The sequence below is a fragment of the Pseudonocardia halophobica genome (assembly GCF_027922425.1).
Lineage (GTDB): Bacteria > Actinomycetota > Actinomycetes > Mycobacteriales > Pseudonocardiaceae > Pseudonocardia > Pseudonocardia halophobica.
In genome coordinates this window covers 1-40,572 of record NZ_BSFQ01000051.1, presented here as the reverse complement: position 1 = coordinate 40,572, position 40,572 = coordinate 1, and the positions used below count along the sequence as shown (strand labels likewise).

The 40,572-nt window shown below is 73.6% G+C and carries 34 protein-coding genes; 14 read left to right on the top strand and 20 right to left on the bottom strand.

From position 1 onward, the window contains the following. Window positions 1–81 precede the first annotated feature (81 nt). Entirely contained in the window at window positions 82–534 is a 453-nt protein-coding gene (locus PKE99_RS33990; RefSeq protein WP_037053258.1) for a diol dehydratase small subunit, read from the bottom strand. Window positions 535–691: 157 nt separating this feature from the next. Continuing rightward, window positions 692–1,447 carry an MIP/aquaporin family protein gene (locus tag PKE99_RS33985; RefSeq protein WP_037053221.1) on the bottom strand — a complete coding sequence of 252 codons (756 nt, stop codon included), beginning with the start codon at window positions 1,445–1,447 and terminating at the stop codon, window positions 692–694. Window positions 1,448–1,700: 253 nt separating this feature from the next. Here PKE99_RS33985 and PKE99_RS33980 point away from each other — a divergent pair, with 253 nt between their 5' ends. Next, window positions 1,701–2,102 carry a GlcG/HbpS family heme-binding protein gene (locus tag PKE99_RS33980; RefSeq protein ID WP_037053219.1) on the top strand — a complete coding sequence of 134 codons (402 nt, stop codon included), beginning with the start codon at window positions 1,701–1,703 and terminating at the stop codon, window positions 2,100–2,102. A gap of 107 nt (window positions 2,103–2,209) precedes the next feature. On the opposite strand, the gene PKE99_RS33975 is transcribed toward PKE99_RS33980, so the two are convergent. From PKE99_RS33975 to PKE99_RS33965, 3 genes are read right to left on the bottom strand one after another with little or no spacing between them, the layout of a single operon-like run. Further along, window positions 2,210–3,610, bottom strand: a complete 1,401-nt coding sequence (locus tag PKE99_RS33975; protein WP_037053216.1) for an aldehyde dehydrogenase (NADP(+)) — start codon at window positions 3,608–3,610, stop codon at window positions 2,210–2,212. Window positions 3,611–3,635: 25 nt separating this feature from the next. Further along, on the bottom strand, window positions 3,636–4,322 hold the full coding sequence (locus PKE99_RS33970; RefSeq protein ID WP_197040877.1) for a GntR family transcriptional regulator: 687 nt from the start codon (window positions 4,320–4,322) through the stop codon (window positions 3,636–3,638). Window positions 4,323–4,346: 24 nt separating this feature from the next. Then, complete coding sequence (locus PKE99_RS33965; RefSeq protein ID WP_037053214.1) at window positions 4,347–5,234, bottom strand: dihydrodipicolinate synthase family protein; 888 nt, start codon at window positions 5,232–5,234, stop codon at window positions 4,347–4,349. 101 nt (window positions 5,235–5,335) lie between these two features. Between PKE99_RS33965 and PKE99_RS33960 the strand changes: the two genes are divergently transcribed. From PKE99_RS33960 to PKE99_RS33950, 3 genes are read left to right on the top strand one after another with little or no spacing between them, the layout of a single operon-like run. Beyond that, complete coding sequence (locus PKE99_RS33960; RefSeq protein WP_063739890.1) at window positions 5,336–6,700, top strand: MFS transporter; 1,365 nt, start codon at window positions 5,336–5,338, stop codon at window positions 6,698–6,700. Next, window positions 6,700–7,713 carry a dihydroxyacetone kinase subunit DhaK gene (locus tag PKE99_RS33955; protein ID WP_037053211.1) on the top strand — a complete coding sequence of 338 codons (1,014 nt, stop codon included), beginning with the start codon at window positions 6,700–6,702 and terminating at the stop codon, window positions 7,711–7,713. Before PKE99_RS33960 ends, PKE99_RS33955 begins: the two co-directional genes overlap by 1 nt. After that, entirely contained in the window at window positions 7,713–8,312 is a 600-nt protein-coding gene (locus tag PKE99_RS33950) for a DAK2 domain-containing protein (RefSeq protein ID WP_037053208.1), read from the top strand. Before PKE99_RS33955 ends, PKE99_RS33950 begins: the two co-directional genes overlap by 1 nt. Window positions 8,313–8,416: 104 nt before the next feature. Here the strand turns inward: PKE99_RS33950 and PKE99_RS33945 are convergent, their stop codons facing one another. After that, the gene (locus tag PKE99_RS33945; protein WP_081924706.1) at window positions 8,417–9,190 is read right to left on the bottom strand and encodes a LuxR C-terminal-related transcriptional regulator; all 774 of its coding nucleotides are present in this window, start codon (window positions 9,188–9,190) and stop codon (window positions 8,417–8,419) included. A gap of 175 nt (window positions 9,191–9,365) precedes the next feature. Here PKE99_RS33945 and PKE99_RS33940 point away from each other — a divergent pair, with 175 nt between their 5' ends. Next, window positions 9,366–10,889: a helix-turn-helix domain-containing protein gene (locus PKE99_RS33940; protein WP_037053205.1), complete on the top strand. Its 1,524-nt coding sequence runs from the start codon at window positions 9,366–9,368 to the stop codon at window positions 10,887–10,889. Window positions 10,890–10,905: 16 nt separating this feature from the next. Here the strand turns inward: PKE99_RS33940 and PKE99_RS33935 are convergent, their stop codons facing one another. Further along, window positions 10,906–12,093, bottom strand: a complete 1,188-nt coding sequence (locus PKE99_RS33935; RefSeq protein ID WP_051738259.1) for an MSMEG_0565 family glycosyltransferase — start codon at window positions 12,091–12,093, stop codon at window positions 10,906–10,908. A 63-nt stretch (window positions 12,094–12,156) separates the two neighbouring features. Here PKE99_RS33935 and PKE99_RS33930 point away from each other — a divergent pair, with 63 nt between their 5' ends. The 3 genes from PKE99_RS33930 (at window position 12,157) to PKE99_RS33920 (ending at window position 14,856) form a co-directional block, all read left to right on the top strand. Further along, a complete protein-coding gene (locus PKE99_RS33930; protein ID WP_051738258.1) occupies window positions 12,157–13,344 on the top strand; it encodes an MSMEG_0568 family radical SAM protein in 1,188 nt (395 codons plus the stop codon). Further along, a complete protein-coding gene (locus PKE99_RS33925) occupies window positions 13,341–14,024 on the top strand; it encodes an MSMEG_0567/Sll0786 family nitrogen starvation N-acetyltransferase (RefSeq protein WP_051738257.1) in 684 nt (227 codons plus the stop codon). Before PKE99_RS33930 ends, PKE99_RS33925 begins: the two co-directional genes overlap by 4 nt. A 178-nt stretch (window positions 14,025–14,202) precedes the next feature. Beyond that, window positions 14,203–14,856 (top strand): Clp protease N-terminal domain-containing protein, encoded by a 654-nt coding sequence (locus PKE99_RS33920; RefSeq protein WP_037053198.1) that lies wholly within the window; start codon window positions 14,203–14,205, stop codon window positions 14,854–14,856. Window positions 14,857–14,924: 68 nt separating this feature from the next. On the opposite strand, the gene glmS is transcribed toward PKE99_RS33920, so the two are convergent. The 5 genes from glmS to PKE99_RS33895 all read right to left on the bottom strand — a co-directional run bounded on the left by glmS (window position 14,925) and on the right by PKE99_RS33895 (window position 23,065). Then, complete coding sequence (gene glmS, locus PKE99_RS33915; RefSeq protein WP_037053196.1) at window positions 14,925–16,763, bottom strand: glutamine--fructose-6-phosphate transaminase (isomerizing); 1,839 nt, start codon at window positions 16,761–16,763, stop codon at window positions 14,925–14,927. Between the two features lie 94 nt (window positions 16,764–16,857). Then, on the bottom strand, window positions 16,858–17,163 hold the full coding sequence (locus PKE99_RS33910) for a hypothetical protein (protein WP_051738256.1): 306 nt from the start codon (window positions 17,161–17,163) through the stop codon (window positions 16,858–16,860). A gap of 199 nt (window positions 17,164–17,362) precedes the next feature. Further along, window positions 17,363–21,241 (bottom strand): ABC transporter ATP-binding protein, encoded by a 3,879-nt coding sequence (locus PKE99_RS33905; RefSeq protein ID WP_051738255.1) that lies wholly within the window; start codon window positions 21,239–21,241, stop codon window positions 17,363–17,365. Window positions 21,242–21,308: 67 nt separating this feature from the next. Further along, the gene (locus tag PKE99_RS33900; protein ID WP_037053194.1) at window positions 21,309–22,160 is read right to left on the bottom strand and encodes a hypothetical protein; all 852 of its coding nucleotides are present in this window, start codon (window positions 22,158–22,160) and stop codon (window positions 21,309–21,311) included. Next, complete coding sequence (locus tag PKE99_RS33895) at window positions 22,157–23,065, bottom strand: ATP-binding cassette domain-containing protein (protein ID WP_037053191.1); 909 nt, start codon at window positions 23,063–23,065, stop codon at window positions 22,157–22,159. The genes PKE99_RS33900 and PKE99_RS33895 overlap by 4 nt, the downstream gene beginning before the upstream one ends. 155 nt (window positions 23,066–23,220) lie before the next feature. On the opposite strand from PKE99_RS33895, the gene PKE99_RS33890 reads away from it, so the two are divergent. From PKE99_RS33890 to PKE99_RS33870, 5 genes are all read left to right on the top strand, one after another. Further along, on the top strand, window positions 23,221–24,789 hold the full coding sequence (locus PKE99_RS33890; protein ID WP_051738263.1) for a long-chain-fatty-acid--CoA ligase: 1,569 nt from the start codon (window positions 23,221–23,223) through the stop codon (window positions 24,787–24,789). A 74-nt stretch (window positions 24,790–24,863) separates the two neighbouring features. Beyond that, entirely contained in the window at window positions 24,864–25,895 is a 1,032-nt protein-coding gene (locus tag PKE99_RS33885; RefSeq protein WP_037053188.1) for an LLM class F420-dependent oxidoreductase, read from the top strand. 130 nt (window positions 25,896–26,025) lie between these two features. Beyond that, window positions 26,026–26,817 carry a hypothetical protein gene (locus tag PKE99_RS33880; RefSeq protein WP_037053229.1) on the top strand — a complete coding sequence of 264 codons (792 nt, stop codon included), beginning with the start codon at window positions 26,026–26,028 and terminating at the stop codon, window positions 26,815–26,817. A gap of 220 nt (window positions 26,818–27,037) precedes the next feature. Continuing rightward, window positions 27,038–30,802 carry a multifunctional oxoglutarate decarboxylase/oxoglutarate dehydrogenase thiamine pyrophosphate-binding subunit/dihydrolipoyllysine-residue succinyltransferase subunit gene (locus PKE99_RS33875; protein WP_051738262.1) on the top strand — a complete coding sequence of 1,255 codons (3,765 nt, stop codon included), beginning with the start codon at window positions 27,038–27,040 and terminating at the stop codon, window positions 30,800–30,802. A gap of 7 nt (window positions 30,803–30,809) precedes the next feature. After that, window positions 30,810–30,983: a DUF6104 family protein gene (locus PKE99_RS33870; protein ID WP_197040876.1), complete on the top strand. Its 174-nt coding sequence runs from the start codon at window positions 30,810–30,812 to the stop codon at window positions 30,981–30,983. Window positions 30,984–31,134: 151 nt separating this feature from the next. Here PKE99_RS33870 and PKE99_RS33865 read toward each other — a convergent pair whose 3' ends face one another. From PKE99_RS33865 to PKE99_RS33845, 5 genes are all read right to left on the bottom strand, one after another. Then, a complete protein-coding gene (locus PKE99_RS33865) occupies window positions 31,135–32,025 on the bottom strand; it encodes a putative endonuclease domain-containing protein (protein WP_081924705.1) in 891 nt (296 codons plus the stop codon). A gap of 270 nt (window positions 32,026–32,295) precedes the next feature. Continuing rightward, entirely contained in the window at window positions 32,296–32,673 is a 378-nt protein-coding gene (locus PKE99_RS33860) for a hypothetical protein (protein ID WP_037053185.1), read from the bottom strand. Continuing rightward, window positions 32,670–35,405, bottom strand: coding sequence for an FtsK/SpoIIIE domain-containing protein (locus PKE99_RS33855; RefSeq protein WP_037053184.1), 2,736 nt, complete (start codon window positions 35,403–35,405; stop codon window positions 32,670–32,672). The genes PKE99_RS33860 and PKE99_RS33855 overlap by 4 nt, the downstream gene beginning before the upstream one ends. A gap of 2 nt (window positions 35,406–35,407) precedes the next feature. Beyond that, window positions 35,408–35,656: a hypothetical protein gene (locus PKE99_RS33850; protein WP_037053183.1), complete on the bottom strand. Its 249-nt coding sequence runs from the start codon at window positions 35,654–35,656 to the stop codon at window positions 35,408–35,410. Window positions 35,657–35,684: 28 nt separating this feature from the next. Then, window positions 35,685–35,945, bottom strand: coding sequence for a hypothetical protein (locus PKE99_RS33845; protein ID WP_037053182.1), 261 nt, complete (start codon window positions 35,943–35,945; stop codon window positions 35,685–35,687). A gap of 176 nt (window positions 35,946–36,121) precedes the next feature. Here PKE99_RS33845 and PKE99_RS33840 point away from each other — a divergent pair, with 176 nt between their 5' ends. After that, window positions 36,122–37,423 carry an Nramp family divalent metal transporter gene (locus PKE99_RS33840; RefSeq protein WP_037053180.1) on the top strand — a complete coding sequence of 434 codons (1,302 nt, stop codon included), beginning with the start codon at window positions 36,122–36,124 and terminating at the stop codon, window positions 37,421–37,423. On the opposite strand, the gene PKE99_RS33835 is transcribed toward PKE99_RS33840, so the two are convergent. The 3 genes from PKE99_RS33835 to PKE99_RS33825 form a co-directional block, all read right to left on the bottom strand. Further along, entirely contained in the window at window positions 37,420–38,082 is a 663-nt protein-coding gene (locus PKE99_RS33835; protein WP_051738252.1) for a DUF5134 domain-containing protein, read from the bottom strand. The two genes, PKE99_RS33840 and PKE99_RS33835, sit on opposite strands and share 4 nt — an antisense overlap. A gap of 125 nt (window positions 38,083–38,207) precedes the next feature. Continuing rightward, entirely contained in the window at window positions 38,208–39,791 is a 1,584-nt protein-coding gene (locus PKE99_RS33830) for a multicopper oxidase family protein (protein WP_037053177.1), read from the bottom strand. A 145-nt stretch (window positions 39,792–39,936) separates the two neighbouring features. Further along, window positions 39,937–40,380 carry a hypothetical protein gene (locus PKE99_RS33825; protein ID WP_231498442.1) on the bottom strand — a complete coding sequence of 148 codons (444 nt, stop codon included), beginning with the start codon at window positions 40,378–40,380 and terminating at the stop codon, window positions 39,937–39,939. Window positions 40,381–40,572 lie beyond the last annotated feature (192 nt).

Genomic DNA, 40,572 nt, shown 5'->3' with positions numbered 1-40,572 from the left:
CCTCGTCTGGGCGCTGCTCCGTGACAACCGCCGCTTCACCACCGAGGCACCGGCCCCCGCAGCCAACGCGGCTTGACACGGTCATTGAAACTCCTCGTCGCGGGCCAGCAGGTCGCGGCGCTCGTAGACCTCGGCCGCCTCACGGACCAGGGCACCGCACACGGTGGCCTGGTACTTGCCCTCCAGGTTCTCGGCGATCTCCAGCAGCTGCGCCTTGCTCGAGGCGCGCGGGCGGAGCGCGTTGTACATCGCCAGGACCTCGGCGTCGGGCACCGCGGTGAGCTCGGCCGCGCGCCGGAAGTTCGCGGCGAGCTGCCGGCGGTGCACCGACTCGGCCAGGGTGGCCTGCAGCTGGAGCGTGTCCGGGGCGATCCGCAGGTCCTCGGCGGAGATCTCCCCGGCGACGACGGCGTTCATCGTCAGCGCCGTGATCGGCTTGCCCGTCGGCGTGCGCAGGAGGTCCTGACGGTTGACCGAGAGCGGGTAGTCGGCGGGCCCGAGGTCGGGGCCGGACCCGGAAGCTGGAGCGGACACGCGCATCACCTCTCGTCGTTCGCCGGGACGCGGGCGCCGGGGCTCGGTCGGTCGACCGCGGCGCCCGTGCCACCCACCAACCGTTGCGCAGTTGCGCAGGTAGCGGGAACCCCTCCGGGGAGGGGCAACCCGAACGGCGCCTCTCCTGCCGGTGAGGTCACGACACACCCGCGCTGAGCAGGCCCGCGAGCACCGCGCCGATGATCGGTCCGACGATCGGCACCCAGGCGTACCCCCACTCCGGGCTGCCCTTGCCCCTGATCGGAAGTACGGCGTAGGCCAGCCGGGGGCCCAGGTCGCGGGCCGGGTTGATCGCATAGCCCGTTGGCCCGCCGAGCGAACAGCCGATGCCGATGACGACGAACGCGACCGCCGCGTAGCCCAGCGCCCCGTTGCCGAACTGGGGCACCCCCGCGCCGTCGGGCGCCTGGGCGGCCGGGTTGCTGAGGATCCAGAACACCAGCACGAAGGTCGCGACGACCTCGGTGATCACGTTCCAGCCGGACCGCGCGACGACGGGGCCGGTGCAGAAGATGCCCCGGGTGTCGCGGTTGCCCTCGGGGTCCTCCTCGACGTTCTTGTCGAAGTTCGCCTTGTAGGCGAGCCAGCCGACGGTGGCGCCGACGAACGCGCCCACGAGCTGCCCGATCAGGTAGAAGGGCACCATCGACCACTGCGTCGCGCCCGCCACCGCGAGGCCGATGGTCACCGCGGGGTTGAGGTGCGCCCCGGAGGGCTCGGCGATGCTCGCCCCCGCGAACACCGCGAAACCCCAGCCGAAGGTGATCATCAGCCAGCCGCCGCCGGTCCCGAGCGTCGGGCGCAGCACCACGTTCGCCACGACGCCGACACCCAGGAGGATGAGCACCGCGGTGCCCAGTCCCTCCCACAACACGATCGATCCTGCCGTCATGCCGGACCTCCCTGTCCCGGCCGCCCTGCGCGGCCCGGCGCTACGCTCCACAGTGCTACCTGTGTGACGGAAGAGGTTGGGCGACAACGGCCCGCGAAGTCTCACCCTCCGCGGGGGTGGGACCTCACCACGGGGCGAGGAGGAACCTGACCCAAGGCGGAGCTGTCGGCGGGCGCGCCCGTCCGGTTGGGTGGAGACGGCCCGCCGGACCGGAGGGGCCGCGGCACTGCGGAGCGCGAGAGAGGACTCGACGATGAGTGGCCTGACCTATGCCGAGGCACAGAAGGCGATCGAGGCCGGCCTGGCGAAGGCCGACGAGATCGGCCAGCCGATGAACATCGCCGTCGTCGACGCCGGCGGGCACCTGCTGGCGTTCGCCCGCCAGGACGGCGCGATCCGGGCGAGCATCGACATCTCGCAGCGCAAGGCGCGCACGTCGATCCTCATGAACCTGCCGACCGGCGACCTCCTCCCGCTCGTCCAGCCCGGCCAGGAGCTGTACGGCCTCGAGCAGCTCTCCGGCGGCATGGTCGCCTTCGGCGGCGGCATCCCCGTGCACCGCGGCGGCGAGCTGGTCGGCGCGGTGGGGGTGAGCGCGGGTTCGGTGGACCAGGACACCCAGGTGGCGCAGGCGGCGGTCGACGCCCTCACCTGACGCGGTAGGGAACCATAACGCTCGATTTCCGCCCTCCTGTACGCATTATGGAACCATAATGCGAATTCAGGGCCCGGATATGAGCGTTATGGTTCCATAATGCGGCGTCAGGGCTGAGTGATCCCGTCGACGCGGCGGGGGCCGGGGGCGTTCTCGCGCAGCTCGGCGGGCAGAGCGGCCTCCGGGACGTTCTGGAACGCCACCGGCCGGAGGAAACGCGCGGCCGCCGCGGTGCCGACCGAGGTGGTCAACGGCGCGGTGGTGGCCGGGTACGGGCCGCCGTGCTGCTGCGCGTCGCTGACCGTGACCCCGGTGGGCCACTGGTTCCAGAGCACGCGCCCGGCGTGCTCCGCGAGCCGCGCGACCAGCTCCGGGGCGTCGGGATCGGCCCCGCCGTCCGCCGCGGCGCCCTGCACGGTGCCGGTGAGCTGGCCGCCGACGGCGTCGAGGACCTGCAGCGCCTCCGGCACGTCCGCGTACTCGAGGATCAGCGCGGCCGGCCCGAAGACCTCCAGCTCCAGCAGGTCCGGCCGCTTGAGCACCTCGGCGGCGGTGCTGCGGAACAGCACCGGCCCGCCGCCGACCTCGCCGCGCACCACGGTCACGGCCTCGGCCATCTCGCCCGCCGCCGCGCAGAAGCCGGACTCGATGCGCTCGTTCAGCATCGGGCCCGCGGAGAGCTCCGGGACCGCGGCGAGGAAGGCCTCGGCGTCGGGCACCAGCACGATCCCGGGCTTGGTGCAGAACTGGCCGGACCCGAGCGTGACCGATCCGGCGAACCCGGCCGCGATCTCCTCGGCCCGCGCGGTCCAGCCCGCCGGTGTCACGACGACGGGGTTGGTCGACCCCAGCTCCCCGTAGAACGGGATCGGGTCCGGACGGGCGGCGGCGAGGTCGAACAGCGCGCGCCCGCCGCGCGTCGACCCGGTGAACCCCACGGCCCTGATCCTCGGGTCCTGCACCGCCGCCGAGCCCGCGTCCTCCCCCTCGATCAGCGCGAACACACCCCCGGGAAGGTGCGGTGCGACGACCGCGGCGGTCCGGCGGGACAGCTCGGGGTGCCCCGGGTGCGCCTTGACGACGACCGGGCAGCCGGCGGCCAGCGCGGAGACCGTGTCCCCGCCGAAGACCGAGAAGGCGAAGGGGAAGTTGCCGGCCGCGAAGACCAGCACCGGCCCGATCGGCACCTGGGTGCGCCGGATGTCCGGGCGCGGGCCCATCGGCCAGTCCGGGTCGGCGTGGTCGACCCGGACGTCGTGCAGCAGGCCCTGCTCGAGCCGGTCGGCGAACAGCCGGGCCTGGAAGGTGGTGCGGGCCAGCTCCCCGGTGAGCCGCGCCTCCGGCAGCCGGCTCTCGGACATGGCCAGCGGGACGAGCTCGGCCGCGGCGGCGTCGAGCGCCGCGGCCGCGGCACGCAGCCACCCGGCACGCTCGGCGGGGGTGGTACGGGCGGTGCTGCGGGCGGCGCCGGCCGCCCCGGCCAGCGCCTGCTCCAGCGGTGTTGTCACGAGTGTCCTTCCCGCGACCCCGCGCTCAGGTCGAGATCGCGTTCGAGTCCATGTCGGCGACCGTCCACTCCTCGACCTCGTCGAGGTGGACGGCCGCGGCGTCCTGGGCGGCGGCAACGTCCCGCGCCGCCATCGCGTCGAGGATCTGCAGGTGCCGTCGCGTCGAGCCCTTCGCGCGGTGCGGGCCGGTCGCGCCGAGGATCCGCAGCCAGGCGACGAACGGCTCGACGGACCCGCGGGCCCGGACCAGCCGTTCGTTGCCGGTGGCGGCGACGATCTCCCGGTGGATGCGGAAGTCGCTGGCGAAGAAGGGGTCGAAGTCGCCCTTGTCCACCGCGGCCTCCGCCTCCACGGCCTCGGCGCGCAGGTCGGCGATCAGCTCCGCGGACATCAGCGAGGTCGCGAGCCCGGTCGCGACCCACTCGATGCCCTTGCGGAGCTGGCAGACCTCGCGCACGTCCCGCACCCCGGGCCGGGCGACGAAGGTGCCCGAGCGCGGCCGGGTCTCGATCAGCTGGTCGTGCTCGAGGCGGGCCAGCGCGTCCCGCACCGGGGTGCGGGACACGCCGAACTCGTCCGCGACGGCCTGCGGGTCCAGCCGGGAGCCGGGCTCGAACACCCCGGTGACGATGCGTTCGCACAGGATCCGGTAGAGCTGGTCGGCGATCGACTCCACCACCAGCGAGGACTTCCCCGGCGTCGGTACGGTCACGGCTCCCCCACAGATGTGTGACGTCTAGTCGATCAGATTAGCGGTCCGCAGGGCGGCGGCGATGCGCTCTCGCTCCTCGGCCGAGGCCGGCGCGAAGGGCTTGCGCGGCAGCCCGCCCTCGCGGCCCTGCAGCTGCAACGCCGCCTTGAGCGTGGCCGGGAGGTTGGGCTCGTCGATGGCACGCCACACCGTGAGGATGCGCTCGTGCAGCTCCAGCGCGGTCTTGTGGTCGCCCGCCTGGACCGCGTCCCACAGCTCCACCGACAGCTTCGGGGTGACGGTCGGGATGGCCGCCAGCGCGCCGTGCGCGCCCATCACGAACGCCGGGTAGTGCAGGTCGTCGAGCGCGGCGAGGATCGTGTAGCGGTCGCGGACCCGGTGCAGCAGGTCGGCGAGCCGGTGCATGTCGCCGCCGGACTGCTTGACCGCCACGACCTGCGGGACCACGGACATCTTCTCGATGGTGCCGACCGGGACCAGCGCCCACGGGACGACGTTGTAGAGCACGATCGGCAGGTCGGTGGCCTCGCCGACGAGCCGGTAGTGCTCGATCGTCTCCTCCTCCGAGGGGGAGAAGACGTAGTGCACCGGGGTGACCTGGAGGGCGTCGACCCCGGCCTCCTTCAGCGCGAGCGAGTAGCGGATCGCCTGGGCCGTCGAGTTCTGGATGACGCCGCCGATGACCGGCACGCGCCCCGCCACCTCGTCGACGACGACCTCGCAGATCGCCCTGCTCTCCTCCAGCGACAGGGTCTGCCCCTCGCCGGTGCTGCCGCAGGCGCAGATCGCGGTGACGCCCTGGTCGAGCAGGTACTTCACCTCGCCGCGCAGGAGCTCGAGGTCGACCTGGTCGTTCTCGTCGAACGGGGTGACGACGGTGGAGATCATCCCGTGCAGGGCCAGGTCCTTCATGGTTCTCCTTCTCGGCCTCCGCGAGGCCTTGTCTTACATCTGGTGTCTGATACATTAGCGCTCACATGGCAGGAACACCAGCAGGTACGAAGGAGTGCCCAGTGACAGCACCGACTGCTGCACAGAAGGACGGCGGGACGCCGGTCAAGAGGGTCGTGTGGGCGAGCGCCCTGGGCACGACGGTCGAGTACTACGACTTCACCCTCTACGCGACGACCGCCGCGCTCGTCTTCAACAAGATCTTCTTCCCCGCCGGCACCGCGCTGGTCGGGACCCTGGCCGCGTTCGCCACGTTCTTCGTCGGCTACCTGGCCCGCCCGCTCGGCGGGATCGTCTTCGGCCACTACGGCGACCGGCTCGGCCGCAAGACCATCCTGATCATCACGATGGTGCTGATGGGCGGCGGCACCTTCGCCGTCGGCCTGCTGCCCTCCTACGAGACGATCGGGATCTGGGCGCCGATCCTGCTCGTGCTGATCCGGCTGCTGCAGGGCCTCGGCATGGGCGGCGAGTACGGCGGCGGCGTCCTCATGGCGCTCGAGTACAGCCCGAGACGACGCCAGGGCTTCTTCACCTCTCTCGTGCACATCGGCACCCCGGCGGGTGTGCTGCTCCCCGTCGGCATCGTCACGATCCTCGACGCCGCCCTCCCCGAGGGCGCCTACGAGTCCTGGGCCTGGCGCATCCCGTTCCTGGCCAGCATCGTGCTGATCGGCCTGGGCGTGTACATCCGCACGCACGTGAGCGAGAGCCCGGAGTTCGTGAAGGCCCGCGCCGAGAAGGAGGCGCACAAGCTGCCGGTGAAGGAGCTGTTCCGCTCGAACACCAACCGGGTCGTGCTGTCGATCCTCGCCAAGGTCGCCGAGTCCGGGCTGTTCAACGTCTACTACGTCGTCGCGATCGCCTACGTCACCACCGAGCTGGGGCTGCCCCGGGAGCCCGTGCTGATCGCGGTGCTGATCGCCTGCGCGGTCGAGTGCCTGACGCTCCCGCTGTTCGGCGCGCTCTCCGACCGGATCGGGCGCCGCAAGGTCTACATCGGCGGCGCGGTGTTCCAGATCGTGCTGGCGATCCCCTTCTTCCTCATGGTCTCGACCGGGAACTTCTGGCTGACCGTGCTGGGCATGACGCTGGGCCTCGCCGTGGGGCACGGCGCGATGTACGGCGCGCAGGCCGCGCTGTTCGCCAACCTCTACCCCGTCTCCGTCCGCTACACCGGCCTGTCGGTCACCCAGCAGGTCGGCGCGACGCTGGGCGGCGGGCTCGCTCCGCTGGCCGGCACGGCCCTGCTCGCCGTGGGCGGCGGGCACTGGACGTGGCTGGTCGTCTACGCGATCGGGATCGCGGTCGTCTCGTCGATCGCCGCGAGCCGGCTCACGTGGGGCGAGGCGCGCACCGGGGGTACCCCGGAGATCGAGAGCAGCCCCGCCACCAGCACCGACGAGCGTCCCCGGGAGAACGCCTGATGTCCCTTCCCTTCCACCCCGCCGACGGGGACCCGGTCGCGCCCGCCCTGCGCGGGTTCGCCCGGGCCCACGCCGACCTCGTGGAACTGCACGAGAAGCCCGCGCACCTCGTGGCGCGGCACCGGGACCCCGCCCGCCGCGTCGGGCTGGTCTCCGGCGGCGGCTCCGGCCACGAGCCCCTGCACGCCGGGTTCCTCGGCCGCGGGATGCTCGACGCGGTCGCCCCCGGCAAGGTCTTCGCCTCGCCGCACAACACGCAGGTCCTCGAGGCCTCGCGGAAGGCGGCGGGCCCGGAGGGCGTGCTCCACGTCGTGAAGAACTACACCGGCGACCGGATCAACTTCGGGATCGCGGCCGAGCGGCTGCGCCTGGAGGGCATCGAGGTCCGGCGCGTGCTCGTCGACGACGACCTCGCCACGGAATCCGACGAGACCGCCACCGGGCGGCGCGGGACCGGCGCCACCGTCGTCGTCGAGAAGCTGCTGGGCGCGGCCGCCGACACCGGGCTCGGGCTCGGCGAGCTCGCCGACCTGGGTGCGCGGTTCGCCGCCGCGTCGCGCAGCCTCGCCGTGGCCTCCCGGGCGCAGACCTCGATGCACACCGGCGAGCCGTCGTTCGAGCTCGACGCCGGCGAGCTGGAGTACGGCGTGGGCATCCACGGCGAGCGTGCGCAGAAGTCGATCGACCGGCCCGGCACCGAGCAGCTGGTCGACCGGATGCTCGACGAGCTCGTGGCCGGCCTGCCGGAGGGCCCCGGCGAGGTCCTCGCCGTCGTCAACGGGATGGGCGGTACCACGCTGCTGGAGCTCTACGGGCTCACCGACCTGGTCACGACCGGGCTGGAACGCCGCGGGCTCACCCCCGCCGCCGAGCTCGTCGGCACGTTCGTCCCGGCGCTGGACATGGCGGGCTTCTCGCTCACCCTCACCCGCCTGCAGCCGGAGTGGAAGGCCTGGTGGGCGGCCCCCGCCGTCACCCCCGCCTTCCCGCGCACGATCGAGGAGGCCGCCTGATGGCGTTCGACCAGGAGGCCGTACTCCGCCGGTTCGCGCAGGACGTGGAGGACGCGCACGCCGAGCTGACCGAGCTCGACCAGCGCAGCGGCGACGGCGACTTCGGCGACAACCTCCGCGGCGGGCTGCGCGGCGCGGTGCTGCGGTTCGAGAAGGGCGGCACCTCGGCCTTCGGCGCGCTCGGCGAGGAGTTCCTCGACGAGGTCGGCGGCACCAGCGGCCCGCTGCTCGGGCTGCTGTTCACCGAGATCGCGCACGCGCTGGGATCCGGCACGGACTCCGCCGCGGCGTTCGGCGCCGGCGCGAAGGCCGGGCTCGCCGCGATCCAGCGCGTCGGGGAGGCACAGCTCGGCGACCGCACGCTGGTCGACGCCCTGGCCCCGGCCGTCGAGGCCGCGCCGCAGGGCCTCGACGCGGCCGCCCGGGCCGCGCAGGAGGGCGCCGACCGCACCGCCGACCTCCGCGCGCGGAGGGGGCGGGCGAGCTACGTCGGCGACCGCGCGAAGGGCGAACCCGACCCCGGGGCCGTCGGCATCGCCCTGTTCTTCCGGGCCGCGGCGGCCGTCGCGGAGCCCGACGTCCAGAACCTCGGGCGCTGATCTGCGCGAACGGCACTCTCGCTCATCACATGTGAGCGAGAGTGCCGTTCGTGCACGTGCGTCACGCGGCCGGCGGCCCGTCGGGCACGCCGGCCGCGCGGGCTCTAGACGATGCCCTGCCGGGTCGCGGTGTAGACGATCTCGGTCCGGCGCCGGACGTCGAGCTTGTCGCGCAGGTTCCGGACGTGGAACTTCACGGTCGCCTCGCTGATCACCAGCTCGGTGGCGATCTCCCGGTTCGACATGCCGGTCGCCAGCAGCTTGAGCACCTGGTTCTCGCGCTCGGTGAGGAGCGGGCCGCGCGGGCCGGTGGGGACGGCCGGCTCCCGGGGGTCGCGCAGCGCGTCCATCATCATCGTGGTGATCCGCGAGTCGAACACGGCGTCGCCGCGCAGCAGGGTGCGGACCGCGGCCACGATGTCGGCCGTGTCGGCGCCCTTGCGCAGGTATCCGTGCACGCCGAGGCGGACCGTGCGGAGCATCGTCTCCCGGTCGCGGCAGGCCGTCAGTACGAGGATCCGGGTGCCGCGGTGGCGCTGGAGCAGCGCGCGGGCCACGTCGATGCCGGCCGAGTCGCCGCGGCCGAGGTCCACGTCGAGGAGCACGACGTCGGGACGCAGCCGGTCCGCCGCGACGAGCGCGTCGCGCGGGGTGGCGGCCTCGCCCACGATCCGCAGGTCGGGCTCGGCGGCGAACAGCTGGCGCAGGCCGAGGCGGACGATGCCCTCGCCGTCGACGACCAGGATCCGGCCGGTACGGACGGTGGCGAACGGGGAGTCCCCGCGGCCCGTGTCCGAGGCCCCGGCGACCGTGGGGATGCGCGTCGGCTGCGCCGGCCGCGCGTCGAGGACCCTGATATCGGCGAGTTCTGCGGTCATCGCTGAGCCTTTCGAACGTCGACGGGTCGTTGTCGCGGCGACGGTAAGGTGAATCACGTTGCCCGTTCGTTGCACGCTCACGCTGCCCGCTCGGACAGGCGCAACCTCGCCTTGCTGATCCGGGTGGAGGTGAACGATGATGGGTGCCGGAAGCACGCGGACAGTCGGGGAGCCGATGCCAGTCGACAAGGTGGTCGAGCGCGAGCCCGGGTCCGGCCTGTCCGCCTCCGCGTCGGCCGCCGCCCGCGCGATCGACGAGCTGTTCGAGGCGGTCCTCGACGACACGGGCGACGCCACGGTCCGCCGGCTCGTCTCCGAGTCCTGGGAACGCAGCCTCGCCGCCGCGATCGACCCCGCCACGGCGCTGCCCCCGTTCCGGTTCGACCGGTCCGAGAGCGCCGCGCGGCTGGCCGCCCACCCGCTGCACAACGTCATGCCGCTGCTGCGCAGCAACCTGGTGAGCATCGCCGAGGAGGCGATGCACGTCGTCGTGGTCACGGACGAGCAGGGCATCGTGCTGTGGCGCGAGGGCGCCAACGCCGTCCTGCGCCCCGCGGACCGGGTGGGCCTGGTCGAGGGCTCCTGCTGGTCCGAGGAGGCCATCGGGACCAACGCGATGGGTACGACCCTCGCCGTCGGCCGGCCCGTGCAGATCCACTCGACCGAACACCTCGTGCGCGCCGTGCACGCCTGGACGTGCGTGGCCGCGCCCGTCACGGACCCGGACACCGGCCGGATCGTCGGCGCCATCGACATCACCGGCCCGCGGCGCACCATCCACCCCGCGATGCTCGCGCTGGTCGGGGCCACCGCGCAGCTCGCCGAGAACCAGATGCGGATGCAGCTCGCGATCGCCGACGAGCGGCTGCGCGCCCGCAACCAGCCGCACCTGCAGAGCCTGCGCGGCACACCGGGCGCGCTCGTCACGCCGACCGGACGGATCATCGCCGGCGAGCCGTTCGGGGAGTGGCCCGAGCGGGTCGACCTCGAGCAGATCGCCGCGGGCGCCGACCGGGTCCGGCTGGCCGACGGGCGGGAGATGCACGTCGAGCCGCTGGCCGAGGGCTTCCTGCTGCGCGCCGCGAAGCGCAGCGGCCGCACCACGGCGGTGGACACGCCCCGGCACGCGCTGTCCCTGCGGTTCCTGGGGGACGGCAGCCCCACCGTGGTGCTCGACGGCGAGAGCCACTCGCTCACCCTGCGCCCCGCCGAGATCCTCACCGCGCTCGCGCTGCACCCGGAGGGGCTCACCGCCGAGCGGCTCGCCTTCCTCCTCTACGGCGACGACGGCAACCAGACCACCGTCCGCGGCGAGATCCACCGGCTGCGCGCACTGATCGGCACGGACGTGCTGAAGACCCGCCCGTACCGGCTCGACGCCGTGGTCGACACGGACTTCGGCACCGTTCGCCGCGCGCTGCGCGAGGGCCGGATCGCCGACGCGCTGCGGGCCTGCGCGGGCCCGCTCCTCCCCCGGTCCGACGCCCCGGAGATCCGTGGCGCGCGGGACGAGATGGAGGTCGGGCTGCGCCGCGCCGTCCTGGAGTCGGACGACGTGGACCTCGTCCACCGCTACGCCACCCACCGGCTGGGGCGGGACGACCTCGAGGCCCACGAGCTGCTCGCCGACATGCTGCCCGCCGGCGACCCGCGCCGCGCGGTCGCCGGGTCGCGGGTCGCGCGGCTGCTGGCGGAGTAGCGAGCGGCGCATTCGCTCAGTACGTGGGAGCGAGGGTGCCGTTCGGGAGCTCCGCGTAGACGCCGGCGTGCACCTCGGCGGAGTGCTCCCAGGTGAACCGGGCCGCGGTGGCCGCGCCCCCGCGCACGAGTGACGCCCGCAGCTCCGGTTCGGTGATCACCCGGCGGAGGGCGGCGGCGAGCGCCTCGTCGTCGCCGACACCCGGCAGCAGCGCGTCGACCCCGTCGGTGAGGTGCTCGCGGAAGACGGGCAGGTCGCTCGCGACGACGGGCACCCCCAGCGCCATCGCCTCGATCGCGACGAGCCCGAAGCCCTCGGCCGTCGAGGGGTAGCAGAGGGCCCCGCCGGCCGCCGCCGCGGCGTACCAGCCGGCCAGCTCGGCGTCGGTCAGCGTGCCGAGCTCGACGACGTCCCGGCCGGGCGTCAGCCCCAGCGTCGGCAGCTCCGCGAGCGCAGCCTCGCGATAGGGCGCGAAATCCTGGAAGGAGTGCCCGCCGACGATCGCGAGCATCGGATCGAGGCCCTCGCGGCGCAGCCGGGCGAGCGCGCGGAAGGCGTGCACCGTGCCCTTGCGCGGCTCGATCCCGCCCACCGCGAGCAGGAGGAACCGGCCGCCGTCCCGCCGCACGGGCACCGGGTCGGCGAACCGGCGCCGATCCACGCCGTTGGGCACGATCGTCGCGTCGACCCCGAAGTCGCGGGCGAGGATCCCGCGCCACTGCTCCGACACCACCAGCACCCGGTCCGGCTCGGTGATCGCGCGCCGCTGGCACTCGACGAGGACCGGGGTGGTGAAGTCGTCGACGTGGTGGGCGGTGCGCAGCACCGTCACCTCAGCGCCGGTGCGAGCCCGGGCGGCGAGCGCGGCCCGCGCGGCGATGCAGTCCTGCGCGTGCAGGACGTCGAACTCCCCGATCCGCGCGGCCAGCGCGGTCGCGAGCCGCTCGATGCCGTCGAGGGTCCGCTCGGTGAGCGTGGTCCCCTCGCGGCGCGGCCCCGGGACGATCGTGTGCGGGACGTCGACGGGCCGGTAGAGCCCCTTCGCCGGGTCGCCGAGCGCGAACAGGTGTACCGGGCGCCCGGCGCGGTGCAGGGCCTCGCCCAGGCCGAGCGTGTGGACGTGCCCGCCGCGGGGCGACGTCGAGTGGGTCAGCAGGGCGACCCTCGTGACCCCGGACCCAGTCGCGTTGACGATGTTGCGCACGCGTCCACCATAGTGAATTCTCCGATGAGAGACGACCGTGTCCGATAGTGGAGGAGCTCTCGCATGACCGTGACCGACGAGCGCAGGGCGCGCGACGCCGTCGAGGCGCCGACGACCGACACGGCAGCGCTGATCATGGACCTGCAGAGCGTGGGGCTGCGGATCGAGACGACACTGGAGACCTCGCGGACCGGCGGGGCCGGCCCGTCGGACTCCGGGATGCTGTGGATCGAGGGCGTGCCCGTCACGGTCCCGCCGAACACCACCTCCCCCTACGCCCTGCGCGCCGAGGACGAGGGCCAGGGCATCTACCGCGACGACGTGAAGGTCGCGTCGGTCTCGGGCACACGGCGCCCGCGCTTCTACGACCTCGAGACCGCCGACGGCGTGCCGTACCACCAGATCGCGCTGCTCCACCTGGACTCGCTGGCCTCGACCGTGGTCCAGGCCTGCAACTACTGGGGCAACTCCGACCAGTGCGGGTTCTGCGGCATCGGCGTCTCGCTCGCCGCCGGCGCCACCATCGCGAAGAAGACGCCCGAGATGCTGGCGGAGGTCGCCGTCGCGGCCCGCGACCTCGACGGGGCCGTCGACGCCACGCTGACCACCGGTTCGTCGGTCGCCCCGGACCGCGGCGCGCTGTACGTCGCGAAGTGCGGGCAGGCGGTCAAGGAGGCCGCGGGGCTGCCGGTGGAGGTGCAGTTCGAGCCGCCCCGCTCGCTCGACGTGCTGCACGAGGTGCACGACATGGGCGTCGACTCCGTCGGCATCCACATCGAGTCCTTCGACCCCGCGGTGCTGGCGCGTGTGGCACCCGGCAAGTTCCGCACCGGCGTCGACACCTACTTCCGCACCTGGGAGCGGGCGGTGCAGCTGTTCGGCGAGGGCCGGGTGTCGACCTACGTGATCCTCGGCATGGGCGAGGACCCGGACCTGACCGTGGAGATGTGCCGGCGGGCGGTCGACATCGGCGTGTACCCCTTCGTCGTGCCGCTGCGGCCGGTGGCGGGGTCGCTGATGGAGGCGGTGCCGGCGCCGGCCCGGGAGTACACCGAGCCGATCTACCGCAAGGTCGCCGGCTTCCTCGCCGAGCGCGGGCTGGGCGCGGACACCGCCGTCGCCGGGTGCGCCCGGTGCCAGGCCTGCTCCTCGCTCAACCTGGTCCAGCAGTCGGGCGGGGCGACGCCGTGCGGGTCGGCCTCCGGCGGCGGCGCGCCGTTGCTGCAGATCGGGAAGCGCCCGGGCGCATGACCGCCGTGATGCCGGAACGGGCCGGGTTTCCGGCGCCCCACGCCGTCGGTCGGCCCGACAACCCGGGGCTCGGTGCCCCGCGCCCCGGCGACGCGCGGCTCGGCGACCCGGGGCCCGGCGACCCGCGGCCCGCCGGCACGGTGCGTCCGGCCCGGATCCGGCCCGTGCGGGCGGTCAACGTGCTGGTCGGCGTCGACCCGGTCGCCTGCCGCCCGGCCACCGACCCGGCAGCCCGGGCCGCGCACCTCGCGATCCGGCACGCGGTGTTCGTCGAGGAGCAGGGCGTGTTCGAGGACTCCGACCTCGACGCGCACGACACCCGCGAGGACGTCGTCCACGTCCTCGCCACCCACCTCGGCCGCCCCGCCGGCACGGTCCGCCTCTACCCGACCGGCCGCCCCGGCGAGTGGCTCGGCGACCGCCTCGCCGTCCTGCCCGAGTTCCGCTCCGCCGCGATCGGCGGCCCGCTGGTCCGCTTCGCCGTCGAGACCGCCGGCGCCCGCGACGGCCTGCGGATGCGCGCCCACGTCCAGCTGCCCAACGAGCGCTTCTTCCACCGCCTCGGCTGGACCACCGACGGCCCGGTCGAGCCCTATGTCGGCCACCCCCACATCCCCATGAGCACCCCCCTCGCAGGCCCGACGACACCCTGGCTCGCCGGCCCCCGCCGCGCCGCCTGAGGACTCGTTCGCGCGTCGGTCTTCGGCAGCTTCCCTGTCATGATCGCCGTCTGTGACCGTTGACCGCCGGATATGGCCGACTTCGGTCATGGACGACGATCACCGCCTCGCTCGAGCCTTGCCGGCGTCGAGCGAAGGGGTTATAAGTGGGGTTATAACCCCACTCAGGGAGCAGCTCGTGCCGAAGATCAACGTCTATCTGCCCGACGACCTGGCCGCCGCCGTGAAGGAGGCCGGGATCCCCGTGTCGTCGGTGTGCCAGCAGGCCCTGGCGGAGGCGGTCACGGCGGCCGGTGGCGCTCCCCCTGCCGGAGGAGCGGACATGAGCGGAACGCCGGGCTGGAACAGGTTCACCGCGCGGGCGCGGACCGCGGTGCGGACCGCGCTGGAGGCGGACCGGCCGAGCACGGTCGACCTCCTCGCGGCCGTCGTCGAGGAGGGCGGGAACCTCGCGCTGACGGTGCTCGCGACGCTCGACGTCGAGCCGCCGGACGTCCTCGCCGAGTCCCGCGGGCTGGGCGAGGGCACCGACCTGGCCGCCGCGCTCGAGCGCGCCACCACCGAGGCGCTCCGCCTCGAGCACAACTACATCGGCTGCGAGCACCTGCTGCTCGGCCTGGCCGCCGGCCCGGAGGACGACGCCGTCCGCCGCGCCCTGGTCTCCACCGGCGCCGACCCGGACAAGCTCAGACTCGCGGTCTCGTCCGCGGTCGCGGGCGTGGCGTTCACGCGCAGCCAGCAGGCGGCGTCGGGGCTGTCCGCGCCCGTCCGGACGATCCTCGAGGACATCCGCTCGCGGCTGACCCGGCTGGAGCGCGGCACCGCCTCCTGAAGGTCGGACCACAGCAGTGCGCCCCGCCCGGAGAACGGGCGGGGCGCACGGCGCGTGAAGGCGAGGATCTACTCCACCGTCACGGACTTCGCGAGGTTGCGCGGGCGGTCGACGTCGCGCTCCAGCGCCACCGCGGCGTGGTAGGCCAGGAGCTGCAGCGGCACCGACATCAGGATCGGGTCCAGCTCGGGCTCGCCGCGCGGGATCACGATGGTGCGGTCGGCGAGCTCGGCCGGGAGCTCGCGGTGCGCCAGCGCGACGACCGGGCCCTTGCGGGCGCGGATCTCGGCGAGGGTGGAGACGTTCTTCTCGTACAGGTCGTCGTCCGGCACGCAGGCCACGGTCGGCAGCTCCGGGCTGACCAGGGCGAGCGGGCCGTGCTTGAGCTCGGCGCTGGCGTAGGCCTCCGCGTGCACGTAGGAGACCTCCTTGAGCTTCTGCGCGCCCTCCTTGGCCACCGGCCAGCCGCGGCGGCGGCCGATGAACAGCACGCTGTGGTGCTGCGCGACCTCCCGGGCGACCGCCTCGATCGTGCCGGTGCGCTTCTCCGCGTCGAGGATCTCCTCGATCTGGCCGGGCAGGGCGACGAGGCCGTCGAGGACCCGGCGGCCCTCGGTCGGCGCGAGGTCGCGCATGCGGCCCAGGTGCACGGCGAGCAGCGCGAACGCCACGACCGTCGAGGTGAAGGACTTGGTCGCCGCGACCGACATCTCCGGGCCGGCGTGGATGTAGATGCCGCCGTCGACCTGGCGCGCGATCGTCGACCCCACGACGTTGACGATGCCGATCACCCGGCCGCCCTTGCGCTGCAGCTCCTGCACCGCGGCGAGGGTGTCGACGGTCTCGCCGGACTGGCTGACCGCGACGTACAGGGTGTCCGGCTCGACGACCGGGTTGCGGTACCGGAACTCCGACGCCGACTCCGACGTCGCGGGCATCCGGGCGAGATCCTCGATGAGCTGGGCGCCGAGGTCGCCGGCGTAGCAGGCGGACCCGCAGCCGAGGATCTTGACGCGGCGGAACTCGCGCGCCTCGCGCACGGTCAGGTTGAGCCCGCCGAGGTGCGCGGTGTTGAAGCGCTCGTCGATGCGCCCGCGGATCGCCCGCTCGATCGAGCGCGGCTGCTCGCCGATCTCCTTGACCAGGAAGTGCGCGTGGTCGCCGATCTCGGCGCCGACCACGTCCCAGTCCACCTCCGACGGGGTCTTGGCGGTGGAGCGGGCGTCGAGGGTGAAGGTCCGGTAGCCCCCGGCGGTGATGGTGGCGAGCTCGCCGTCGTCGAGGTAGACGACCTGGCGGGTGTGCCCGACCAGCGCCGCGACGTCGCTCGCGACGAACATCTCCTTCTCGCCGATGCCGAGCAGCACGGGCGAGCCGTTGCGGGCGACGACGATCCGGTCGGGGTGCTCGGTGTCGACGACGGCGATCCCGTAGGCGCCGACGGCCTGGCGCAGCGCGATGCAGACGGCCTGCTCGAGGTCCTCCGCCCCGCCGGTCGCGAAGGCGGCGGCGACGAGGTGCGCGACGGTCTCGGTGTCCGTCTGCGAGACGAACTCGACGCCGTCGGCCTGCAGCTTGGCCCGCAGCTCCTCGGCGTTCTCGATGATCCCGTTGTGCACCACGGCGATCCGCCCGGCGCTGTCGACGTGCGGGTGGGCGTTGTCGACGGTGGGCTCACCGTGCGTGGCCCAGCGCGTGTGCCCGATGCCGGGCGCGCCCTTGAACCGCGCGGGCAGGTCCGCCTGCAGGTCGGCGACCCGGCCGCTGACCTTGCGCACCTTCAGCTGGCCGCGCTGGATCACGGCGATCCCGGCCGAGTCGTAGCCGCGGTACTCGAGCCGGTTGAGGCCCTCGATCAGGATCGGCGCCGCGTCCTGCGCGCCCACGTATCCCACGATGCCGCACATCGGTGTTCCTCCTCGCTTGTCGCCGGCGCCGGTCGGTGCTGATGCTCGTCCGCGAGCTCCGCTCGGTGCCGATGCTCGCTCCGCGAGCTCCCGCTCAGCCGTAGACCAGTCGCCGGAGCTGACGCGCGGACAGCGGCGGGGGCACCACGCGTCGCGCGTCGAGCTCGTCCCGGATCACGGTGAAGATCCGGTCGTTGCGGAGCCCGCGGGTGCGGAGCTCCGCGTGCCGCCGCCGCACGAAGTCCTCGGTCGGCTCCGCGAAGTAGGCGAGCACCTCGTCGACGACACGGGCGGCCTCGCCCGGGTCGAGCGCGGTGCTGCGGACCAGGTGACGCACCAGGTCCGGGTGCGGACCGGCGAACGCATCGGGGTGCGTCGGACGGTCCGGGGCGGTGTGCACGGATCGAACTGTGCCCGATCACCCCCCACTTCGCCAAATTCCTGCCCGATTTCGGGCAGGAATCCGGCAGAACTACGTACGGACGGCGCAGCGGAGCCCACCCACAGGAGAAATCGGACGGCGAGGGGCCGCCCGTTACGCCCGGGTGCGCACGTCGGCGTCCGGGCGGGGAGCACTCAGCTCGGGCGACCCCGGAGGCTCAGGCCGAGCGGGCGGCCGAGAGATCCTCCGTCTCCGCGTCGGCCGCGGGTTCCAGCTCGCCGGCCCGCCACAGGGCGGCGTACCGCCCGTCCGCCGCCAACAGCTCGGCGTGCGGCCCCTCCTCGGCGATCCGCCCGGCGTGCAGCACGACGATCCGGTCCGACGCCGCCGCCGTGGCCAGCCGGTGCGCCACGACGAACGCGGTGCGCCGTGCCGTGAGCCGGTCGCCGGCGGCCAGCACCGCCGCCTCGGTGGCGGGGTCGAGCGCCGCGGTGGCCTCGTCGAAGATCAGCACGTCCGGGTCGACGAGCTCGGCGCGGGCCAGCGCGACCAGCTGCCGCTGCCCGGCGGACAGTCCCTGCCCGCGCTCGCCCACCGCGGTCCGGAACCCGCCGGGCAGCGCGCGGATCATCTCCAGGGCACCGACGGCCCGGGCGGCGGCCTCGATCTCCGCCTGCGTGGCGCCGGGGCGGCCGTAGGCGATGTTGGCCGCGACGTCCCCGGTGAACAGGTGCGGCTCCTGCGGCACGAACCCCAGCCGGCGCCGGTAGCCCTCGAGCGGATAGCGCCGGACGTCGACCCCGTCGACCAGGAGCTCGCCCTCGCCGACGTCGTAGAACCGGGCGAGCAGCTTGACCATGGTGGACTTGCCCGCGCCCGTGGCCCCGACCAGCGCGATCGTCTCGCCCGGCCGCACGCGGAGGTTGACGTCGGCGAGCGCCGGCTGCTCGACGCCCGGATACCGGAAGGTGATCCCGCGCAGCTCCACCTCGCCCCGCAGCCGCTGCGGGACGACGGCGGCGTCGGAGTCCGGCGCTGCCGGCACCGACGTCGGGGTGCGGAGCAGGTCGGCGATGCGCAGCAGGCCGATGCGGGCCTGCTGGTAGCCGTCGAACACCTGGGACAGCTGCTGCACCGGGGAGAAGAACAGCCCGAGGTAGAGCAGGAACGCCGTGAGCACACCCGGCGTGAGGTCGCCCGCGGCCACCCGCGCGGCACCGACCCCGAGCACCGCGGCCTGCGCCACGTCGGACAGGAACGCGACGCCCGGGAAGTACGTCGCGATGTAGCGCTGTGCCCGGATGCGCGTGCGCCGGTAGGCGTCGCTGCGGGCGCCGAACGCCTCGGCGCTGCGCTCCTCCCGGACGAACGCCTGCGCGACGCGGACACCGGTCACGTTCTCCTGCATGTCCGCGTTGACGACGCTGACCCGCTCCCGCGCCTCCGCGTACGCCCGCGACGACAGCCGCCGGAACACCACGGTGGCCACCAGCAGGACCGGCAGCACCGCGAGCGCCACCAGGGCGAGCTCGGCGTCGGTGACCAGCAGCGCGACCGCGACGCCGACCAGGGTGAGCAGGCTGACGACGGCCTGGGCGAGCCCGGTCTGCAGGAACGTCGACAGCGCGTCGACGTCCGTGGTCATCCGGGTCATGATCCGGCCGGAGAGCTCGCGCTCGTAGTAGTCCAGCCCGAGCCGCTGCAGGTGGGCGTAGCTGCGGGTGCGCAGCAGGTAGAGCAGGCTCTCGCCGGCCCGCGCGGTCACCACGGTCTGCGCGGCGACCACCAGCGCGTCGGCCAGCACGATCCCGATCCCGATGAGGGTGGCGATCAGCAGGATCCGCGTCGACCCGGCCGTGATGCCGCCGTCGACCGCGAACCGGGCGACCGACGGGAAGGCCAGGGTCGCCAGCGCGTCGAGCGCCACGAGGGACATGCCGAGGGCGAGCGTCCAGCGCACCGGCCTCAGCAGGCGGGCGAGGCGGAAGCCGGGGTCCGGCGCCGCAGGGTCGATCCCGCCGAGGCGCGGGGTCTCGTCGGCGGGTTTCAGCCTCGCGACGGCGTCGAGGAGCTCCGGGGTCGCCGCGATCCCGCCGACCATGCCCGACGCGCCGGGTCCGGTGCGGGCCTGCGGGCCGCCGGCGCGCGCCGAGCCCTGCTCCGCCGCAGCCCGCACGGCCCGGTCGGACTCCACCTCGCCGGCGGCGGCCTCCGGCCACAGCTCGGGCGTGACTCCGCCGGCGGGCACGGCCACCGCCGGCGCGGCCGCCGGCAGGGGCGCGACCTCGGGCTCCGCGACGGTCCCGGCCTCCTCGGCCGGCTCCTCGTCGGCGTGCGCCTGCGCGCCGGTGGCCAGCAGCTCGCGGAACAGCGCGCAGCGCCCCCGCAGCTCCTCCTCGGTCCCGACGTCGACGACCCGGCCGGCGTCGAGCACCGCGATCCGGTCGGCCAGGGCGAGGGTGGAGCGCCGGTGCGCGACGAGGATCGTGGTCCGCCCGGCGGTCAGCTCGCGCAGGGCCTCGTGGATGGCGGACTCGGTGGCGGTGTCGACGGCGGAGGTCGCGTCGTCGAGCACCAGGACGCGGGGATCGGTGAGCAGCGCCCGGGCCAGCGCGATCCGCTGCCGCTGCCCGCCGGAGAGCGTGAGCCCGCGTTCGCCGACCTGCGTGTCGTAGCCCTCGGGCAGCGCCTCGACGAACGTGGCGACCTGCGCGGCCGCCGCGGCGGCGCGGATCTCCTCCTCGCTGGCGTCGGGCCGGCCGTAGGCGATGTTGGCGCGGATGGTGTCGGAGAAGAGGAAGGCCTCCTCGAACACCACGCCCAGCTCGGCGCGCAGGTCCCGCAGCCGCAGCTCCCGGACGTCGACGCCGCCGATCCGCACGGCCCCGTCCCAGGGGTCGTAGAAGCGGGGCAGCAGCAGCGCGACCGTGGACTTGCCGGAGCCGGCGGTGCCGACCACGGCCAGGGTCTCCCCCGGCTCCGCACGCAGGGTCACCCCGTCGAGCACCGGCCGGCCGGGCTCGTAGCCGAAGCGCACGGCGTCGAGCTCCACGCCGACCGGGCCGGCCGGCAACGCGCGGGGCGCGGGCGGGTCCTGCACGTCCGGCTCCGCGTCGACGAGGTCGTACACCCGCTCGACGCCGGCGCGGGCCAGCTGCGCGCTCACGACCAGCGACCCGACCAGCCGGGCCGGCCCCACGAGCTGCGCGACGTAGGTGGTGAAGGCCAGGAAGGTGCCGAGCGAGATCGACCCGCGCACCGCCATCAGCCCGCCGATGCCGATCACCGCGACCTGGCCGAGCGTTGGCAGCGCGAGCAGCACCGGGTTGAGCCGGGCGGTCATCCGCGCGGCGCGCATCCGCTCGCCGAACAGGCGCCGGGCCAGCCCCTCCAGGGTGCCGACCTCGCGGGTCTCCTGGCCGAAGCCCTTGACCACGCGGACGCCCGTGACCGTCTCCTCGACCTGCTGCGCTACGTCCGCCGCGCGCTGCTGGGCCGACCACGTGGCCGGGAACAGCGAGCGCCGGGTGCGGCTGGTGATGTACGCCGCCAGCGGCAGCATGATCAGCGACACCACGGTGAGCAGCGGGGACAGCCACAGCATGGCCGCCACCGAGGCGATCACGAGCGCGACCGTGCCGGCGGTGAGCGGCACCATCGACAGCAGCGACTGGACCTGCTGGAGGTCGGTGATCGCGCGGGAGGCGACCTGGCCGGTGCGCAGCGCGTCCTGCCGCCGCCCGTCGAGCCGCTGGACGGCGGCGAACACCTGGCGGCGCAGGTCGTGCTGCACGTCGAGGGCCATCCGCCCGGCGAGGTAGCGGCGCAGGAACGACGCGGTGAACCGGACGAGCGCCAGCCCCAGGATCGCCAGCACGATCGGCAGCAGCACGTCCGTGACGCCCCGCACCGCGTCGTCGACCGCGACCCGGGTGAGCAGCGGGCCCGCCGCGTCGAGGCTCACCCCGAACACCGACGCGACGAGCGCGCCGACGGTGACCCGGCGGTGCCGCAGGCACTCGCGGGTGAGCCGGCGCAGCCAGCCGGCGGGCCGGGTGCCCGGGGCGGGCGAGGTGGTGGGGAGCGGGTCGGGCACGGATCCAGGTTAGGACGCCGGTCCGACAGTCCGCCGCCCGACGACGTCCGGGCTGGTCACAGCCGTCTCAGGTCACGTCCCGGCGGCCGCCGACGACCCACGCCACGGCCACCCCGGCCCCGGCCCACACGACGAGCACGAGCAGGGCGCCCCACGCCGGCGGGGGTCCGGCGACGCCCGCCAGCCCCTCGACGATCGAGGACGCGAACCGGCCGCCGAGCTCCTGGGCGGGCAGGTCGTAGAGCGCGACGTCCCCCGCGTTGGCGGGCAGGAACGAGGTGAGCCGGGCGACCGCCGTCGGCGCGCTGCCCTCCTGCGTGCCCGAGCGCAGGATCAGCGAGACGAGGTTCTCCACCGCCAGCACGTAGACGAGCAGCGCGACGACGGCCCCGGCCTGGTTGACGACCAGCGTCCCGAGCGCGACACCGAGCACCGCCCAGAGCGCACTCACCAGGATCCCGATCCCGCTCAGCGCCAGGATCCCGCCGACCGACGGCAGCGGCGCGGCGCCCTGGCCCAGCAGGCCGGCGAGCAGCCCGAGCACGATCGCGAGCAGGGCGTACGCCGCCCCGGCACCGGCCGCCACCGCCGACTTGGCCAGCAACGTCGGCACCCGCCCGGCCAGCAGGTAGGTGGTGCTCACGGTGCGGTGCCGGAACTCCGAGGTGGCCAGCACGACGCCGTGCAGCGCCGCGAACACAGTGGTCAGCGACAGCGCGTAGGCCAGCGAGGCGAGCAGGATCCCGGGAAGACCGTCGCCGACGCCGGCGACGGCCGAGCTGAACAGCCCGCCGAACAGGTTGACCATCACCGCGAGCAGGGCCACCGGGATCGCGAGCGCCCACCAGGTGCGCACGGACAACGCCTTGAGCGCCTCGGCCCGCAGGACGCCCGCGGTGGGGAGCAGGTCGGTCGTCACGCCACACCCCCGCCGGTCAGCCGCAGGAACATCGCCTCGAGGTCCGCGCGCTCCTCGACCAGCCCGTAGACGGCCACCCCCGCGGCGAGCGCGGTGTCGCCGACGAGCACCGCGTCGGCCGCGACGGCGAGCCCGCCGTCGGCGACGTGGTCGATCTCCAGCACGCCCCGGGCGGCGAGCGCCTCGGCGAGCCGGACGGGGTCGGAGCAGCGGACTCGGACGGCGGGCCGGCCGTGCAGCCCGTCGGCCGCCCCCTGGTAGACACACGCCCCCGCCGAGATCACGACGAGCCGGTCCGCGGTCTGCGCGATCTCCGCGAGCTGGTGGCTGGACACGAGCACGGTCCGCCCGGAGCGCGCGAAGCCGCGCAGGAACTCCCGCAGCCAGGCGATGCCCTGCGGGTCGAGGCCGTTGCCCGGCTCGTCGAGCACCAGGATCCGCGGGTCGCCGAGCAGCGCGACCGCGAGGGCGAGCCGCTGGGCCATGCCGAGCGAGTAGCCGCCGGCGGCCCGGTCGGCGGCGTCGGCGAGCCCGACGAGCGCGAGCACCTCGTCGACCCGCTCCTCCGCCACGCCGATCGCCGAGGCGCAGACCTGCAGGTGCCGACGGGCGGTGCGGGCGGGGTGGGCGCCCTGGGCCTCCAGCACGGCGCCGACGACCCGCCCGGGCGCGGTCAGCTCCGGGTAGGGGGCGCCCTCGACCAGCGTCGATCCCGCGGTCGGTGCGACCAGGCCGAGGATCGCGCGCAGCGTCGTCGTCTTGCCGGAGCCGTTGGGCCCCAGGAAGCCGGTCACCGCACCCGGCTCGACCGTGAACGACAGCCCGCGCACGGCCTCGACCGTGCCGAACCGCTTGGCCAGGCCGGACACCTCGATCCGGCCGCTGCCGTCGGGTTCGCGTCCCACACCTCTCCTCACGCTCGCCGGGCCCCATCCTGCCCCCGTTCCGCGCGCCCCGGGCCCGCGGGTGGGCCGGCGAGGTTCGTCCCTCGATTCCGGTTCTCCCCGACGCTAGAGTGGCGCCCGCCGTGATCCACCTCACGCCCGACGAGGGAGCACCGATGACGCTGTCCCCCGACCGCCCCGCCGACGTGTCCGGCCTGCTGGGACGCTGGGCCGCCGAGCGTCCCGCCGCCGAGGCGCTGCGGTTCGCCGGCGTGCGCCGCACGTGGGCCGAGCTCGACGAGCGGGTCCGCCGGCTGGCCGCGGCGCTGCGGGCCGAGGGCGTCGGGCCCGGCGACCGGGTGTCCGTGCTCGACCTCAACCACCCCTCCTGCCTGGAGCTGACGCTGGCCTGCGCGCGGATCGGCGCGGCCAACGCAGTCGTCAACTTCCGGCTGGCCCCGCCCGAGATCGTCTACGTGCTCAACGACTCCGGCGCGGTGCTCCTGCTCGTCGGGCCAGAGTTCGCGCAGGCGGCCGAGGCCCTGCGGGACAAGGCGCCGGCGCTGCGCCGGCTGGTCCGGGTCGGCGGGCCGGACGACGAGTACGAGGCCTGGCTGGCCGCGCACGAGCCGGACGACGGCCCGGCCGAGGCCGATCCGGACGCCTGTTTCGTCCAGCTCTACACCTCGGGCACGACCGGCTTCCCCAAGGGCGTGATGCTCACCCACCGGGCGATGCTGGCGCACTCGACCAACGTGGCGGAGAGCTTCGAGGTGGACCACGACGCCGTCGTCCAGGTGGCGATGCCGCTGTTCCACGTCGGCGGCACCAGCTACGCCCTGCTCGCGGTCCACTTCGGCGCGCGGATGGTGATGCTGCGCGTGCCCGACCCGGCCGCGGTCGTCGAGCAGCTGGAGACCGAGCGGATCACGCACACCTTCCTGGTGCCCGCGCTGCTGGCGGCGGTCACGAAGGTGCCCGGGGTCGAGGCCCGCGACCTCTCCGCGATCAAGGTCCTCTCCTACGGCGCCTCGCCGATGCCGCTCCCCGTGATGCGGGCGTGCCTGCCGCTGTTCCCGGGGCGGATGCACCAGGTCTACGGGATGACGGAGGCGTGCGGCGTGGTCACCGCGCTGCCCGCCGCCGACCACGAGGACCCGGCCGTCGCACACCGGCTGGTCTCGGCCGGGACGCCGATCCACGGCGTCGAGATCGAGGTCCGGGACCCCGCGACGGGCGAGCCGGTGCCGACCGGCGAGCCGGGCGAGATCTGGGTGCGGACCGCGCAGCTCATGGCCGGGTACTGGCGCCGGCCCGAGGCCACCGCCGCCGCGATCACCCCGGACGGCTGGCTGCGCTCCGGCGACGGCGGCCACCTCGACACCGACGGCTACGTCTACGTGACCGACCGGGTCAAGGACATGATCGTCAGCGGCGGGGAGAACGTGTACCCGGCCGAGATCGAGCGCGTGCTCGCCGAGTACCCCGGGATCGCCGACGTGGCGGTGATCGGCGTGCCGGACGAGCGGTGGGGCGAGGTGCCCCGCGCGATCGTCGTGCCGGCCGACGGCGCCGAGCTCGACGAGGCCGCCGTGCTCGCGCACTGCCGCGCGCACCTGGCCTCGTACAAGTGCCCCAAGGGCATGGACGTGGTGGCCGAACTGCCCCGCAACCCCACCGGCAAGATCCTCAAGAAGGACCTGCGGGCCCCCTTCTGGGCGGGGCGGGAGCGCCGGACCGTCTAGGCCGACGGACTCGCCGCCACCTCGACGTCCCCCGCCGATGGTGTTCACGGTCCGAACGTGACAGTCTCACTGTCATGAAGCTCTCGACCCAGCTGCCGTACAGCGACGACCCGGTGGCGGGCGCCACACGCATCGTCGAGCTCGAGAAGGCCGGGCTCGACGTCGTGTGGGTCGCCGAGGCCTACAGCTACGACGCCGTGTCCCTCATGGGCTACCTCGCCGCGCGCACCGAGCGGATCGAGATCGGGTCGGGGATCCTGCCGATCTACAGCCGGACCCCCACCCTCACGGCGATGACGGCCGCGGGCCTCGACGCGCTGTCAGGGGGCCGGGCGATCCTGGGTCTCGGCACGTCCGGGCCGCAGGTGATCGAGGGCTTCCACGGCGTCCCGTTCGACAAGCCGATCGGGCGCACCCGTGAGGTCATCGAGATCTGCCGGGCCGTCTGGCGGCGCGAGCGCATCCAGCACGAGGGCATCTACACGATCCCGGTCCCGGAGGGCCGCGGCACCGGGCTCGGCAAGCCGTTGAAGCTGATCAACCATCCGCAGCGGGCGGACATCCCGATCTGGATCGCGGCGCTCGGCGACAAGAACGTCGAGATGACGGCCGAGCTCGCGCAGGGCTGGCTGCCGCACGCCGTCGTCCCCGAGCGGATGCAGGAGGCCTTCGGCGCGCCGCTGGCCGCCGGCCTGGCCAAGCGGGCCCCCGAGCTCGGCCCGCTGCAGATGACGGGCGGCGGCTTCCTCGCGATCGAGGAGGAGATGTGGGAGCCGGCCCGGCAGGCGGCGCGGGCGATGTTCGCGCTCTACGTCGGCGGGATGGGCGCGCGCGGCAAGAACTTCTACAACACCGTGATGCAGCGCCAGGGCTGGGCGGACGCCGCACGGACGGTGCAGGACCTGTACCTCGACGGGCGCAAGGAGGAGGCCGCGGCCGCGCTGCCCGACGAGTTCATCGAGAAGTCGACGCTCATCGGGCCGCCCTCGTTCGTCAAGGAGCGGATCGCCGCGCTGCACGAGGTCGGCGTCACCCACCTCCAGGTCAACCCGGTCACCAACGACGCCCCCAAGGTCCTCGGACAGGTGCGCGAGTGGCTGCCGTGACCCGGGGCTGAGCGGAGCGGACATCGGCGCTGAGCAGCGCACGGTCACGCGAACCGGGGGTGGCGTCACGGGCCGTGTCGGGCCCGTTCCACAATGCCGGGTGAACCTGCCGACCCCCGGGAGCTGCGTGGTGCCCGACCTTCCCGTGCGCACGTCCGACGAGCCGATGGAACCGGAGCAGTACCGGTACATCGCGACGCACGCGTGGTGGATGGGCACCTTCATGGGCCCCGACCCGGCGGAGCCGGTGCACGTGCACCTGTCCGAGCACCTGCTCCAGCAGTGGACGCCCGCGGTGCAGGACGCGGACTGGCTGCTCGACCGCGAGCTCACCGGCCGCGTCACCTGGCTCGCGGGCTCCGGCGAGGCGGCGGACGACGCCGGGTTCGACCTGCGGGACGCCTGGCCCACCGGCCGCTTCCGCGCGAAGTACGGCGACTTCTACGCCGAACTGCACGACTCGGCCCCGCACCGGCCCGCGGGGAACTGGGCCACGCCCACCCCCGAGTTCCTGGCCCTGCTGCCCCGCGAGCCCGGTGAGCTGCTCGCCCGGCTGCTGGCCGACGCGCCGCAGGGGCGCACCTACACCGGCCCGTTCCGCAGCGCCGTCGACGCCCTGCGGACCTGCTCGGTCCCGGCCGACCTGCGCGCACCGCTCTACGCCGCCCTGCTCGAGCTCCCGGCCGTCTCGCTCGTCGACGAGGTCAAGGACCTGGACGGCAACCTCTGCCTCGCGCTGGTGCACGACGCCGGGCCCACCCGCACCGAGCTCCTCGTCGACCCAGTCGACGGGCAGTACGCCGGCGAGCGGGACACGCTGCGGCGCGACTCCACGTGCGGCCTGGTGGAGGGCACCGTGATCGCGGAGACCTCCGTGCGCACCGCCGTGGTGCCCGCGATCGGGGCCCTCCCGGTTTTCTGACCCGGCCCGACGGGCACCCGCCGGACGGAGGTCACAACGCGACCGAGCACATACCGGCTCCGTCCCGGGGAGGACTACCCTGGGAGGGCGGTCATCGGCGATCGAGAAGCTTCAAGCGAACCAAGGCGGTTGAGAGCGCGTGTCCACCAGTAGTACGACCGGCCATACCGGGGAGTTCGGCGCCAACCAGTTCGGCCCGAACGAGTGGCTCGTCGAGGAGATGTACCAGCGCTTCCTCGAGGACCCGAAGACGGTCGACCCGGCCTGGCACGACTTCTTCGCGGACTACAAGCCCGGCGGCTCGCTGTCGGGCGCCGCGCCCGCCGAGGACAGCCCGACCGCGCAGGGCGAGGCCGAGCGCGCGGAGGCCGACCGCTCCGCCGACGCCGAGGCCGCCGGCGCGCCGACCGCCGCCCCGGACCGCTCCGCCACCACCACCAACGGCTCCTCTCGCACCGGAAAGCAGGACGTGCCCCCCGCCAGCACACCCACGACCAGCCCCGCCGAGCCGACCGAGGTCCGCCGCGCCGGCGACCGCGCCGCGTCCAACAGCAACGGCGCCGCGCCGCCCGCGACGAAGCCCGCCGCCGGCAGCACCTCCAAGGCCGCCGCCAAGCCGGCCGCGGAGAGCCAGGACCAGGTCCTGCCGATCCGGGGCGCGGCCAACGCCGTCGTCAAGAATATGAACGCCTCGCTCGCCGTCCCCACGGCGACGAGCGTGCGCGCGGTCCCGGCGAAGCTGCTGGCCGACAACCGCATCGTCATCAACAACCAGCTGAAGCGCACCCGCGGCGGCAAGATCTCCTTCACCCACCTCATCGGCTACGCCGTGGTGAAGGCGCTGGCCGACTTCCCGACGATGAACCGCCACTTCGTCGAGACGGACGGCAAGCCCACCGTCGTCCAGCCCGAGCACGTCAACCTCGGCCTGGCCATCGACCTGCCGGGCAAGAACGGGCAGCGCTCGCTCGTCGTGGTGTCGATCAAGGGCTGCGAGCGGATGACGTTCGCGCAGTTCTGGTCCGCCTACGAGGGCATGGTCCACAAGGCGCGCAACGGCTCGCTCACCGCCGAGGACTTCCAGGGCACCACGATCTCGCTGACCAACCCGGGCACGCTGGGCACCAACCACTCGGTGCCGCGGCTGATGCAGGGCCAGGGCACGATCGTCGGCGTCGGCGCGATGGAGTACCCGGCGGAGTTCCAGGGTGCCTCCGAGGAGCGGCTCGCCCAGATCGGCGTCAGCAAGATCATCACGCTGACCTCGACCTACGACCACCGGATCATCCAGGGCGCCGAGTCCGGCGACTTCCTGCGCCGGGTGCACCGCCTGCTGCTGGGCGACGACGGCTTCTACGACGACATCTTCACCTCGCTGCGGGTGCCGTACGAGCCGGTCCGCTGGGTGCAGGACTTCCCCGAGGGCGAGGTCGACAAGACCGCGCGCGTCCTCGAGCTGATCGAGTCGTACCGGACCCGCGGCCATCTGATGGCGGACACGGACCCGCTGAACTACCGGCAGCGCCGCCACCCCGACCTCGACGTGCTGTCCCACGGCCTCACGCTGTGGGACCTCGACCGCGACTTCGCCGTCGGCGGGTTCGGCGGCGAGGCGCACATGAAGCTGCGGGACGTGCTCGGCCTGCTGCGCGACTCCTACTGCCGCACCGTCGGCACGGAGTACATGCACATCGCCGACCCCGAGCAGCGCGCCTGGCTGCAGGAGCGCATCGAGGTGCCGCACCAGAAGCCGTCGGTGGTCGAGCAGAAGTACATCCTGTCGAAGCTCAATGCCGCGGAGGCGTTCGAGACCTTCCTGCAGACCAAGTACGTCGGGCAGAAGCGGTTCTCGCTGGAGGGCGGCGAGACCGTCATCCCGCTGCTCGACGCCGTGCTGGACAAGGCCGCCGAGAACGAGCTCGACGAGGTCGTCATCGGCATGCCGCACCGCGGCCGGCTCAACGTGCTGGCCAACATCGTCGGCAAGCCGATCAGCCAGATCTTCCGCGAGTTCGAGGGCAACCTCGACCCGGGCCAGGCCCACGGCTCCGGCGACGTCAAGTACCACCTGGGCGCCGAGGGCAAGTACTTCCGGATGTTCGGCGACGGCGAGACGGTCGTGTCGCTGGCCTCGAACCCCTCGCACCTGGAGGCCGTCGACCCGGTCCTCGAGGGCATCGTCCGCGCGAAGCAGGACCTGCTCGACAAGGGCGAGGGCGGCTTCACCGTCCTGCCGCTGATGATGCACGGCGACGCGGCGTTCGCCGGGCAGGGCGTGGTCGCGGAGACGCTGAACCTGGCCCTGCTGCGCGGCTACCGCACCGGCGGCACCGTGCACGTCGTCGTCAACAACCAGGTCGGTTTCACCACCGCGCCGGAGCACTCGCGTTCCTCGCAGTACAGCACGGACGTGGCGAAGATGATCGGCGCGCCGGTCTTCCACGTGAACGGTGACGACCCCGAGGCCTGCGTCTGGGTGGCCAAGCTGGCGGTCGAGTACCGCGAGCGCTGGAACAACGACGTCGTGATCGACATGATCTGCTACCGCCGCCGCGGCCACAACGAGGGCGACGACCCCTCGATGACGCAGCCGGCGATGTACGACGTGATCGACGCCAAGCGCTCGGTGCGCAAGATCTACACCGAGTCGCTGATCGGCCGCGGCGACATCACCATGGAGGAGGCCGAGCACGCGCTCAAGGACTTCTCCAACCAGCTCGAGCACGTGTTCAACGAGGTCCGCGAGCTGGAGAAGACCCCGCCGGCCGTGTCCGCCTCGGTCGAGAAGGAACAGCTCGTGCCGAGCGACCTGGACACCTCGATCCCGCTCGAGGTGGTGCACCGGGTCGGCGACGTTCACGAGCACCTGCCCGAGGGCTTCACCCCGCACCAGCGCGTCAAGCCGGTGCTGGTCAAGCGGGCGAAGATGTCGCGCGAGGGAGACGTCGACTGGGCCTTCGGCGAGCTGCTCGCCTTCGGCTCGCTGGCGATGGACGGCAAGCTGGTCCGGCTCTCCGGCCAGGACTCGCGGCGCGGCACGTTCGTGCAGCGGCACTCGGTGCTGATCGACCGGAAGACCGGCGAGGAGTACTACCCGCTGCGCAACCTGGCCGAGGACCAGGGCCGGTTCCTGCCCTACGACTCCGCGCTGTCGGAGTTCGCCGCGGTCGGCTTCGAGTACGGCTACTCGGTCGCCAACCCGGACGCGCTGGTCATGTGGGAGGCGCAGTTCGGCGACTTCGTCAACGGCGCCCAGTCGATCATCGACGAGTTCATCTCGTCCGGTGAGGCGAAGTGGGGCCAGTTCTCCGACGTCGTGCTGCTGCTGCCGCACGGCCTGGAGGGCCAGGGCCCGGACCACAGCTCCGGCCGCATCGAGCGGTTCCTGCAGCTGTGCGCCGAGGGCTCGATGACGGTCGCGCTGCCGTCGGAGCCGGCGAACTACTTCCACCTGCTGCGCCGGCACGCACTCGACGGCGTCCGCCGCCCGCTGGTCGTCTTCACGCCGAAGTCGATGCTGCGGAACAAGGCGGTCGTCAGCCCGATCTCCGACTTCACCGGCGGCCGGTTCCGCCCGGTGATCGACGACCCGGAGTTCCGCTCCGCGGACGGGCCCGCCTCGTCGGTCAAGAAGGTCCTGCTGTGCAGCGGCAAGATCTTCTGGGAGCTGCACCAGCAGCGGCAGAAGCGCGAGATCACCGACACGGCGATCGTGCGCGTCGAGCAGCTGTACCCGGTGCCGGACCGCCAGCTGGCCTCGGTCCTGGAGCGCTACCCGAACGCGCAGGACATCCGCTGGGTCCAGGAGGAGCCGGCCAACCAGGGCGCCTGGCCGCACATGGGCCTCGAGCTGCCGGACAAGCTGCCGGAGCGGCTCTCGGGCCTCACGCGGATCAGCCGCCGCCGGATGGCCGCGCCGGCCGCGGGGTCGTCGAAGGTGCACGAGGTCGAACAGCGCGAGCTGATCGACAAGGCGTTCTCGTAGGGAACCGGTGTACTTCACCGACCGGGGCATCGAGGAACTGGTCGAACGCCGCGGGGACGAGGCGGTCAGCGTCGAGTGGCTGGCCGCCCGCCTCCGGGCCTTCGTCGACTCCCACCCCGCCTACGAGGACGCGGTCGAACGCCTCGCCACCTTCCTCGCCCGCGACGACGAGGACGACTGAACCGCATTATGGTTCCATAACGCATCCAGGAGTGGTTCTGGAACGCGTTACGGAACCATAATGCTGCCAGCTCCTCACTTCTTGGCGCTTCATGGTTCCATAACGAGGACTGAGCCGCGGCCTTCTTCGCGCTGTGGTTCCACAGTGCGACTCACCGGGCCAACGCACCGCGGACCTCGGCAATCATCTTGCGCGGCTGTCGCAGAAGCGCCGCCGTGACGAACACGACGTCCCATCCGGCCGCCTGGATCCGGTTGAGGCGTGTCCGGTCATGGTTCAGCGCCCACATCTCGTTGTTCCGCCAGCCGCCGTCGTACTCGACGGCGACTTTCCGAGCGGGGAAGGCGAAGTCCACCTGCGCGACCTGCTCGCCGTCGACCTCGATCCAGTGCTGTGCCACGGGGTCGAGCCCGGCCAGGACGAGATGCACACGGACCTGCGATTCGGGGATGGAGTCGGCGATCCCGGTCGCAAGCTGCTCGGCCTGCCGTGCCACGACGATGCCGTTGTCCCGCCTCGAGCGAAGTGACGCCGTGAGGAGGTGCCTGTCGATCAGGCCGGCCTTGAGCACTTGATCGAGGTCCGCGACGGAGTCGGGCAGCGGGCGTCCGAGCAGCAGGTCGAGAGCCATGCGCAACGGCGATGCGATCAGACCGTCCCCCCACGGGCCGTACTCGTCCGGCCGGAGCGCGGTACGCCTCAGCAGGACACCGCTGCGTCGGCCAATCCGAAGCTCGAGTGGCGCGACCACATGGACCGGATCGTCCGTCCAGCACACCGGCGCTCCTCGAACCGTGGCGGCGGACCTTCCGGTGACGACGGCGCCGGGCGGGAGCGCAAGCGCAGCGGCCCTCGCTCGTAGTTCGTGGGTGATCGAAGTCTCGGCCCAGGTGTAGACGTCGCGGAACAGCCGGACAACTCGATCACCTCGGAGGTCCGACTTGGCGAGGAAGCCTGCCCCGACGGCCTCCGACCCACGGAAGACCTCGAGGTGCGCGATCCCGGCGCGTTGTGTCCTTTGCATGACGACAGCCTCGCTCATGCGAAATCACGACCGCGGTTTCTCGGTTCCGACCGCCGCCACCGATCCACAAGGCCACCTGCCGGTCCACAGGTTTCAACACCGGCTTGCATCGTGGGGCCATACTGTGCGTAGGTCGCCCGCCGATCACTATACCTCGATAACGCATGCATTCGGCAGAGCGCATTATGGTTCCATAAGGCGACGTCTACGCCCCTCTGAGCGCATTATGGAACCATAATGCGCACAATCACCCGCCATCAGCGGATTATGGTTCCATAGTGCGATTCCTCAGCGGCGGAAGCCGAAGCGGCGGCGGGCGACCAGGTCCATGAGCTCGGTGTAGGTGCGGTCGACCTCGCGCTCGTAGCCCTCGAGCCGGGCGGGCTCGGCGTCGGGGTCGGGGCGGGGGAAGGGGCGGACCGTCATCCACGGCTCCGCCCACAGCGCCTCCAGTGCCGACTCCCAGTGCAGCTCCACCGAGAAGCGGGTCAGGGCGGCGCGCTCGCCCACCCGCCGCATGCGCGCGTCGATCTTCGCCAGCGCCTGTTCGAGGCGGGTGGCGCGCAGCTCGTCCTGCCGCCGGACCGCGCCGACCGCCTCGTCGATCCCGCTCGCGATGCGGCGGTACGCGGCGGCGGGCGACTCCGGCTGGTCCGGCGTGCTCATGCGTCCTCCTCCAGCGGCCCCGGCACGATCACGACCTCCGGGCGGGCGTGCACGGCGCGGTCGAAGAACAACCCGCGCCCCGGGCGCGGCGCCCAGGTCGTGCCCAACCCCGGGGCCAGGGCGCCCAGCTCGGAACCCTGGACGTCGAGCCCGATCCAGGCGCCGACGTCGTCGACCCCGGCCGAGAGGGTCAGCAGCTGCCGCAGCCGGGTCGCCGAGCGCCACCACCCCACGACGTGCAGCCCGACCTCGGGCCCGAACCGCAGCACCGTGCGCAGCGCCTCGGTGCCGGAGCGCTCGAGCAGCGGGTCGGCGGCGTCGGCGCCCAGGAGCAGCACGAACACCGGCCGCCGGTCGCCGCTCCCCACCCTGTCCTTGACCTCGCGCGCCAGCTCCTCGATCCGCGTGCGGATCCCGTCGAGCCCGACGGTCTCGACCTCGCGGCCGGCCAACGCGGCAGCAGGCAGCTCCCCCACCAGCGGCGCGACGACGAACCGGGCCTCGGCGGGCGCGCTCGCCGCGAGCGCCGCCGCGGCCGCACCCATCACCCGCAACGCCTCGGCCGACGCCGAGGCGAGGACGGCGACGTTGCGGCCCGGCGCGTCGGGCAGCTCGACGGCCGCGGCACTGCCCGCCATGTCGATCACCTGGCCGAGGAGGGCGCGCGGGGCACCGCCGAGCGGCACCGCGGCCAACAGGCCCCGCACCGCGGGCGACCGGGCGCCGTCGAACAGCCGGGGCGGCGGGCCGGTGTAGCGCTCGTGGGCGGCGCGCTGCACCTCGTCGAGGTCCGACCCGGCGCCCGCGTCGGGGATCCGGGCGATCTCGTTGCCGTGCTTCATCCCGGACTCGTGGTTGACGATCGCGTGCCAGCGCGGCAGGGCGAGCGCGGCGTCGTTGAGGTTGGCCAGCACGCGCCGCGCCCGGGGCAGCGCGATCCGCAGCACGAACTGCTCGAAGATCGCCGGACGGCCCCAGAAGGCCTCGATCCCGGAGACGTCCTGGCTGGCGAAGACCAGGTGGATGCCCTGCGAGCGGCCGCGCCGGGCGACGTCCTCCAGCAGGGCCGTGGCCTGCCGCGTGACCTGGTCCTTCTCGGCGAACAGGTACTGGAACTCGTCGACCACCGCGACGATCCGCGGCCAGTGCCCGCCCGGATCGGCGCGACGCAGCTCCTCGAGCTTGGTCACCTCGAAGGACTTGGCGGCCTCGGCGCGGCGGCGCATCTCCTCGGCGAGGAACTGCAGCAGCGCCAGCCCGAACTCGCGGTCGGTGTTGACGTTGATCCCGATCAGCTGGGCGTGCGGCAGCCAGCTGGCGTCCCGGCGACCGGGCGCGAACTGGGCGAAGGACACGCCCTCCTTGAAGTCCAGCAGGTAGAAGTGCAGCTCGTCCGGGTCGTACCGGGCCGCCATCGACCCGATCATGGCCAGCAGCAGGTTGGTCTTGCCCGACCCGCTCGGCCCGCCGATCAACGCGTGCGGGGAGGCGTCGTCGAGCGCGAGCTCCACGTGCATGCCGTCGGTGAAGCCGACCGGGGCGCGCACCCCGGACTCCGACGTGAGCCGGCCCTGGCGGTCCTTCGGCAGCAGGTCGGCGAAGGTCGACACCTTCGCCCGCCACGCCTCGTGCGCGCGGACGATCGCACTGCACGCGTCCGTGACCTGCTGGCGCGGCAGCGGCGGGTCCGGCTCCACCCGCACGTGCTGGCCGGTCATCGAGCACCGCACGCCCTGCCGGCTGAACCGCACGGTCTCGACGGGCGCGGCGACGGTCACCGGGACGTCCAGCATCACGAGGTGGATCCCGCAGGCCAGGCCGCTGCGTGCGATCCGCTGCAGCTGCCGCTGCTGGTCCTCGGGCAGGGCGGTCCGGTTGCCCGCCAGCACCACCACGACCCACGGCTCGCTGCGCCGGCCCTCGTGCGCGGCGTGCGCCCGCAGCGACGGGAAGCCGCCGACCAGCACCCGGCTGTGCACCTTGCGGATCCGCTCGGACAGCTCGTCGAGCAGGTCGCCCAGACGGTTCGGGTCGTGCGAGGTGACCAGGCCGGTGCGGGCGAGCGGGTACAGCGCGGGCATCAGGCCGTACTGGCCGACGTCCCAGACGTCGACGGTGAGGATGCCCGGCCGGAAGCACGCGAGCATCCGCATCAGCAGCTGCTCGACCAGCGCCTCGGCGGCGGGCCGGGACTCCGGCACGGAGTCGATCCGCAGGTGGGACTCGTCGAGCAGGGGCAGCGCGACGGGGAACGCGTCGCCGATCTCCAGGTGCCCCGCGCCGATCCGCCACAGCTCCGGGTGGTCCTTGACGCCCTCGTTGCGCAGCAGGTCCGTGCCCGACGCGTCTGGGTCCGCCGCCCGCACCACCTCGTCGAGCCACGCCGTGCCGCGCGCGCCGGCCGGGCCGGGGGCGGCGTCGGCGACGACGTCGGCGAGGGCCCGCGGCCCGTCCGGCAGCCAGCCGGAGAGCCCGGCCAGCCGGTCCCGTTCGGCCCGCTCGACGGCGGCGGCGAGCACGGGCGAGCGGAAGGCCGGTGCCAGGGACGGGTCGGCGCGCACGGCCGCGACGCCCTCGCGGCGCAGCCACAGCTCGAACATGGCCTCGGCCTGCGCGCGCACGGCCGACTCGCGCTGCCGTGCGGCCGCGCCGAGCGCCCGCGCGGCGGCCGCGTGGAACGCGTCGAACGCCGCCGTGACGCGGTCCCGGCGCGCCTTCCTCCCCGGTGCCACGACTACAGCCGACCGCCCAGGTCGGCGACCGCGTCGCCCGCCAGCCCCACCGTCGCCACCAGCTCGTCGACCTCCTCCCGCGCCTTCTCCAACGCCGCCACCGGCAGGTCGGCGCCGGTCCGCTCGGTGAGCTCGGCCAGCAGGGCGGCCGCCTCGCCCAGCCGCTCGGCGGCACGCTGCGCGTGGGCGCGGGCCTCGCCGGTGGCGCCGCCGACGCCCTCCAGCGCCGCGCGCAGCTCGGCGATGCTCACGGTGTGCCTCTCCGCCCGGGCACCTGTGTTACAGCCGGGCGGCGACGCCCTCGGCCGCCTCGATCGCCGCGTTGATCGCCTGCTGGACGTCGTCGATCTTGCTGGCGGCCTCCGCGTAGTACGCGTTGGCCTGCTCGACGTCGCTCTGCGAGCTGCCCTCGGTCACCTGCTGCAGGGCGCGCTGCGCCTCCTCGATGCTGGAGCGCGCCTGGTCCAGCGCCCCCATGCTCTCCGAGGCCTTGTCGTTGGCCTGCGCGATGCCGTCCCTGACCTCTTCGATGCTCGCCACGGCCGCTTCTCGCCTCTCTCGTTGGACCCGATACGACGGTAACGGCGGAAACCTACAGCGCGCACCTGGGCACGATCGGTGAGCCCGGTCGCAGCCAGACGCTGCGGGACGGACCGGACATCCCTACCGTTCCCCCGTACGGGGTCATTGGAGTCGCCGAGGGCCGGGAGGTCGCCGTGAGTACACAGCCAGGAGTCGACCGGACCACGGAGCTCACCCCGCCCACCGGCTTCGGGGCGAAGGTCCGCCAGGTCGGCCCCGGGCTGCTGGCCGCCGCGACCGGCGTCGGCGCGGGCGACCTCGTGGCCACGATGGTCGCCGGCGCCCGGTTCGGCACCGTGCTGCTGTGGGCGGCGATCCTCGGCACCGTCCTCAAGCTCGCGCTCGGCGAGGGCGTCGGCCGTTGGCACCTCGCCTCCGGGACCACCCTGCTCGACGGGTGGCGGCGGCTCGGGCGGTGGGCCACCGTCTTCTTCGGCGTCTACATCGTGGTGTGGGGCTTCGTCTACGGCGCGACGGCGATGTCCGCGGTCGGGCTGCCGCTCAACGCCCTGTTCGGCGGGCTGTCCGTGCGGTACTGGGCGATGATCGCCGGCGTCGTCGGGCTGGTGCTGGTGTGGACGCAGCGCTACGCCTTCTTCGAGAAGTTCATGACGGTGCTCGTGCTGATCAAGTTCTGCACCGTGGTCGCGGTCGCCGTGCTGGTCGCTCCCGACCTGGGGAACCTCGCCTCGGGGCTGGTCCCGCGACTGCCCGAGGGTTCGACGATCTACGTGCTGGGCCTGATCGGCGGCGTCGGCGGCACCATCACGATGGCGGCGTACGGCTACTGGATGTTCGCCAAGGGTTGGCGGGGCACCGGTTGGCTGTCGATGATGCGGCTGGACAACGCCGTCGGGTACGTCATGACCGGCATCTTCGTGATCGCGATGCTGGTGGTCGGCTCCACCCTGCTGTTCGGGCAGAACCTCACCGAGTCCGACAGCGGCCTCCTCACGCTGGGCACCGCGCTCGACGAGCGCTACGGCGCCTGGGCCCGGATCCTCTTCCTGGTCGGGTTCCTGGCCGTGACCTCGACGTCCCTGCTCGGTGTGTGGAACGGCGTCTCGTTCATGTTCGCCGACTGGACGCGGGCGGTCCGGCTGCCGCACGGCAAGGCGGCGGAGACGGGCACGACGATCGAGCGGTTCGCGTCGGGCGAGACCGAGCGGTCCCTGCCCTTCCGCGGCTACCTGCTGTGGCTGACGCTCCCGCCGATGGCGCTGCTGTTCATCGACAAGCCCTTCGGCCTCACACTCGTCTACGGCGTGCTCGGCTCGGTCTTCATGCCGTTCCTGGCCATCACGCTGATGCTGCTGCTCAACTCGAAGCGCGTGAGTGGCAAGGGCCGCTCGGGATGGCTGTCGAACCTGTTCCTCGGCGCCGCCTCCGTGCTGTTCCTGGCGCTGCTCGTCACGGACGTCGTGAACCGGTTCTAGATCATCCCGAGCAGCATGACGGCCATCGACGCGGCCATGACCAGGTGCGCGACGGCCGCGGCCTGCGGCGCGCGCAGCGCCGCGAGCCGGCCCTCGACCACCGCCTCGCCGTGCCCGCAGCTCGCCATGTCGACCATGGGCGGAGCGATCTCGGCGGGCACCCCGGCCGGTACGGGCTCGGCGAGGGCCGTCCGGGCCCGGCGGGCGGCCGCGAAGCGGTCCCCGCACCGCATGACGTGCCAGGCGAAGTAGCCGGCGAGCGCGATCGCGACGACCGAGGTCCAGGCGGCCGGGCCCGCCGCGGCGTGGTGGGCGTGCGCGCCGCCCGACGCCGCCCGCTCGCCCAGGCCGAGGGAGAGCATGAACAGCATCGCGACCCCGCACACGACGTGGTGCGCGGCGTCGTCGGACGCGGGGCCGGTGCGCAGGGCAACCGCCGCGAACCAGGCCGCGCTCAGGCCGAAGGCGGCGATCCACACCGCGGCTGGGACCGGATCGCCGACGGGCGAGAACATCGCCGCCATCCCGAACCCCATCACGGCGTGCGAGACCTCCCCGGCGACCGGGCGGCCGTCGCGCCGCGCGGTGGCGAGGCGGACGAGGTGCAGCAGCCCGAGGCCGAGCGACAGACAGGCGAGGAGGGCGTTGAACCAGGCCATGGAAAGGTCGACTCCCTCGCTCGTGCGGACTCATCGGTCGCCGGGAGCGTAGGCAGATCGGAGCAGAGGAATCCATACCGTGCACGGGTACCCACAGCGGGTGACGACCGCGGGGGTGGTGCAGGTCAGGCGCCGGGGACGGTCCGGATCGTCGCCATCATCGCCATGTCCTCGTGCTCGAGGTTGTGGCAGTGCAGCACGAACCGGCCGGCGAAGTCGGTGAACCGCACCGCGACGTCCACGATCTCCCCGGGCCGCAGGTCCACCGTGTCCTTCCACCCGGCGTCGGACGGCCCCGGTCCGCGGCCCCCGCGAGCGAGGACCTGCACCGGGTCGAGGTGCACGTGCACCGGATGGTGGACGTCGGTGCGGAAGCGCCACGTCTCCGTCGTGCCGAGCGGGACGTCGGCCAGCGAGCCGTCGGGGTCGAAGGACCGGTCGTTGATCGTCCAGCCGGCGTGGTCCCCGATCGCGCCGCGGCGGAACACGAACTCCCGGCGCACCGGCCCCGGGACCAGCGGGTCGATCTCGGACAGCACGGCCGGCACGGCGCTGTCGTCGCGCGCGGCGCGGACGACCCGGAACCGCAGCACGTCGCGGGTCGGTCCCGTGCCCGGCAGGTTCACGACCGTGACCTCGGTGCCGACGGGGACGCGCCCGAGGTCCACGACGACGTCGCACCGCTCCCCCGGCGCGAGGTCGACGGTCGGCCGCTCGACCGGCGCGGCGAGCAGACCGCCGTCGGAGCCGATCTGGATGACCGGGAGGTCCGGCGCGCCCGGCACCTGGAAGGCGAGCGAGAACCGGCGGGCGTTCGCGCCGTTGAGGATCCGCAGCCGGTGGCGTGCCGCGTCGACCTCGGCGACGGGCCAGGGCGCGCCGTTGACCAGCACGACGTCGCCCAGCACGCCCTCCATCCACGCGGCCTCCACGCCCGGGACGCGGCGCAGGCTGCGGTCCAGGCTCGGGTAGGCGAGCCGGCCGTCGGCGTCGAACGACCGGTCGCAGAGCACGAGCGGGATCTCGCGGTCGCCGCGCGGCAGCGGGAGGGCGTCCTCGACGTCATCCCGGACCAGGTGCAGGCCCAACAGCCCGCGGTGGACGTCCGGGCCGGTGAAGTCCATGCGGTGGTCGTGGTACCAGAGCGTGGCCGCGCGCTGGGTCATCGGGTAGTGGTGGTCGCGGCTGCCCACGGCCAGGTCGCCGGGCATGCCGTGGTGCTGCGGCGGTGCGGCCCCGGCGGGGAGCAGCAGGTCCAGCGGCCAGCCGTCGGAGTCGGCCGGGGTGTGGCCGCCGTGCAGGTGCGTGACGGTCGGGACCGGCAGTTCGTTGCGGTGCCGGACGACGACCGGGCGGCCGGTCCGCGTCTCGAGCGCCGGTCCGGGGAAGGTGCCGTCGTAGCCCCAGACGGTGGTGCGGACGCCGGGCAGGATCTCGACCTCCGCCGCGCGCTGGGTGATCTCGTACAGGTCGGCGATGGTGCCGTCGGGGAGCGTGAGCGTGCCGGTCGGGCGGGCTGTGCGGGGACGGGGCAGCGGAACCTCGTAGGGGCGTGGAAGGGGTCGTTCGCTCCGGAGCGCCTCGCCGGTCTGGCCCGGTGGAGTGTCGATGCCGAGGGCTCCGCAGCCGGAGAGGGCCGTGGTCCCGGCCGCCGCGGCCAGGGCGCCGAAGAAGGTGCGGCGGGTGAGGTGGAGTGCGGAGCGCCTCATTCCTGGCTGCCGGGGGTGGGCGGGGTCGGGGTGGGCGGGATCGGGGTGGTCGAGGTCGACGCGGGTGGGGTCGACGCGGTCGCGGGTGGGGCCGTCTCCGGCGGGGTCGAGGTCGGGCGGCTCGCCGTGGGCGAGGTGGGCGCGGTCATCGCCGGCCCCGGCGGGCGGCGGGGGTCCAGACCCAGGCGGCGAGCAGGATCGACACCGTCACGACCAGCACCCCGAGCGGGACGTGCAGGTTCAGCTGCCGGGCGTACCCGAACCCGACCTGCAGGCCCTCCGCGAGGAACAGCACCACCGTGGCCGGCAGCACCCACCACCGCCCGCGGCCGACCAGGACGTACGCCGCGGCCGCCGCGATCAACACCAGTCCGAGCGCCGCCAGGGCGGAGCCGACGGCCCCGTGCACCGCGATCGCGTCGACGTCGCCGGACAGGTACAGCCCGGCCAGCAGCGGCTGGGCCAGCACCGCGAGCACGTGCAGCGTCAGCAGTACCCGCAGCGTCCACAGCGTCGCGCGCGGCCGGCGGGGGTCGGGCAGGCGCACGGGACCCGGCGCCCGCTCCGGGCCGGGGAGGGTGGTGTCCACGCCTGGGACGCTAGGAATCCAGCCTGCCGCGGGGATCCGGGACGAACCCCGGCCCCTCCCTGAGCGGGCCGGTCAGGGTCTCGGGGTGGAGGGCCTGAACCGCCCCGGGTTCAGTGGAGGCTCGGTTGTCCCGCTCCGAGGTGTTCGGGCGGGGGTGTGCGAGCGTAGTAGGTGGCTTCGGCCTCGTCCGGG

Excerpts from the sequence above, each read along its gene's own strand:
- PKE99_RS33985 (WP_037053221.1), bottom strand. The coding sequence starts at position 1,447 with ATGACGGCAGGATCGATCGTGTTGTGGGAGGGACTGGGCACCGCGGTG.
- PKE99_RS33980 (WP_037053219.1), top strand. The coding sequence starts at position 1,701 with ATGAGTGGCCTGACCTATGCCGAGGCACAGAAGGCGATCGAGGCCGGC.
- PKE99_RS33965 (WP_037053214.1), bottom strand. The coding sequence starts at position 5,234 with ATGAAGGACCTGGCCCTGCACGGGATGATCTCCACCGTCGTCACCCCG.
- PKE99_RS33955 (WP_037053211.1), top strand. The coding sequence starts at position 6,700 with ATGTCCCTTCCCTTCCACCCCGCCGACGGGGACCCGGTCGCGCCCGCC.
- PKE99_RS33950 (WP_037053208.1), top strand. The coding sequence starts at position 7,713 with ATGGCGTTCGACCAGGAGGCCGTACTCCGCCGGTTCGCGCAGGACGTG.
- PKE99_RS33945 (WP_081924706.1), bottom strand. The coding sequence starts at position 9,190 with ATGACCGCAGAACTCGCCGATATCAGGGTCCTCGACGCGCGGCCGGCG.
- PKE99_RS33940 (WP_037053205.1), top strand. The coding sequence starts at position 9,366 with ATGCCAGTCGACAAGGTGGTCGAGCGCGAGCCCGGGTCCGGCCTGTCC.
- PKE99_RS33930 (WP_051738258.1), top strand. The coding sequence starts at position 12,157 with ATGACCGTGACCGACGAGCGCAGGGCGCGCGACGCCGTCGAGGCGCCG.
- PKE99_RS33925 (WP_051738257.1), top strand. The coding sequence starts at position 13,341 with ATGACCGCCGTGATGCCGGAACGGGCCGGGTTTCCGGCGCCCCACGCC.
- glmS (WP_037053196.1), bottom strand. The coding sequence starts at position 16,763 with ATGTGCGGCATCGTGGGATACGTGGGCGCGCAGGACGCGGCGCCGATC.
- PKE99_RS33890 (WP_051738263.1), top strand. The coding sequence starts at position 23,221 with ATGACGCTGTCCCCCGACCGCCCCGCCGACGTGTCCGGCCTGCTGGGA.
- PKE99_RS33885 (WP_037053188.1), top strand. The coding sequence starts at position 24,864 with ATGAAGCTCTCGACCCAGCTGCCGTACAGCGACGACCCGGTGGCGGGC.
- PKE99_RS33875 (WP_051738262.1), top strand. The coding sequence starts at position 27,038 with ATGTACCAGCGCTTCCTCGAGGACCCGAAGACGGTCGACCCGGCCTGG.
- PKE99_RS33865 (WP_081924705.1), bottom strand. The coding sequence starts at position 32,025 with ATGAGCGAGGCTGTCGTCATGCAAAGGACACAACGCGCCGGGATCGCG.
- PKE99_RS33860 (WP_037053185.1), bottom strand. The coding sequence starts at position 32,673 with ATGAGCACGCCGGACCAGCCGGAGTCGCCCGCCGCCGCGTACCGCCGC.
- PKE99_RS33835 (WP_051738252.1), bottom strand. The coding sequence starts at position 38,082 with ATGGCCTGGTTCAACGCCCTCCTCGCCTGTCTGTCGCTCGGCCTCGGG.
- PKE99_RS33830 (WP_037053177.1), bottom strand. The coding sequence starts at position 39,791 with ATGAGGCGCTCCGCACTCCACCTCACCCGCCGCACCTTCTTCGGCGCC.